This window comes from Flavobacterium fluviatile, assembly GCF_010645065.1.
In the GTDB taxonomy this organism is placed as follows: domain Bacteria; phylum Bacteroidota; class Bacteroidia; order Flavobacteriales; family Flavobacteriaceae; genus Flavobacterium; species Flavobacterium fluviatile.
The window spans coordinates 115344-173014 of sequence record NZ_JAADZW010000003.1 but is presented as its reverse complement, the minus strand read 5'-3'; the positions used below and the strand labels follow the sequence as shown (position 1 = coordinate 173014).

The window sequence follows — 57671 nt, the reverse complement described above, 5'->3', positions numbered from 1 at the left end:
TGAATTGTTATCATCATTCGTGCTAAATGATATTCCTCCTTCAATAAACATACTTCCTGGTTGAAAAGATACTCCTTTGGCAGATTTTATTTCTGCTTCTGCCTCTTGTTGCTGTGCTTGTAAAAATGTAATCACAAATAAAGCAACAACTGTAGCAATAATTCTTGTTTTCATAATTTTATGTAATTAGTTGATTAATAAATATTTTACAACAAAAATATAAAAAAAAGATTACATTTGAATCATAAAGTAATTTAGTTTAATTTTAAAATTAATTGTTATTATGAAAAATACGTTATTTTATTTTGTTCAGTGTTTTTCTTTTCTTGTTCAGATGAGAAAGAGCATTTACCACATAGTTTGGAAACAAAAGTTCCATTTAGATCTTGTACTACGATGGATCCTTTTGTTGATGATAATCTTACTGGAAGAGTTTCCTATAAAAGTTCTTACTGGATGTCAGGACAGACAATAAGAATCAAGTTTTTGAATGGAGATGCTTATCTTCAAAACAAAGTGAAGCAATTTGCTAATACATGGTTGCAACATGCAAATTTAAATATGAATGGGTGACGAGTGGACAGAGTGCTGCAATTAAAATTGCTTTTAAGTGGAATGGTGATGTTGCTTCTTGGTCCAATATTGGAAATCGTTGCTATAAAATTGCTCAAAACTCACCATCAATGAATTTTGGATGGTTTGATAATAATACATCAGACGAAGAATTTAGTAGAGTTGTAATTCATGAATTTGGTCATGCTTTAGGATTTGTTCATGAACATCAAAATCCTACTTCCCCAATACAATGGAATGTAGCGGAAGTATATAATTATTATGCGTTGGCAGGTTGGGACAAAGAAAAGTTGATAATAATATTTTAAATAAATTTTCACCATCTACTGTTGACTATACTACTTTTGATGCTCAATCAATAATGCTCTACTCCTTTCCTAGTTACCTAACTTTAAATGGATATTCATTCCCTTGGAATACAGTTTTGTCTAATGAAGATAAAATATCTGCTACAATATTGTACCCACAACCTTCCGCTTCAGATCGTTTCAAATTCAAACTAGTTTCTGGACAAAGTGTTAAATCTGGGGAATATTTTAGGACAGATAATTATAAATATGTTATGAGAATGAAAAGTGATGGAGATCTTGAAATTTCTGAAGTTACTGGAAAAGTAATATGGCATACTAAAACTTATGGTAACCCTGGAGCGTATGCAGTTATGCAAACAGATGGTAATTTTGTTGTTAAAAGTAAATCAGGAACCATTTTATGGAGTACTGGAACTTCGGGAAAAATAGGGGCTTATATTTACTTAGAATTTACAGGTGATTTAGACTTAATAATTATTTAGGACAAAACATATGGTCTTCTAAAGCAGGGATGTCAAATTCGCCATTTGTTTAGAAACTAGTTCCAAACTCATAAGATTGAGTTTAATAAAGAATTAATCTGATTTTATGTATTCATAAAATTATTTAGGCTGTCCGAAAAAAAATATTGGACAGCCAGTTTAATAACAATAATATTCTGATATAAATCAAAAAACATTTTATCTGTAAAATTGCCAGAGATTGAACTAGATTTTTGACAGTCTCTTTTTTAGTGTTTATTACTAAATCTAATCATTCAATTTCAGTACAGCCATAAACGCCTCTTGCGGTATCTCAACATTTCCTACCTGTCTCATACGTTTTTTACCTTTTTTCTGTTTTTCCAAAAGTTTACGCTTACGCGAAATATCTCCACCGTAACATTTGGCGGTAACGTCTTTACGAAGTGCTTTAATGGTTTCACGAGCGATAATTTTAGCCCCGATTGAAGCCTGAATCGGAATCTCAAATTGCTGACGCGGAATTAATTCACGCAATTTTTCACACATTTTCTTACCAATAGTGTAGGCGTTATCAGCGTGAATTAAGGCAGAAAGTGCGTCTAATTGATTCGCATTTAATAAAATATCCATTTTAACCAGTTTGGATTCTCTCATTCCAATTGGAGAATAATCAAACGAAGCGTATCCTTTTGAAACTGTTTTTAATCTATCATAGAAATCAAATACGATTTCCGCCAATGGCATATCAAAATTCAATTCAACACGCTCAGTTGTTAAATACGTCTGGTTGGTAATTTGTCCACGTTTTTCGATACATAAACTCATTACGTTCCCCACAAAATCAGCTTTGGTAATAATCGTTGCTTTGATGTATGGTTCTTCTACCCGGTCTAATTTTGTAGCCTCAGGCAAGTCACTCGGGTTGTTTACGATAATTGGAGTATCCGGTTCTTTTTTGGTGTAAGCCAGATACGAAACGTTAGGTACAGTCGTGATTACCGTCATATTGAACTCACGCTCCAAACGCTCCTGGATAATTTCCATGTGCAGCATTCCTAAGAATCCACAACGGAAACCAAATCCTAATGCAGCCGAACTTTCAGCAGCAAATACTAAAGAAGCATCATTCAGTTGTAATTTTTCCATCGAAGCGCGTAAGTCTTCAAAGTCTTCGGTGTCAACAGGGTAAATTCCGGCGAAAACCATTGGTTTCACATCCTCAAAACCGGTAATCATATTTTGGGTTGGCGTTTTGGCATCCGTAATGGTGTCACCCACTTTTACCTCTTTTGCTTCTTTAATTCCCGAAATCAAATACCCAACATCTCCGGTTGAAATCACATTTTTTGGGACCTGATTCAGTTTCAAAGTACCTACTTCATCTGCAAAATACTCATTGCCTGTAGCCATGAATTTAATTTTCTGGCCTTTCTTGATTTCACCATTTACAACTCTAAAAATAACCTCAATTCCTCTAAAAGGATTATAATGCGAGTCAAAAATCAAAGCTTGCAATGGCTCATCAACATTTCCTTTTGGAGCAGGGATTTTTTCGATAATCGCAGCTAAAATATTTTCAACACCAAAACCTGTTTTTCCGGAAGCATGAATAATATCTTCTAATTTACAACCTAATAAATCGATAATATCATCACTAACTTCTTCAGGATTTGCACTTGGTAAATCGACTTTATTTAAAACCGGAATAATTTCCAGGTCATTTTCTAATGCAAGATATAAATTTGAAATCGTTTGAGCCTGAATGCTTTGTGCAGCATCAACAATCAAAAGCGCACCTTCGCAGGCAGCGATAGATCTTGAAACTTCGTATGAAAAATCAACGTGACCGGGAGTGTCAATTAGATTTAAAATATATTCTTCTCCTTTGTAAGTGTACTCCATCTGGATGGCGTGACTTTTAATGGTGATTCCACGCTCACGCTCCAGATCCATGTTGTCAAGCAATTGTGCTTTTTCTTCACGGGCTGTAACGGTTTGGGTAGCGCCCAGTAATCGGTCTGCCAGTGTACTTTTACCGTGGTCAATGTGTGCAATAATGCAAAAGTTACGTATCTTCTTCATTTTAATATATCAATTCTCTAATTGAGTTTTAGTCTTTTTCGGGTATAAATTGCACTGCAGCAATTGCTTTAGCACATGTTATTAAAGCGCAAAGATAACGCAAAGTTTTGGATTCTGGAATGTAGTTTTCTGATACTTGATTTTGAAAATTAAATTAGGGTTTTAAAACTCAAAATTGAATCCTTTTTCAGTCAGTTTTTTATAGATTTCCGGGTCAAATTTATAGAGTTTTGCTGCCCGGTGTGAAACATCCTGTTGTTTTTCATCTAAGGCAACCAGCAGTTTCATGTGCAGGATTTTTCGGCGAAAATTAGATTTATCCAGTTCAATTCCCAATATTTCTTCATAAAGATGCATGAGTTCCAGTAAAGTGAATTTTTCGGGCAAAAGATTGAACCCGATTGGGGCCTGACGTACTCTGTTACGAAGTTGCATTAAGCTGAATTGCATGATTTCCTTATGGTCAAAAATCAGATCAGGTAGCTCGTTAATTTTGTACCAGGCCGCTTCCATCAGGGTAAGTCCGGCTTTTATATTATAATCTTCGCGATTCACTAATGTATAATAACCAATGGTTACCACTCTCTTCCCTGGCACACGGTTTGGATCTGTAAATGCTTTTAACTGTTCGAGGTAGATGTTGTCAAGACTTGTTAATTCGTATAAAATTCGTTGTGCTGCATTATCAGAGCTCTCCTCTTTTTTGAGCCAGCCTCCAAGAAGTCCCCACTTTCCAATACTTTCACCTTCAGCATGATGTGCCAAAAGTACTTCGAGGTTGCCTTTATTGAATCCAAATATAACACAGTCGATGGTGATTCCGTCGATTACCGGATTTTGAATTTCAGAGGGTCCTCCAACATAAGTCCTTGAAGTTTTTTTAGAGTGTAAAAATGCCATTTTTTGCTTTTATAAGGGCTGGTTTAAAATTCAAAATTAAATCCTTTTTCAGTAAGTTTTGTATAAATTTCTGAGTCAAATTTGTATAGCTTCGCCGCTCTGTGAGAAACATCCTGCTGTTTTTCATCTAGCGCACCAAGCAATTTCATGTGAAGAATTTTTCGTCTGAAATTAGATTTGTCCATTTCGATTCCTAATATTTCTTCGTACAAATGCATTAATTGCAACAATGTGAATTTTTCGGGCAGAAGCTCAAAACCAATGGGCGCCTGACGAACCCTGTTTCTTAAATGTTTCAGGCTGTATGTCAGAATCTCGTTGTGGTCATAAATCAAATCCGGAATTTCATTAATCTTATACCATTTTGCATCAGATGCTGTAAAGCCTGCCTTAATATTATAGTCTTCCCTTTTAATCAGGGCGTAATATCCAATTGTAATGACACGTCTTAGCGGAAAACGATCCGGATTTCCAAATGCTTTTAGCTGTTCCAGATAAATCTGGTCTAATGCTGTAAGTTCATTCAATAATCTGTGGGCGGCATCATCAGTACTTTCTTTTTTATTAATCCACCCTCCCGGAAGTCCCCATTTTCCTTTACTGATTCCTTCTCCATGCTGAATCAAAAGTACTTCAAGACTTCCCTGGTCGAAACCAAATATAACACAGTCAATCGTAATGGCATTCATCACCGAAGAATCATTTTTTTCGATAGTGTCATTATTCAGATTGTCGGCCATGTTATTAAAATTTTGACAAATTAAATAAATAAAAACTATACAATATACTTAAAGGGATACATATTTTTAAATGAGTGCAATAATATTCTAAATTTTTTAAAATAATACAAAATAATAGAATAAAGTGTTCCAATCTTTGATAATTTGATTGTATAAATGATGATATTATAATTATTTTTAATTGTTTTAAATAATCTATAATGATTTATATGTAAAAATTTAGATAATATTATTATAATTACAAAAAAATAAGTCTAATTTTTTGTTAATATAGAAAAATTGCATTACACTTGTAGTCAAATTAACCATAAGATAAATGTATTTTGACTATAAGTTAATTTGAGAAGAAGATAACAGGGATTTTTTACAGGTGGAAACAAAAAATGATGTACAAAATATTTTGAATGCCTATTAATTAGATTAAAACAACTAACAACAAACTTTAACCAAATTATTAATGATTATGAAAAGCAATTATTGTATTAAACCGACAATGCTCCAGTTTTTCGTGGTGCTGCTGCTTAACGTATTTACGATACAGTCGGGTTTTGCACAAGAGCAATCCCAATTTGTAAGCGGAAATGTAAAATCAGCAGACGACGGTATTGGAATTCCAGGTGCTACTGTAGCAATTGAAGGGACGAAAAGAGGAACTTCGACAGATTTTGACGGTAATTTCAGGATAGAGGCAAAAACTGGTGATGTAATAGCAATCAGTTTTATGGGGTTCAAAACCCAGCGTGTAACTTTAGGATCGCAAAAAACAATTGCTGTCACTTTACAAACTGAAGCGGCAGATCTTAAAGAAGTCGTAGTTATTGGGTATGGTACGCAAAAAAGAACAGCGGTTACTACTGCCGTTGCTCAGGTATCAGGTGAAAACCTTGCTAAAACTAACACTATCAACGCACTTCAGGGACTGCAAGGACAGGCAGCTGGTATTCAGATTACATCTACTTCCGGGCAGCCTGGAGAATCTATGAATGTTGTTATAAGGGGATTAGGGACTACGGGAGGAAGCAGTCCGCTGTATGTTGTAGATGGTGTAATTACAGGTGATATTGCTTATCTAAGCAATTCTGATATTGAATCAATTTCGGTTTTAAAAGATGCGGCTTCGTCTGCCATTTACGGATCTCAGGCTGCAAACGGAGTTGTTTTGGTTACAACCAAAAAAGGGAAAAGAGGTTCTCCGGGAAAAATTACATTTGACCAATATTATGGCGTACAGTCGGTAGCCAGAAAAGTTGATTTATTAGATGCCAGAGAATACGCCACTATTTTGAATGAAGCGGCAGTAAACTCAGGTAAAAATCCTTATTTTACTAATGATCAGATTGCTGCTTTAGGAAAAGGTACGAACTGGATGGATAAAATGTTGACAGATAATGCAGCTACCAAAAACTTCTCGTTTGGAGCATCAGGCGGTTCAGAGACTTCAGTGTATTCTACCTCATTGTCTTATTTAGGACAGGAAGGAGTAGTTGGCGGCAAAGATTTGTCGAACTATGAACGTTACAATTTCAGATTCAATTCAGAACATAAATTATATAAAGACATTTTAACTCTGGGACAGAATCTAAGTTTTGCTTATGTAGATAAAAATGGTATTGGAGTTGGAAATCAATACAACAATTCTTTAAGAAGCGCATTTCAGACTACTCCGTTATTGCCAATGTACGATGCCGATGGTAATTATTTTGACACTACAAATACAAATAGTACTGAACCATGGTTAAATGGAGTTGCAAATCCTTATGCAATGATGGACTACAACAATCAAAATGAAAGTAACAATCAGAAGTTATTAGGAAATGTTTATTTACAGATTGAACCCATAAAAGACCTTACGTTTAGAACAACTTTAGGACTTGATTATTATGTGTCTGAAGGACATTCATACAAACCTGTATATCATCTGTCAATTTATGCAAATAATAATTTTGATACTGTCAACCAAAACATGTTTAAAAGCAGACGTATCAACTGGGATAATTTATTGGGGTATAAATTCAATGTTGCTGAAGATCATCATTTCGAAGCAATGCTGGGAACATCTTATATTAATTATGCAGGAACTTCTGTAGAAGCAAATAATGCAGATTCTGTTTTTAATGATTTAGAACATGCGTGGATAGATAATACTACAAATAAAGACGGCACAAAAATAACTATAAAAGGGAAAAAAGAAGAAAATATATTGATGTCTTATTTTGGGAGATTAAATTATAACTTTAAAGACACCTATTTGATTAATGCTACTCTGAGAGCTGATGGTTCATCAAAATTTGCTCCCGATAATCAATGGAGCTATTTCCCATCAGTGTCTGCTGGATGGGTAATGTCTAATGAAACATTTTTGAAAGATTCTCAAGCTATTAATTTTTTAAAATTGAGAGCGAGCTGGGGTCAGGTTGGTAATCAGGCAGTTGGAAACTTTCAATATTTAGCTGTAATGAAATCGAATAATACAAATTATATTTTTGGTGATACAGAGGGAGTCCTTACACCGGGAACCTATCCTCTGAGATTTGCAAATCCTGATTTAAAATGGGAAAATTCAGATCAGATTAACGTGGGTCTGGATGCCAGATTTTTGAATAATGCCCTGAACGTTACTTTTGATGTTTATAAAAAAACAAACAAGGACTGGCTGATTTTAGCTCCAATGTTAGCAACTGCGGGTGCTGAAGTACCGCCTTATATTAATGGTGGGGATGTAGAGAATAAAGGGGTGGAGTTAAGCCTGAATTATCAAAACAATATTGGTGATTTTAATTATAGTGTGAGTGCAAATGGTGCCTATAATAAAAATACAGTAGGTAAGATACCTACAACAGATGGTATAATTCATGGGTTGAATAATGAACTTTATGATAATGCGGGCGAATTCTACAGAGCGGAAAACGGATTTCCTTTGGGATATTTCTGGGGTTACAAAACAGGAGGCGTTTTTCAGAATCAGGAACAAATTGATAATTATAAATCGGATAGCGGTGTAGTATTACAGCCTGGTGCAGCTCCGGGAGATATTATCTACGTAAATACAAACGGAGATGATAAAATTGACTCTCTTGATAAAACCAGCATCGGAAATCCTAATCCTGATTTTACCTATGGTTTTTCTTTATCAGCAAACTATAAAGCATTTGATTTTTCATTGATGGCAAATGGTGTGGCAGGAAACCAGATTGTACAATCTTACCGAAACCAATCGGGTGCTTTTGGTAATTATACTTCCAGAATATTGAGCCGTTGGCACGGTGAAGGGTCTTCGAATTCAATGCCAAGAGTAACAGAAGATAACAGAAACTTTACACAATTTTCAGACTTATATGTTCAGGATGGTGATTTTTTAAGGATTAACACCGTTACTCTAGGATTTGATTTAGCCAAAATGGATAAATCTAAATCGTTCTTTGCCAGCCAGTTCAGAATTTACTTTTCTGTATTAAATCTTTACACTTTTACAAAATATGATGGTATGGATCCTGAAATTGGATTTGGTTCTTCAAATGATGATCAAAAGTTTTCATCAGGTGTGGATGTAGGGTACTACCCAAGACCAAGAACCTATATGTTGGGATTAAATGTTAAACTTTAATAAATAAGATAATGAAAAATACCTATTTATATATTTTCTGTTTGAGTTTATTGTCTCTGGGTTCTTGCAGTTTAGAAACTGAACCTCTGACACAACAAACAGATACAAATTTTTATAAAACAACAGAGGATGCTTATACTGCATTAGTTGGTTGTTATGATGGTTTGCAAGTAGCGACTGGTGCCGGTGGTTTGGGAGTTCCTGTAATAACAGAAGTGATGTCAGATGATTGTTTTGGCGGTACCGGAGCTTCAGATGGTTACAATTATGCAATGGTAGATGAATTTGATAAGAGTCGTTCTCCATCTGATGTGGATCTTCTCAATAATAATTGGGTTGCCTATTACAGAGCTTTGTATCGTTGTAATGTTTTCCTGTCAAAAATGGATCAGATTGACTGGGGTGGAGATACTGCACTAAGAAGTACTTATGAATCTGAGACTAAATTCATCAGGGCTTATCTTTATTTTGAGATGGTACGTTTGTGGGGAAACATACCGCTTTTAACAACTCCGTCTAAAGAGAACATTCCACAGGCAGCTCCGGAGGAAGTTTATAAAGTAATAGCAGAGGATTTGGTATTTGCTTCAGAGAATTTGCCAGCAGCGGCATACAATTCTGTACCCGGCGGAAGAATTACGAAATGGGCAGCAAAATCCCTGTTAGGGCGTGTTTATTTATATTACACAGGATATTATGGAAAAGCAGATTTAGCCGGGATTGTTACTAAAGCTCAGGCTTTGAAGCATTTAGAAGATGTTATTGCATCGAGTGGTCACGGTTTAGTTGATGATTTTTCTACTTTATGGCCGGCAGCTTCGGTTGATAAATATGCAGGTGAAAGCAACAAAGAATTCATATTTTCTATAAAATATACTTATACAAGTGATTATAACGGAAACACAGATGGCAATCATTGGCTGGTAATGTTTGGTATGAGAGAGTTTTCATCATATCCTTATGGCCGTGGATGGGGAGTTACCGTGAACTCAAAATTATGGGATGATTTTGATGCTAATGATACAAGGCGTGCAGCAACCATCATTGGAATTGAAGAAGAAAACATAGAATTTGACAAAATAAACAGTCAGAGAGAATATACAGGATATTATAATAAAAAATACGCACCAATGGTAGATAAGGACGGAAAAGATCTTCCGCTTGTTTTGGGCAGCCAGTTTTGGGATATCAGCCAGTTTCAGGATTATGTTGTATTGCGATATGCTGATGTATTGTTAATGGCAGCTGAATTAGGCAGCGGGAGTGCTCAGTCGTATTTTGACCAGGTGAGACAAAGAGCGTATAAAACTAATTTTACAGCTAAGTCAGTAACACAGGAAAATATTATGGATGAAAGACGCTTAGAGTTTGCACTTGAGGGCATCAGATACTGGGATTTATTGCGTCAGGGAATCGGTAAAGCCTCGTCAGAAATTGCAGAATCAACAACTTTATTAAGCGGAGGAGTTGCCGGAACAAAAACAATATCGGCTGCTAAGATTCAGGAAACAAAAGGATTATCGCAAATTCCTAATACGCAGATTACATTATCAGGAAATATTTTAAAACAAAATGCCGGCTGGTAATTTTAAACTAAAAACTAAAGAAAATGAAAAATATTAAAATAATAATTACAACATTTTTGACACTGCTATTGCTATTGTCATCCTGTTCACCTGACACTTATTCGTTAGATGCCGTGACTGATAAATCAGATATTGATTATGAAATTACACAGGATTTTGAAGTTGATCCGGGAGGAAATACTGTCATACTGAAAAATAAAACTCCGGGAGTTGTGCTTACCTGGGATTATGGGACAGGTAAATCAAATAAAGCGACTGAAACGGTTAAATATGCTTTTAAAGGAAACTATACAATCAAAATTACAGCTGTTACCGGTGGTGGTATTGTAGAGTTAGATCCTTACACCGTGACGGTTACGCAGGACAACTTAACTTATGTAAACGATCCTCTTTGGAATTTACTTACAGGCGGTGTTGGAAAATCTAAAACCTGGCTTTTGGATTTAAATGCAGATGGGGTTTCGAAATATTTTATTGGTCCAATGTACTTTTACGGAGCTGATAATGCATGGTTAGAAGGGGGTGATAATGGTTGTTATGGTACTGATTGCTGGAATTGGCTTCCGGAGTGGAAGGGCAACCAATGGATTGCAGCTAAAGGTGATTACGGAAGTATGACATTTAGTTTAGAGGGTGGTCCATTTTTAAAAACAGATCATAAGATGTCTCCGGCGTATGGTCAGGAGTCCGGAACATTCTTTTTAGACGCTGCTGCAAAAACCTTAACGACTTCTAATGCTACGATCATACACCCTAATGAAAATGAGAATTGTGTTGTAGATTGGAAATCGATGAAAATCATGTCTTTAACTGAAAACACATTACAAGTAGGTGTGATGAGAAAAAATAGTTGTGAGTCTACAGCAACATTGGTTTTTAACTTTATATCAAAAGACTATAGCGATAACTGGGTGCCAAAAGATGTTCCGGATCCAAATCCTGCAATTGATTTAAATGGCGGAAGTGTGGATGATTTATTGTCAACTACATCAACAACCACTAAAACATGGCATTTAAGCAAGGACACTCCTTTTAACTGGACTGATTTGAATGGTGAAATGTTAAACAACTGGAATTCTGTTGCTGATTATGAAGCAGCTGGCTGGCCAGGATATGTTTCGGGTGATCAGGCTACAGTTGTTAAAAACAAAATTAGCTTCTCAGATGATGGTAAAGTAACAACCATAGACAGTAATGGTGCAACAAAATCAGGGACTTATTCTACCACTACTGATGGAACTAATATTATCACTTTTAGCGGTATAACTCCATCATTTCCAATAGGAAGTTCCTGGGCAACGGTGTCTACTACGGCTAAAAACCAATGGAAAATTGTTAAAACTGCAAAAACTGGTAATGTGGTTACTGACATCTGGTTTGGAAAACGTGATGAGGTGAAAAGTGAGTATATGATTTTCCACTTTGTCCTAAGTAATTAATAATCTAAAAACCATTTTTTAAATAATTAAGTCATCTCTAAATACAATCTTAGTACTATTTTTTTGAAAGAAAGTGTTTAGGGATGTCTTATTATTTTTTTGACAAAATCAAATCAGTTTAAGACTAAAAAATACAACAATACATACCTCAAAAATAATAATTTGCCGCCTTATGAATTGGTTGGTAATTATGGGTAAATTTATTTTCTTCTAATTATTATAAAAAAAAGATGAAACATTTGAATTTTTTAAAGGCCTTGACAATTTTGGGACTTTTTGCAGTTTTTAGCTGCAATAAGAAAAATACTGATTTTGAAAGCAGAAAAGTGTCTTTTAATTCAGACTGGAGTTTCCATCTTAATGATAGCCTCGTTGATAAAGATACAATTAGTGCTACAACAAAATGGAGAACTTTAGACGTTCCCCACGACTGGAGTATCGAAGAAAAATTTAATAAAAAAAGTCCTGCCGGTTATGGAGGCGGATCCCTGAACGGCGGTTTAGGATGGTACAAAAAAACATTCAAAGTGGCTGCTGAAGACACTGCAAAAATAACATCGATCACCTTTGACGGCGTTTACAGAAACAGCGAAGTCTGGGTAAACGGACATTACTTAGGAAAACGTCCAAACGGATATATTGGTTTTCAATATGAGATTACTCCATATTTAAATTACGGAGATAAAAACAACGAAATAATTGTTAAGGTTGACAATTCAAAACAACCTAATTCACGCTGGTATTCGGGTTCCGGAATTTTTAGAAATGTCTGGATCGAAACCACAGACAAACTTCACGTTGAACAATGGGGAACGTATATTACAACTCCAAAAGTTACTGCCGAAAAAGCTTCAGTAAGTATTGAAACAACAATTAAAAATCAATATACAGAAGGTAAAAAAACAACAGTAACGACAACTATTTTTAAAGAAGACACCAAAGTAACATCGGTTACTCAAGATATAACAATCAATGCAGACGGAAGTCAAATTATAAAGCAGTCAGCAGAAGTTGAAAATCCGGCGTTATGGTCAGTTGAAAAACCGGAATTGTACACAGCAGTTACGGAAATTTTAGTTGACGATAAAGTTGTAGATCAATACAAAACCAATTTCGGAATAAGAGAATTTAAGTTTGATCTGAATAAAGGTTTTATCCTGAATGGAAAACAAGTCAAAATAAAAGGAGTTTGCATGCACCACGATTTAGGTCCGTTAGGCGCTGCAATTAATACACGCGCTATTGAGCGTCAGTTGGAGATTTTGAAAGAAATGGGTGTAAACGGAATCAGAACTTCACACAATCCTCCCGCTCCGGAACTTCTAAATCTTTGCGACAAAATGGGTTTTATTGTAATGGATGAAGCTTTTGACATGTGGAAACAAAACAAAACCAAATACGATTATGCAAATGATTGGGACAAATGGCATAGACAAGATTTAGCAGATCAATTACGTCGTGACCGCAATCATCCAAGTATTTTTATGTGGAGTATCGGAAATGAAATTCCGGAACAATGGAATGAAACCGGAATTGAAATCGCTAAAGAGTTAGCTGCCATCACACGCCAGTACGATAAAACAAGACCGTTGACAGCAGGAATGAATCCGCCGGTAAATATGAATATTGATGCGGTAACTTTGCAATTTGAGAAAAAGAATGTTTCGATTAATCCGCTTGCCGGATCTGGAGTTTTAGATTTGATAGGATACAATTATGCGCATCAGACTTTCGAACATCATTTAAAAAATTTTCCAAAAACCCCTTTCATCGCAACCGAAACTACCTCAGGTTTGCAGACAAGAGGTTATTATGATGCTGTTTCGGACACAATTAAAAAATGGCCGGTTAGCTGGGATAAGAAATTTGAAGGAGGAAATCCGGGAAATACCGTTTCGGCTTATGATCAGGTGCAGACACCCTGGGGATCTACGCACGAAGCAACCTGGAAAATCATAAAAAAACATGATTTTCTGGCTGGAATGTATGTTTGGACAGGTTTCGATTACATTGGAGAACCAACACCATACGAGTGGCCATCGGTAAGTTCCTATTTTGGTATTGTCGATTTAGCGGGTTTCCCAAAAGACGTCTATTATATGTACCAAAGTGAATGGACAAATAAAGATGTTCTTCACGTTTTCCCGCATTGGAACTGGAAAACAGGACAAACGGTTGATGTTTGGGCATACTACAATAAAGCCGATGAGGTTGAACTTTTCGTAAACGGAAAATCAGTTGGAAAAAGAGCAAAAAAAGGAGACGATTTGCATGTCATGTGGCGAATTCCTTTTGAAGCGGGGACTCTAAAAGCAGTTTCCCGTAAAGGCGGAAAAGTGGTTTTAGAAAAAGAAATCAAAACTGCCGGAAATCCTTCGCAACTGAAATTAACGGCTGACAGAAGTACCATTAAAGCAGACAAAAACGATTTGTCTTTTGTAACTGCAGATGTTTTGGATGCTAACGGAACAATAGCACCAAATGCCAATAACGAAATCAACTTTTCATTAAAAGGAAACGGAAAAATAGTAGGCGTTTGCAGTGGAGATCCGGTAAGTCACGAACCGTACAAAGGAACTAAACATACCGCTCTAGCCGGAAAATGTCTCGTAATTGTACAATCGGGAGATAAATCCGGAAGATTAGAATTAACCGCTAAAGCGAATGGACTAAAACAATCGACCATTGTAATTACAACAGAATAAGTTTTCTAATTTTTAATTTTTAAATATAGATACAGTTTAAAAGAATTAAAAGATTTTATACTCTCGCAGATTTGGCAGATCATGCGGATTTTTTTTCCCAATCTGTGTAAAAAGATGGCCACAGATTAAAGAATTAAAAGATTTAAATCTGCATGATCTGCAAAATTTGCGAGAGAAAAGAAAAAGAAAAAATCCTTTCGAATCATTTTAATCTGTGGAAAAAAAATAAAACTAACCCATGAAAAACTCACAATTAACCGCACTAGTTTCTGCTTTTGTTTTGGGATTTTTAGCAGTTCCAAAAGCGAATGCTCAAATCCAAAATGCAGATGTGCTTAATGCACCAATAGATATTAGTAAAGATTTTCAGAACTATCTGAATACGTTTTATTTCGCAGATGAATTGGCTTCTTTTGACCCGGCAACAGCAAAAGGAACAATTAAATATTTGCGTTACAATTATAAAACACGTCAGGCTTTCAACAATATGATGATGAAACCTGATGTTGAAAAAGCAAACGAATTCCCAACAACAGAATACGCAGAATCTCCTGTTTTGCCATTCGAAATTCAGTTTGTTTCTGATAGAACCCTTCGTATCAAAACGACTTCTGGTCCACAGTTTCACCCAGAAAAAGAATCCCTGATGTTGGTTGACGGCGTTGCGCCAAATCATCCGGAATTATGGAAATATGCTAAAATCGAAGGCGGTCACAGTTATACAGGCAAACATGGCAGAGTCGAGATTTTGATTAAACCATGGCACGTAAAAATCTATGATGAAAAAGGAAAACTGCTAACCAGTACACTTCATGATACCGATTTTAAAAATACCTATACGCCAACGCTTCCGTTTTCTTATGTTCGCAGAAACAGCGATTACTCCAGAAGTATGGGAGCGGCTTTCAGCTTAGAACCGGACGAAAAAATATTTGGCTGTGGAGAATCATTCACACAATTCAACAAACGCGGTCAAAAAGTAGTTTTATGGACGGATGATGCCAACGGAATCCAGAATGAAACCATGTACAAACCGATTCCGTTTTATATGAGCAGCCGTGGTTACGGCGTTTTCATGCACCATTCAACTCCAATCACAGTTGACTTTGGGAAGTATTTTGCCAGTGCCAACGAAATGTACATTGGCGATGATGAAGCCGATTTGTTTTTCTTTATCGGAGAGCCCAAAGACATTTTAGATCAATATACTGATTTAACCGGAAAGGCTGCGATGCCCCCACTTTGGTCATTTGGTTTCTGGATGAGCCGTATTACCTATTTCTCAGAAAAAGAAGGACGTGACGTTGCGAGAGATTTACGTAAATACAAAATCCCGACAGATGTAATTCACTTCGATACAGGCTGGTTTGATGTAGATTGGAGAAACAATTATGAATTTGCAAAATCCCGTTTTCCGGATGCTGTAAAAATGATGTCTGATTTGAAAAAAGATGGTTTTCAGATTTGTTTGTGGCAATTGCCTTATTTCACCCCAAAGAACACTTTGTTCCCGGAAATTATGGAAAAAAACCTGGCTGTGAGAGATCGTAAAGGAAACCTGCCTTATGAAGATGCGGTTTTAGATTTCTCAAATCCCGAAACGGTTTCCTGGTATCAGGGAAAACTGAAGAAACTATTTGATGACGGGGTTGCGGTTTTCAAAGTAGATTTTGGAGAAGCTGCTCCGCCAGACGGCATTTACCATTCGGGCAGAACTGGTTTCTATGAACACAATTTATATCCATTACGTTACAACAAAGCAGTTGCCGAAATCACTCAGAAAGAAAAAGGTTATACTCTAATCTGGGCAAGAAGTACCTGGGCAGGATCCCAGCGTTATCCGTTGCATTGGGGTGGTGATGCCGAAACAACAAACGGAGCCATGTCTGCAGAATTGCGTGGAGGACTTTCATTAGGTCTTTCCGGTTTTAGTTTCTGGAGTCATGATGTTGGAGGTTTCGCAACTAAATCTCCTGAAAATATTTACAGAAGATGGACACCTTTCGGAATGTTTACTTCGCACGTAAGAAGCCACGGAGAACCGCCTCGCGAACCTTGGTTGTACAGCAAAGATTTCTTGGAAGGATTTAGAAAAGCAGACAATATGCGTTACGAATTAATGCCATATATCTACGCTCAGGCAAAAGAAAGTTCTCAAAAGGGATTGCCGATGATGCGTGCTTTGTTTGTAGAATATCCAAACGATCCCGGAGCGTGGCTGGTTGACAATGAATATTTATTCGGATCAAGTATGTTGGTTGCACCGCTTTTTGAAGAAGTTGAAGAAAGAGACGTTTACCTTCCGGCAGGAACATGGATTGATTACCAGACCAAAAAAGTATACGAAGGAGGATGGCATAAAATTAAAGCAGGTGAAGTGCCAATTGTAGTTTTGGTCAGAGATGGTTCTGCGATTCCGCATATTGCACTGGCACAATCTACCAAGGATATGGACTGGAGCAAGTTGACGCTAAAAGTTTTTGCAAGCGATAAAACCACTTCGGCGACAGCCAAAGTATTTTTGCCAGAAGGAGATGCTGTAAAAGAAATAAAAGTGAACAAAAATGGAAACAATTTCGACGTAGCAGCAAATCCATTAAACGGGAAAACCACTTTTAAAACCGAGTGGATTAAATAAAAAAGTTAGTCACTAATTACACGAATTTCCACGAATTGAATTGGTGTAATTAGGGGCATAAAAAATAGCCACAGATTATACAGATTAAAAGGATTATTACTCTCGCAGATTTAGCAGATCATGCAGATTTTTTTAATATTAAAATCAGCTCAATCTGCCAGATCTGCGAGAGAAAAAATAAAAAATCCTTTTCAATCCTTTTATCCCGATAGCTATTGGGAGTGGCAAAAAAAATATAATACCAAAAAACATGAAAAACTATCTAATTCTCCCAGCCGTATTGTTTTCAATCGTCGTTGGATACAGTCAGAAAAACAAGAACGCTTACGAACTGGCATCGCCAAACGGAAAAAACAAAATCAAATTTGAGCTGGTAAAAAATGCTCCGAAATATGCCGTTTCTCACGGAAAAACCGAAGTTATTACACCTTCAGATTTGGGATTTGTATTGAAAGGAAACGAAGACTTAAGTACAAACTTTGAAATAAAAGGAGCAAAAACTTCTACGTTTGACGAGACTTGGGAACAAGTTTGGGGAGAAAAGAAAAAGATCAGAAATCACTACAATCAATTAATAGTTGATTTAGAACAAAAAACAGGAAACAAAAGAAAATTACAAATTCAGTTCCGTGCTTTTGATGACGGAGTAGCTTTTAGATATGTGTATCCAAAGCAAAATGTGAAAGACAGTATTTTTATCATGGATGAAAAAACGACTTTCAACTTAAAAGAAGACGGAAAAGCATGGTGGATTCCGGCATTCAAACCAGAACGTTATGAGTATTTGTATACTGCTTCACCAGTTAGTAAATTAGATACGGTTCATACACCATTAACCATTGAAAGTAAAAGTGGTTTGAAACTAAGTTTTCACGAAGCCAATTTAATTGATTTTGCGAGTATGACTTTGGAACAAACTGAAGGGACGCAATTAAAATCGAATTTAGTGCCTTGGGCTGATGGAGTAAAAGTTAGAGTAAAAGATGCTTTTACTTCTTCCTGGAGAACGATTCAAATTGCTGAAAAATCAGGAGATTTAATCGATTCCTATTTGATTTTAAATCTAAATGAACCTAACAAATTAGGAAAACCATCGTATGTTCAGCCGTATAAATATTTCGGAATCTGGTGGGCGATGCACATCGGGAAATATACTTTTTGGGAAGGCGAAAAACAAGGAGCTACTACTGCTCATGCCAAAGAATATATCGATTTTACGGCCAAAGAAGGATTGCACCACTTATTGATTGAGGGCTGGAACAAAGGCTGGACTCCGGCTTGGTATGAAAACCGTATGCACATGTTTAGTTTCACACAATCTGCAGATAATTTCGATCTGGAAAAAGTAGTAGAATACGGAAAATCAAAAGGCGTAGAATTGATCGGATATCATGAGACAGGATCGAACCTGATTAATTACATGAAACAAATTGATGCCGGTTTTGCTTTATACAAAAAATTAGGAATCCACACCGTAAAAATTGGCCACGTTGGTTCAAAATTAAATATGAAAGAATGGCACCATGGTCAGTTTGGTGTAAATTATTTTAGATATGTTTTAGAAAAAGCGGCGCAGTATGATTTGGCTGTTTTCTATCATGAACCGATAAAAGATACAGGAGAGCGCAGAACATATCCAAACATGCTGGCAAGAGAAGCAGCGCGAGGTCAGGAATATAACGCATGGAGCGAAGGAAATCCCCCAAGTCATGTTGTGATTCTTCCATTCACAAGAATGCTGTCAGGACCAATGGAATATACTCCGGGAGTTTTAGATGTTGAAATCAAACAAGGTTACCCGGGAAAAAGAATTCACGGAACAACAGCTCAGCAGTTGGCAATGTATGTCACTTTTTATTCTCCCATTCAAATGCTGGCTGATCTTCCAGAGAATTATAATGTTCCGGCAATGCAATTCTTAAAAGATGTTCCGACAGACTGGAAAGATACAAAAGTTTTAAATGCAGAAATTGGTGAATACCTGACTACGGTTCGTAAAGACAAAAATAGTGAAGACTGGTATTTAGGAAGTATGACAAACGAAAAAAGCAGGGATTTAACGGTTTCATTATCATTTTTAGACACAAGTGCAACTTATGAAGCGCAGATTTATGCTGACGCAGAAGGAACAGACGAAACGCATAATCCAACTGCTGTTGCCATATCTAAGAAAAAGGTAAAATCTACAGATACATTACATTTAAAATTAGGTGGAGCAGGAGGAACAGCGATAAGGTTTAAAAAATTGTAATTCGTAAAGATTTTCGTAGAGACGCACTGCAGTGCGTCTAACATATAGTTAAGTAAGAAAATATTTTGCCACAGATTACAGGATTAAAAAGATTTTATGTTCTCGCAGATTTATTTTTCCAAATCTGTGTGAAAAATATAGTCGCCGATTAAAGGATTAAAAAGATTTAAATCTCCATGATCTGCTAAATCTGCGAGAGAAAAAAAGAAAAGAATCCTAATTATCCCGATAGCTATCGGGAGTAGCAAAGAATAGAAACCATTTTCAGATGAAAAAACTTTTAATACTAGCAGCAGCTTTATTTAGTTCAATCCATTCGTTTGGACAAAATGAAAACCGAACCATAAAAGTAGATTTCAATAAATCTTCCGGAAAATTAAACACCATGTTCAAAGAATGTATCGGTGCAGGTCGGGCGAATGAAGGACTCCGCGCCGACTGGCAGCAGCAATTGGCAATGGTAAAAAAAGAATGTGATTTCAAATACATTCGATTTCATGGTTTATTGTCTGATGATATGGCTGTTTATCGGGAAGATTCAAAAGGAAATCCGGAGTATAATTATCAATATGTTGATGTTTTGTTCGACTTTATTGTGAGTTTAAAAATGAAACCTTTTGTTGAATTAGGTTTCATGCCAAATGCACTTGCAAGCGGAAAAGAAACGATTTTTTGGTGGAAAGGAAATGTTACACCTCCAAAAGATTATAAAAAATGGGAAGATTTGATTCGGAATCTAACCGCGCATTTCAAAGAACGTTACGGAGATGAAGAAGTAAAAACATGGTATTTTGAAGTCTGGAACGAACCAAACTTAACACCGGGTTTCTGGACAGGTACTCAGGAAGAATATTTCAAATTGTATGATTACGCTGCGCGTGGCGTAAAAGCTGTAAATAAGGACTTCAAAGTGGGGGGACCAGCAACAGCCGGTGCAGGATGGGTTCCGGAAACCATTGAATTTACTGCTAAAAATAATGTTCCGTTAGATTTTATTTCGACACATACTTACGGAGTAAATCAGGGATATCTGGATGAATTTGGAACTTCGGGAACTGTTTTGAGCCCAGACGAAAGCAGTATCAGCGGAGATGTGATCAAGTCGCATAAGCAGATTTCAAATTCGGTTAAGCCAAATCTGGAATTACACTACACAGAATGGAGTTCATCTTATACACCGTCAGATCCTATTCACGATAGTTACCATTCGGCAGCCTACATTCTTCAAAAACTCAAAGAAGTTGGCAATGCGGCAAATTCTATGTCTTACTGGGTTTTTACCGATATTTTTGAAGAGGCAGGTCCAAGATTTACACCCTTTCACGGAGGTTTCGGATTGCTAAATACGCAGGGAATTAAGAAACCAGCTTATCTCTCGTATTATTTCCTGAACAAATTAGGACAAACAGAACTTCAAAACGCAGATAAGGCTTCATTGGTGACTAAAAATTCAAAAGGAGGTGTTCAGCTTTTATTCTGGGATTTTACCAATACACATCCGGGAGACAAAGTCTGGAACCAAACTTATTATGTACAGGATTTGCCTTCGAAGGAAAAAGGAAAAGTAAAAGTTGAAGTTTCCGGCCTCCAAAAAGGAAAATATACGCTGGAAATCTACAAAGTCGGCTATAAAACAAATGACGTTTTTGCAGATTATCTGGCACTGGGGAAACCTGCACAGCTCACCAGACAGCAGGTTAATTCACTTAAAGAGAAAAATAATGGAGCCGTAATCGCAACAGAAAAAGTAACGATTGATGCAACAGGTATTTACAGTAAGGATTATAAAATTAATGAAAATGATGTTGTTCTTTTTAATCTGATAAAACAGTAAAATAGAACCAAGATAAAATAACAATTTTTAAAGATTTTTTTTGAGGATCAAAAATCTTTAAATCTAAAAAAAAACGATATGAAAAACAAAATTTTAAGACTTTCGGCATTAATGGTTTTTATGGTTTTGACCTCTTGTAAAAACAATGCACAAAGTTTAGATGCTGATTCGGCTCAAAAAGAATATACAGGTAAGGAAATAAGCTCAGAGTTTGACGATGAAATTAACAAACTGATTGCCCAGATGACCCTTGAAGAAAAAATATCCATGTTGCATGGCAATAGTATGTTTACTTCCGGAGGTGTAAAGCGTTTAGGCATTCCGGAATTAAAAATGGCTGACGGACCTCTGGGAGTTCGTGAGGAAATTTCCAGAGACAGCTGGGCTCCGGCAGGTTTAACCAATGATTTTGCCACCTATTATCCGGCAGCCGGAGCCCTGGCGGCCACATGGAATACAGAAATGGCATATACTTTTGGAAATAGCGTAGGCCAGGAAATGCGTGCCAGGGATAAAGACATGCTGCTTTCGCCGGCAATTAACATTGTGAGAACACCGCTAGGCGGAAGAACCTATGAATATATGACCGAAGACCCATTTTTAAACAAAAAAATGGCGGTACCAATGGTTGTTGGTTTGCAGGACAATGATATTATGGCATGTGTCAAACACTTTGCGGCCAATAATCAGGAAACGAATCGTGATTTCGTAGACGTACAGATTGATGAACGTACACTTCGCGAAATCTATCTTCCGGCTTTTGAAGCAGCTGTAAAAGAAGGAAAAGCCTATAGCATTATGGGGGCTTACAATAAATTCAGAGGCGAATACTTATGTGAGAATGATTATATGCTTAATAAAATCCTTCGTGATGAATGGGGATTCAAAGGAGTGGTAGTTTCAGACTGGGCAGCAGTGCATTCTACAGTAAAATCGCTAGAGAGCGGACTCGATATTGAAATGGGAACACCAAAATCTTTCAATGAATTTTTCCTTGCAGATAAATTAATCGCTGCCGCAAAGAACAAAGAAATTTCGGAGACGGAAATCGATAAACATGTAAAAAGAATTTTACGCGTGTTGTTTCAGGTAAAAGCAATGGGTGGCAAAGACCGTGTCAAAGGAAGCATCTCTACCGAAGCACATTATCAGGATGCCTATAAAATTGCAGCAGAAGCTGTGGTTTTATTAAAAAATGAAAACAATGCACTGCCATTAAAAGTGGACGGAATAAAATCAATTGCAGTAATCGGAAACAATGCAACCAAAAAAAATGCTCTGGGCGGATTCGGCGCCGGAGTTAAAACCAAAAGAGAAGTTACTCCGCTCGAAGGTTTAAAAAACAGATTGCCATCATCAGTCGCCATCAATTATGCTGAAGGCTATTTAGAACGCTACGAAGAAAAAAACAAAGGAAATTTAGGCAATATAACCTCAAACGGTCCTGTAACAATCGATCAGTTAGAACCGGATAAATTGCAGGAAGCAATTGAAACTGCCAAAAAATCGGATGTTGCTATTGTTTTTGCCGGTTCAAACCGTGATTACGAAACAGAAGCTTCAGACCGAAGAAATTTAAAATTACCATTTGGACAGGAAGAATTAATAAAAAAAGTGCAGGCAGTAAACCCAAGAACAATTGTTGTTATTGTTGCCGGAGCGCCTTTTGAAATTGAGGAAATCAGCAAAAAAACAAATGCTTTGGTATGGACATGGTTTAATGGTTCAGAGGGAGGAAATGCTGTAGCGGATGTGCTGCTAGGAAAAGTAAATCCATCCGGAAAACTGCCATGGACAATGCCTAAAAAACTGATGGATTCTCCGGCTCATGCAACAAACAGTTTTCCTGGAGACAAAACCGTTAAGTATGCTGAAGAAATCCTGGTAGGTTACCGCTGGTTTGACACAAAAAATATTGAACCTCTATATCCTTTCGGGTACGGATTGTCATATACCAGTTTTGCTTTCGAAAATGCAAAAGCAGATAAAGAATCATATACACCAAACGAAACTATTTCGGTTTCTGTGGATGTGAAAAATACCGGAAAAAAAGAGGGTAAAGAAGTCGTCCAGCTTTATGTTTCCAAATCCGGTTCAAAAGTGACACGTGCTGAAAAAGAATTAAAGGGTTTCGTAAAAACATCAGTAAAATCAGGAAACATAAATACCGTGACAATTAAGGTTCCGGTTAAGGAACTGGCTTATTACGATGCAGCTGCTAAAAAATGGACAGTTGAACCAGGAAAATATACATTGAAAATAGGAAATTCTTCAAGAGATATCAAAAAAGAAATAATAGTAATCATTAAATAAAATTCACATTAGATTAATGTAAAAAACAAAACCACTTTATTAACTATAACGACCAAATAAAATGAAAAAAACAATAAAAAATTACCTGTTAAGCACAATATTGTGTTTGTCAACTATAAGCTTCTGGGCTTGCAGTTCAGATAAGGATATGCCGGAAGAGGACACAGATCCTGTTGTGAAAACCCTTACTGTTGATGTCAATAAAGTTGATCTTGACAGTAAAGCAGGTAGTGCAAATGTAATTGTAGCAACAAACACCACTGCCTGGTCTGTAAGTACATCCGATGCAAGCTGGATAAAATTTACTCCCGGAACAGGTGTGGCAGGTAGAACAACAGTTACGATTACAGCTTTAGAAAACACCAGTTCGGTAACAAGAACAGCAGATATTACCATTAGCTCTGCAGATGTAGCTCCGGTAAAAATAACCGTTTCGCAAGCCGGAACGACTGGTTTATATCCGAACTATAATACAAATCCCATTGCTGCCGATGCCACTGGTATGAGCAGTACTGCAGTACAATTAGCGGCTAAAATGAAACTGGGCTGGAATATCGGAAACACTTTGGAAGCAACCGGTAGTGAAACAGCCTGGGGAAATCCAAAAGTTACAAAAGCCCTGGTAGATCTGGTTAAGGCAAATGGATTTAATGCTATCCGAATTCCTTGCTCTTGGAATCAGTATGCTAATGGTGCAACAGCAAAAATAACTGACACCTGGTTAGCCAGAGTAAAAGAAGTGGTAAAATACTGTACCGATAATGATATGTATGTAATCGTAAATATCCATTGGGATGGAGGATGGTTAGAAGAAAACTGTATTGAATCCAAGAAAGAAGCAAACAATGCGAAACAAAAAGCATTTTGGGAACAAATAGCAACTAACCTGCGTGATTTCGATGAGCATTTGCTTTTTGCCAGTGCAAACGAACCTCATGTAGATGATGCGACTGAAATGGGAGTGTTAAATTCGTATCACCAAACTTTTATCGATGCTGTACGTTCTACAGGGGGTAAAAACGCTTATCGTACGTTGATCGTTCAGGGGCCAGCTACAGATATAGAAAAAACAGCTAAACTGATGACTACTTTGCCTACCGACAAAGTTGCAAACAGAATGATGGCAGAAGTTCACTTTTATCCATATCAGTTTACTCTAATGGCAAAAGACGAAGATTGGGGTAAAATGTTTTACTATTGGGGGGCAGGAAATCATTCTACTACAGATACTGCACATAATCCGACCTGGGGTGAAGAGGCGTTTGTAAATGAAGTTTTTTTATCAATGAAAACGAAGTTTGTAGATAAAGGTATCCCGGTAATCTTAGGAGAGTTCGGCGCCATCAGACGTGATTTAACAGGCGATGCATTAGCGTTGCATTTAAAATCAAGAGCTGCTTTTCTAAAATATGTTGTAAAACAGTCCAAAGCAAATGGCTTAATTCCGTTCTACTGGGATGCCGGAAATTTAGGAACAAATACGATGTCCTTATTTGACAGAAGCAATAATACTGTATATGATTTGCAGGCATTAACAGCACTGCAGGATGGATTAAAATAAAAATATTTATAAGTATGAACCGCAAAGATCGCTAAGGCAAATTTAGTTTGTAAAACACAGCGAACTTTGCGGTTCCTTTTTGTATTTTCTGTTAAACTAAATTTCTAAAAAATGAAAAAATATATAATCTTAATAAATACGTTGAACGGGTTTGAAACCCGTCTGTACTAAATAAATTGGGAAGTTCAAAATAGGTAGTAATTTGGATTATAGAATTACAAAATAATATGCAAAAATTTCAAGGGAAATACCGGATAGAATCTGCCAGGGCCAAGTGGTGGAATTATGATAATCCCGGAGATTATTTCATCACAATTTGTACAAAAAATAAAGATCATTTATTTGGATACATAAAGGATGGGGAAATGATATTGAATGAATATGGCAAGATTGTATTGGATTGTTGGCTGGATTTAACGAATCATTATGATAATATTATTTTAGGAGAATTTCAGATAATGCCGAATCATATTCATTGTATTATTGGCGCTGTAGAGACGGGTTTCAAACCCGTCTGTACTACGAATGTTGATTCCGATACGGATTTGAAACCCGTCTGTACTACGAATGTTGATTCCGATACGGGTTTGAAACCCGTCTGTACGGATATGGATGATAAATCTGCAAAAAAGGCGCACGGTATATTTGAATTTATAAGAGCATTAAAATCATTTTCGTCCCGGCGAATAAATGAAAAAAGAAATTCAATAGGAGTCACGAATTGGCAGGAAAGATTTCACGATCATATTATTAGGAATGAAGCAGAATATGACAGGATTAAAAATTATATCAAAAATAATCCCAAAAAATGGTATGAGGATTGTTTTTTTAATAGATGATTCGTGTCCGCACGTGTAGAGACGGGTTTCAAACCCGTCTGTACGTGTGAATTGAAATAATTTATGATTCGTGTAAATAGGGAAATCCTAATCACGTGTAATTACGATGCGTAGAGACGGGTTTCAAACCCGTCTGTACAGAATCCCGTCTGTACTGAACGTCTGTATAGATACAGAATTTAAAATAAAATAAAATCATATTTTTTTATGAAAGAGTTATATTTAGTTTTTATCATTTCCATTTTTTGTGGAAAAATTACAGCACAGTCCAGCCATGTTTTGTGGTACAATCAGCCAGCCGAATTTTTTGAAGAAAGCCTCGTTTTAGGAAACGGAAAAATGGGTGCAACTGTTTTTGGCGGAGTGAATTCAGACAAAATTTATCTGAATGATATCACGCTTTGGTCGGGAGAACCTGTAAATGCAAATATGAATCCCGAAGCATATAAAAATCTTCCGGCAATTCGGGAAGCGCTTCAAAACGAAAATTACAAGCTGGCTGAGGAACTTAATAAAAAAATACAGGGCAAAAACTCAGAGAAATATGCACCTTTAGGAACAATAGAAATTAGCACTCCCAACAAAGCAAAAGCAATCAATTATCGTAGAGAATTAGATATTTCGAATGCAGTTTCAAAAGTGACTTACGAAATTGATGGTGTAAAATTCACAAAAGAATATTTTGTTTCTGCACCGGATCAAATCATGATTATCAAATTGACCAGCAGCCAAAAGGGGGCTTTAAATTTTGATATTAATTTGAGCAGTTTACTAAAATCAAATGTTGAGGTCAAAGACAATGTTTTATCACTGAACGGAAGGGCTCCGATAAATGAACATGCAGGTTATACTGTTCTTTCAAAATATCTTGAAATAAAAGAAAGAGGAACACGATTTACAACTTTGATGAAAATCAAAAATAAGGATGGGGCGATTACTGCTTCTGACAAAACATTAGGTGTAAAAAATGCGACTGAAGCTGTAATTTACGTTTCAATTGCCACAAGTTTCAATGGTTTCGACAAAAATCCTGCTACAGAAGGTGTAAACGATAAAGCAATTGCATCAGAAAAACTGAAAAAAGCTTTCGCAATACCATTCGATAAATTAAAAACTTCACATGTTGCCGATTACCAGAAATTTTATAATCGGGTCACTTTAGACTTAGGGAAAACAACCGCTCCCGATTTAGCAACCGACGAACGTTTGTTGCGTTACGCTGACGGAAAGGAAGACAAAAACCTTGAAATTCTGTATTTCAATTTTGGACGTTATTTACTTATCAGTTCCTCAAGAACTTTAGGTGTTCCTGCGAATTTACAGGGACTTTGGAATCCGCATTTGAGTCCGCCCTGGAGCAGTAATTATACGATGAACATTAATCTGGAAGAAAACTACTGGCTGGCAGAAAATACCAATCTTTCAGAAATGCATCTGCCATTGCTTAGTTTCATTAAAAACCTTTCGGTAACCGGAAAAGTTACGGCGAAGACTTTTTATGGAGTTGATAAAGGCTGGGCTGCCGGACATAATTCAGATATCTGGGCGATGACAAATCCGGTTGGGCAATTTGGAAAAGAAGAACCAATGTGGGCTTGCTGGCCTATGGCGGGTGCGTGGTTAAGTACACATATTTGGGAGCATTATGTTTTTACTCAGGACAAAAATTATTTAAAAACCGAAGGTTATCCGTTGATGAAAGGCGCAGCTGAATTTTGTATGGGATGGCTGGTAGAAGATAAAAATGGAAATTTGATTACAGCCCCATCAACTTCACCTGAAAATCAGTATAAACTGGCAGATGGTTTTGTCGGAGCGACGATGTACGGAGGAACAGCCGATTTGGCGATGATCCGTGAATGTTTCGATAAAACAATTAAAGCCGCTAAGATTTTAAATGTTGATGCTGAATTTGTAAAAAAGATGGAGGCTGATTTAGCTAATTTGCATCCATATCAAATAGGTAAAAAAGGCAATCTGCAGGAATGGTATTTCGATTGGGAAGATAATGATCCAAAACATAGGCATCAGTCGCAATTATTCGGATTATTTCCTGGGGATCATATTACGCCTGAGAAAACTCCGCATTTAGCTGAAGCCTCCAAAAAAACACTCGAAATAAAAGGTGATGAAACCACAGGCTGGTCAAAAGGCTGGCGAATCAATCTCTGGGCAAGACTCTGGGACGGAAATCGTGCTTATAAAATGTACCGTGAATTACTTCGTTACGTAGATCCGGACGGAAAGAAAACCGAAAAGCCAAGAAGAGGAGGAGGAACGTACCCAAATTTATTCGACGCACATCCGCCATTTCAAATTGATGGAAATTTTGGTGGAGCAGCTGCAGTTGCCGAAATGCTGGTGCAATCAGACGAAAATGAAATCAGATTATTGCCGGCTTTGCCTGATGCCTGGGAAAGCGGTTCGTTAAAAGGAATCTGTGCACGTGGGGGTTTTGAAATAGATATGATCTGGAGTAATAAAAAAGTGAAAAGCCTGATTGTTTCATCCAAGAAGGGAGGAAAAGCAACTGTTATTCTCAATGGTAAAGAGCAAACTGTTTCTTTGAAAAAAGGAGAGAAGAAAGAAATCAATTGGTAATTTTAGGTAGATAAAATTTGATGTATTATTATTCTGAATTTAGTTTTGAAAAGGTAAAATATTGAATAAAACGTCTCATTAGCAAAACAATAGAATTGATAATTGCAGAACCATCTAATTTTGCTAACTTTGATAAATATATTTTATAGTTATGTCTTACAATCCAACAACGATTGCGAATTATTTTATAGATAAATATTCCAAAACAGGAAATCTTACTCCTATGAAAATAATTAAGCTGACGTATATTGCTTATGGCTGGTATCTGGCGCTGACAGATAAACAACAAAGACTGATTGATGAAAACCCGATTGCCTGGGATTTTGGTCCTGTTTTTCCTTCTTTGTATTACAGTATCAAACAGTACAAAAAAGAAAAAATTACTGAAAAGATTCCAAACCCAACCAGAAATGAAAGAATTTCAAGTGAAGATGAACAGTTTTTAGACAAGATTTGGGACGTATATGGAAGATTTGACGGTGTTTATTTAAGTGCCTTAACTCATATTGATGGAACTCCATGGCAAAAAGTATATCGAAAGGATTTGAATGCTGTTATTTCTGATGATGATATTTTTGAGCATTATAAAAAGTTAAAACCAATTTCTAACTGATATGTCGTTACTCAATTTAAGCCAGATTTCTATTGAAAACAGTGCAGCAGTCAGTCCTATAGATATCGATAATGCCCGCATACAAAATAAAATCCTGGAAGATAGGCTCGGAAATGCAAAAGTAGGGCGGTTTATAGAAGACACTATCTTACGAAGATATCTTACCTATATTTTCTCTTTTATTATTTTCCTGTGGCTGGCAGCGGTTGTCTCAATTTTGTATTTCAATCATAATCTTCTGAATCTAAACCTTTCTGAAAATGTACTGATTACCTTGTTGACAACTTCATCTGTAAATGTAATCGGAATGATGCTGATTATTTTGAAAAATTTATTTCCACAAGTGCCTAATCAGGAATAATCAATGTATAAGAATCAGTGAGGTGTCAGGTTGAGCGGAGTCGAAGCCTCTTAAGTGTAAACTGCCTTAGATTCTAATCATTTGAAAATAATTATTTTTTTTGAGCATTAGCTTTTTTTAGCTTTTCATACCCTTTTTCAATCGAAGGATATACAAAAGCAGCTACTTTTTTAATCGGATTATAAAAGATATAATTGTCTAAAGTTTCTTTTTTAGCAAAAGTGTGATTGAAATTCATTTTTTCAAACAGCGCTATAAAAACACTTACGACCAAAACGGTTTTCAAAACCCTGAAAAAGCCTCCGCCCAACTTATTCGGCAATCCTAAATAAGCAAAATCAGCTATTCCGGTTAAAATTTTTGCTAAGAAATAAACACCGATTACCACTAAAATAAAAGTCAGAATAAAAGCGGTAACCTGCACCGTGTTTGGATTCCAGGAAACATATTTTATAATGATGTTTTTTAAAAAAGAGGAGAATTTAATGGCTATGTAAATTCCTAACAGTAAAGAAATAAAAGAAGCAACTTCTACAAAAAGGCCGTTTTTGATGCCTTTGTACAGGCTGAAGGCCAAAAGTGTCCCTAAAATTATGTCGAAAAAACTCATATTTACGGTTGTTTTAATGAGGCGCAAATATAAAAGAATTTATCAGGGATATGTTCTCAAATTTCAACTCCGTATCTTTGTAAGCTAAATTTTATGGTTTGAATTTATAATTCACAATTCATAATTTATAATTATAAGAAATGTCCAGAGATACACAACTAAAAGAGCGCTGGGAAAAGCTCGTCGATATATTGTCCAATCAGTTTTCGCAGGGCGAAGATTTAGATTTAGATGCCATAATTTACCTCATTGGGGTTCAGGAACTCGGTAAAGTACATCGTGAATTCAAAAAAGATGAAAAACTGAACCTGATGCATATTGCAATCTGCCGATTGTTAGAACCCTACGGATTTTATGAATTTGACTATTTCGACACAGAGGGCTGGCCACATTACAAAGTAAAAGAACAATTGCCGCCCTTAAAAGCAGGTGAACAATCGGTTTTAATGAAAGAAGCGATTGTAAATTATTTTTTAGAAAGAGAACTTATTGATTAAAAAACAGATATTGGAGAGAAGATTTTAGATTTTAGGCTGAAAATATAACAGAACTTTAGAAATACTTCTGACTTCTCACACCTGGTATCTGACTTTTTTCCTTAAATTTGTACCCTCAATTGTAGAATGGAAATGATAGACAAGATAAAAGAACATATCGAGGAAGCTAAAGCCTTTAACGAGAAAAATAAAGAATCTTTAGAGAAGTTCCGTGTTAAATATTTAGGGAGTAAAGGTTTGCTGAAAGAACTTTTTACGGAATTTAAAAACATACCTAACGACCAGAAAAAAGATTTTGGACAGGTAATCAATACTTTAAAAGCAGTTGCTGAAGAAAAAGTAAGAACGATTCAGGAAGAACTTGAAAGCAAAGAAGAAGTAAAAGGCTTTTTTGGAGACTTAACGCGTTCGCCTGAACCTGTAATTATTGGTTCACGTCATCCTATTTCGATTGTTAAAAATCAAATTATAGATATTTTTGCCAATATCGGTTTCAATGTTTCTGAAGGTCCGGAAATCGAAGACGACTGGCATAATTTTACTGCACTGAACTTACCGGAATACCATCCGGCGCGTGATATGCAGGATACCTTTTTTATCCAGACAAATCCTGATGTGTTGTTGCGTACGCATACATCCTCTGTTCAGGTGCGTTATATGGAAAATCATAAACCGCCAATTCGTACTATTTCTCCGGGACGTGTGTTTCGTAACGAAGCCATTTCGTCACGTTCGCACTGTATTTTTCATCAGGTGGAAGGATTGTACATTGACAAAGATGTTTCTTTCGCCGATTTAAAACAGACTTTGCTTTATTTTACAAAAGAAATGTTCGGTAAATCTAAGATTCGTTTGCGTCCGTCTTATTTTCCGTTTACAGAACCAAGTGCCGAAATTGATATTTACTGGGGCTTGAAAACCGAAACCGATTACCGTATCACAAAAGGAACCGGCTGGCTGGAAATTGGAGGCTGCGGAATGGTAGATCCAAACGTTCTTAAAAACTGCGACATAAATCCTGATGAATACAAAGGTTTTGCTTTCGGAATGGGAGTAGAGCGTATTGCGATGCTTTTATATCAAATTGGAGATATCCGTATGTTTTACGAAAATGATGTTCGTTTCTTAGAACAATTCAAAGCAAGTATTTAATTTTTTATAAGTTCGAAGTCCTTAGTCCTTAGTTTTTTGCTAGGGACTAAGGACTATGTATTTTGGACTATTTACTAAAACAATGAAAAAAGATATCATAATCCCCGAAGTTGAAAACGTATTTTTAGCCGCTGTTCAGGAATGGAGCGATGATTTTATGGAAAAAGTGTGGTACGCTTATCTGGTAAACGACAGCGACTTCAATTTAGACAGCGTCATGGTCGTTTCAAAAGCGTTCGGAACGATTGATGGCGAAATGAAAAAAACGTCTATCCTTCGACATGCTTTTGTTGAGGTTCCTGCAGTTTCTGTAGTAAAAATCGAAATGATCGAAAAAAGCCTTTTGGTTTTAAACAACGAGTTTATGGTAACTTTCTTCATCGGAAATACGTTATACGACAAGAAATTCATCTTTAAATCAAACCTAATCAACGAAAATAACACTGAAGAAGTGCCGATTCTTTTTGTTGAAGGGGTTATGGTGAAATAAGTTTTTAAAAAATTACTGATTCTAATTATCAAATTCGTCAGTTCGAGTATTTTTTAAGTGGGGAAACGGAACAAAAAATGTATAGAGAACCCTTATGGAACTAAAATTTCTGAATACTCTTTTTGTGCCGATTTTGTTCGTTGAGGATTATGGTGAAATAGGTTTAAACTTATTGATTTGTAATTTTGAAAATTCGTCAGTTCGAGTATTTTTTGAGTAGGGAAACGGAACAAAAAATGTATCGAGAACCCTTATGAAACCAAGACTTCTCGATACATTTTTGGCTAATAAAATTTATTTTCAAAACAAAACCTGGAGCCAAAAACACTCGAAGTGACGTGGTGTTAATTAGTTTCGACTTCTTATAAAGCTAACCATAGAAACAAGTTCTTAAAACCTATAAACCTTCTCAGGTGTCACACAATAATCCAGTTTTATATCCGATTCAAAAACATCATCAATCTGCGCTACAGCTTCAAAAAATGAAAGCCCGATTTTGATGGTTTCAGGTTTGCATTCGGCTAAAAATTTATCGTAAAATCCCTTTCCGTAGCCAATACGGTTTCCAAAAATATCAAAAGCCAAAAGCGGTACAAAAACCACTTCAATAGTTTGAGAAGGAACAGACAAACCATTTACAGGTTCCGGAATATTGTATTCATTCTTTTTGATTTTGGTATTGTCCGTCAATAAAAAATGAGTCATAGTTCGGGTGTCAAAATCACTTTTTGAAATGACGATCTCTTTATCTTTTCCGGAAAGCAAATGCAGGATATACTCAGTGTTGATTTCTTTTTGTTCTTCAATAGGAAGAAAAACATGGTAATACGTTTTGTCCCAAATTGGCAGGGAGATTAACTGATTACTTATTTCAAGACTTTTTTCTTCAATATCTTCCTGATCGAGTTCTTTTCGGAGGTTTTTATGGAGTATGCGAAGTTCTTTTTTAGTCGTCGGCATTTTCATCTACATTTTTAGAGATATGGTAAATAGCATCACCCTGATAAACGATAGGCGAGTGATTGGCGTTAATGACATAACCGTCATGTGGTGCTTTTACTTTTTGTTCAAATTTACCAAAGGGATCTGTAATGGTGGCTAGAATAGTTCCTTTAGTGACAAATTTGGTAATCATGTTATAATCATGTAATAATCCGGATTGTTTTGCCCTTAGCCAAACAGAATTCTTAATGCAAATGGAAGGAAACATCGCTTCTTCAACAACATGTTTTGGATTGAGCATGTTCAGATAATTCAATAAACGTTTAACCCCCTTTATGCCTTCGTTCGCAACGGCATCATTTATATCCAGTGATTTTCCACCTTCAAAAAGCAGCATTTTTACATTGGCTTTTTCAGAGGTGCTTCTAAAGGATCCACTAATATTTTTAGAAAATAAAGTAAACGGAGCATCAAAAACATCAGCGAGAATTTTTAATTCGGGGTTGTTATCTGTAATCCGAATTTGAGGAGCATTAAATCGTCCTGCTCCACCAGCGTGAAAATCTACTGCATAGTCAATAATAGGCAATACCTGATTGGTAATGTGAAAAGCAAAACGGCTTGCCAGTGACCCTTTTTTGCTTCCCGGAAAAACACGGTTCAGATCTCGTCCGTCAGGAAATTCCCTTGATTTGTTGACAAAACCGTAAATATTGATAATCGGAATACAAATAATAGTTCCGCGCGTGGGACGATTGATTTTTTTGCTGATGATTTGGCGGACTATTTCAATACCGTTTATTTCATCGCCGTGAATTCCGGCTGAGAACAAAACTACCGGTCCGTCAAATTTAGATCTCCGCACGACAATCGGAATATTAAGTTTGGTTGTAGTGTGTAATCTGGCAATTTCTACATTGATCGTTTTATTTTCTCCGGGCAAAATCGATTCGCCAAAAAGAACTATCGGGGCATTGTTTTTCATGTCGGATTTTAAACAGGCTCTAAATATAGAAATTATTCTTTTGATTTCGTAAATTTGAAAAGATTTCAGTGTTAAGCTTTCCATTGCCAAATCGGAATGATTTTTGACAAGCCCTTATTACATTTTCAGATAAAATATAATGCAAATACCATCTTTAGAACTTCAGATTCAAACCCTGCCGGACAATCCCGGTGTGTATCAGTATTACGATAAAGACGGTAAGATTTTGTATGTTGGAAAAGCCAAAAACCTCAAAAAAAGGGTTTCCTCTTATTTCAATAAAATTCACGATACAAGGAAAACCAATGTGCTGGTAAAAAAAATTATTACTATAAAACACATTGTTGTCCCTACTGAAACTGATGCGCTTTTATTGGAAAATAATTTAATCAAAAGTCTGCAACCACGTTATAATGTGCTGCTTCGTGATGACAAAAGCTACCCTTGGATCTGTATCAAAAAAGAGCCTTTTTCAAGAATATTTTTGACCAGAAGAATGATAAAAGACGGGTCTGAATATTTTGGCCCGTACACTAATTTTAAAATGGTGTACACGATTTTAGATTTAATCAAAGAATTGTATCCGTTACGAACCTGCAATTATGATTTAAGTGAATCGAATATCAACTCCGGAAAATTCAAGGTTTGTCTGGAATATCACATTGGCAATTGCAAAGGGCCTTGTGAAGGGCTGGAACCTTTGGAAGAATACCAAAGACAAGTCAATGCGATTCGCGAAATCCTGAAAGGGAATTTTAAAGAAAGTTTAAAGGATTTCAGGAAACTGATGAACACCTACGCTCAGAATCTGCAATTTGAAGAAGCGCAGAAAATCAAGGAAAAAATTGAAATTCTCGAAAATTACCAATCCAGATCAACCATCATCAATCCGAAGATTACCAATATCGATGTTTTCTCGATTGTATCTGATGAAAGTGCGGCTTATGTCAACTTTTTGCAGATTTCGCATGGATCAATTATTCGTTCGCATACTTTAGAAATGAAGAAAAAGCTGGATGAAAGTGATGAGGAATTATTAGAATTGGCCATTGTAGAACTTCGTGAACGTTTTCAGTTGTTATCAAAAGAAATAATTGTTCCTTTTGAACTGGATTTAGGCGAAAACATCAAAATAACCGTTCCGCAGCTTGGAGACAAAAAGCAGATTTTAGATTTATCGATTCGAAATGCCAAATTCTACCGAATCGAACAACTCAAACAGTTGCAGATTGTAGATCCGGACAGACATGTAAACCGAATCATGGCGCAAATGCAGAAAGACCTGCGTTTGCCAACAGAGCCGCGGCATATTGAATGTTTTGATAACTCGAACATTCAGGGAACAAATCCTGTGGCAGCCTGTGTGGTTTTTAAAGATGGAAAGCCAAGCAAGAAAGATTACCGTCATTTTAACGTAAAAACGGTTGAAGGCCCGGACGATTTTGCTTCAATGACCGAGATTGTATATCGTCGTTACAAAAGACTGCTGGACGAAAATGAACCGCTTCCGCAGCTGATTATTATCGATGGTGGAAAAGGACAGTTATCAGCAGCCCTGAAAAGTATTGATGAATTAGGACTGCGCGGTAAAATAGCTATCATCGGAATTGCAAAACGCCTTGAAGAACTGTTTTATCCAGGCGATTCGATTCCGTTGTATCTCGATAAAAAGTCAGAAACACTTAAGGTTATCCAGCAATTGCGAAACGAAGCTCACCGTTTCGGAATCACTTTTCACCGTGACAAGCGCAGCAAAGCGGCACTTAATTCGTCTGTAGAAAGTATTCCGGGGATTGGAGAAAAAACCATGCTTACGTTAATTAAGCATTTCAAAAGTGTTAAGAGATTGAAATTGGCTACAGAAAAAGAAATTTCTGAAGTGATCGGAGCATCAAAAGCCAAAAAAATTGTCGAATTTTACAAAATCAATCCATAAGTTTTTATGCGCCTAATCCAGCTGTCCATTTCAAACACTCGGTCAAAAAGCTTTTTTTCCAATGCAAAAAAAGGAGCTTCTTTGGTCGCTCTTTTTTTACAGGAAAAAACAGCTTTTTGCCTCTCGCGGTTTTCCATTTCCATCTGGGGCGTGGCATTGGTGTTTTTAATACTACTGTCATTTACTCCGCAAAATTCATTTTCACAGGAAAAAAAACAAGACAGTATTAAAAGACCCAAAATAGGTTTGGTTTTAAGTGGCGGGGGAGCCAAAGGATTTGCCCATATTGGCGTTTTAAAAGTTTTAGAGGAAGCAGGAATCAAAGTAGATTACATTGGCGGAACCAGTATGGGGGCCGTTATTGGAGGACTTTATGCGACAGGATATAATGCAGCACAAATTGACTCGATTTTCAGACAAACCAATTTTGATGAATTAATTAATGACTATATCCCAAGGGCTTCCAAAAATTTCTATGGTAAACGAAATGACGAACTTTATGCGATTGTGTTGCCTTTTAGTAATTTAAGAGTTGGAATTCCCGAAGCACTTTCAAAAGGAATGTATAATTACAACTTATTAAGCAGTCTGACCCGTAATGTGCGGCACGTACGCGACTTTAATAAACTGCCAACTCCTTTTTTATGTATCGGAACTGATATTGAAACTGGTGAGGAGGTGGTGCTGAACAAAGGAAATCTGGCGCAGGCGATGGTAGCAAGTGCCGCTTTTCCGTCATTGTTTTCACCTGTTGAAGTTGATGGAAAATTATTGGTTGACGGAGGTGTCGTGAATAATTATCCTATTAAGGAAGTTCGCAATTTAGGAGCAGATATCATAATTGGGGTTGATGTTCAGGATGATTTGCTGACCAGAAAAAACCTGAAAAATGCAACAAGGATTCTCGTGCAGATTACGAATCTGCAGTCTATCGAAAAAATGAATGCCAAGAGGGCTGATACCGATATTTATATTAAACCGGATATTCGCGATTTCGGTGTTATTTCATTTGATAAAGGCGGAGAGATCATAAGAAGAGGAGAAGATGCCACGTTTGAGGTCTATGAAAGAATTAAAGCTTTGGCAAACGAACAAACTTTTTATAAAAAGCCTAAATTAAAAATAGCTTCGGATACGCTCGAGATCAAAAAAATAAACAATACAAAGCTTAAGGATTATACGAAAGAATACATAACAAGCAAGCTTCGTTTTAAGTCCGGCAGTACCATAACGTATGAAGATCTTCGGGTAGGAATAAATAATATAGATGCTACACACAACTTCAGCGCTATTTCTTATTCACTTGAGCAAAATGGAGATAAAGATGATTTGAATCTGGTGCTGAAAGAGAATCCTACGCACACTTACTTAAAACTGGGGCTGCATTATGACGGTCTTTACAAAAGTGCAGTTTTGTTAAACCTGACACATAGAAAAACATTTCTAAAAAACGACAATACTTCACTGGACATTGTTCTTGGGGATAATTTCAGGTACGATTTTAATTACTATGTCGAAAACGGTTTTAATATCAGCTTTGGTTTCAACTCAAGGCTTAACCAGTTCAACCGAAATGTAACCGAAACCATCAGCAAACATTCAACAGGCAGCCAGGACAATCTGATTAATGTAGATTTTTTGGATATTTCAAATCAGGCCTATTTTCAGACTATTTTTGTGCAAAAATTCCTTATGGGCGGCGGGCTTGAATATAAGTTTCTGAAAATAAAATCTCCAACACTGGACACTGATTCAACCATTGATGAGAGTAATTATTTTAGTGTTTTCGGATATCTAAAATACGATTCCTTTGATAACAAAAGTTTTCCGCGAACAGGGTGGTATTTCTCAGGGGATGTCCAGACTTATCTTGCTTCGTCTGATTATACCGGGCAGTTCAATCCTTTTTCTACTGCAAAAGCAGAGATTGGAATAGCCAGAACGGTTTTTAATAAGGCAACTATAAAATTTGAGTCGAATGCCGGATTTGCTTTTGGGAATGACAGCGTACCTTTTTTTGATTATATCCTGGGAGGGTATGGTTATAACAAAGTAAATAATTTCAATTATTTTTATGGTTATGACTTCCTGAGTATCGCCGGAGACAGTTATATAAAAGCAGGCATAACTTTCGATTATGAAATATTCAGAAAAAATCACCTTAATTTTTCTGCCAATTATGCTAATATTGGAGACGATCTTTTTAGTACTGTTGACTGGATTGATATGCCTAAATATTCGGGTTATGCATTAGGCTATGGTTTAGAAACCATTATTGGTCCGATTGAAGTAAAGTATTCATGGTCTCCGGAAAATCCAAAAGGTTATACGTGGTTTAATATTGGATTTTTGTTTTAATTTGTAATTTAACTCAATTAAAATTACGATATTTGTTGTAATGAAAACAAAATGGACAGGTTTATTAGAGTATCTTCAATTCCTCATCAAGAGAAATCCTGAGTAAGCTATCGAATTGAGATAATTGAGGTCATTCTGAGAATGATTAGATTATCTGTTCACACAATTCTGATTTTCGATTTATCTAATTTACAAATTATCTAATTGAAAAAGCCATGCCATTATATCATAAACTCGGAAACTTTCCGCAAAAGCGACACACCCAATTTGAAAAACCAAACGACGGTTTTTATTATGAACAATTGTTTGGAACAGAAGGTTTTCATGGACATTCTTCATTGTCGTATCATACACACAGACCAACACAGGTCAAAGAAATTCTAAATTCCTATTCGGTTGAACCAAAAATTGCAATTGGAAAAAATATAAAATCATTGTTATTCAAAGGTTTCGAATTAAAACCTGAGAATGATTTCCTTGACAGCCGAAAAGCCATGTTAGTCAATAAAGACTGTATTATCGGATTGGCAGCACCCAAACAATCGCTTCGTAATTATTTCTACAAAAACGCTGATGCCGACGAAATGCTTTTCATTCATAAAGGAAAAGGAAAGTTAAGAACCATGTTAGGAAACATTCCTTTTGAATATGGCGATTATCTGATTATTCCGCGTGGCATCATTTACCAGATAGAATTTGACTCGAGCAATAGCGAACAGGCGAAGCAAACCGAAGAAAACAGGCTTTTTTACGTAGAATCCTATTCTCCTTTTTATACGCCAAAACGTTATAAAAATCAATCGGGTCAGCATTTAGAGCATTCGCCTTTTTGCGAACGTGATTTTATTCTGCCAAATGAACTGGAAACGCATGATGAAAAAGGTGATTTTTTAATTAAAATCAAAAAGGAAGGCATGATTCACGAAATGGTTTATGCCACACATCCTTTTGACGTTGTGGGCTGGGACGGTTATAATTTTCCTTATGGGTTCTCTATTCATAATTTCGAACCTATAACCGGACGTGTTCACCAGCCGCCTCCCGTACACCAGACTTTTGAAACGGCCAATTTTGTCGTTTGTTCATTCTGCCCCAGACTTTACGATTATCATCCAAAAGCGATTCCGGCACCCTATAACCACAGCAATATAGATTCTGACGAAGTATTATATTATGTTGATGGAGATTTTATGAGCCGTAATAATATCGAACAGGGACATATCACATTACACCCAAAAGGAATTCCGCACGGTCCGGCTCCAGGTGCAATGGAACGAAGTATTGGTCACAAAGAAACTCGGGAATTAGCTGTAATGGTCGATACTTTCAGGCCGCTTATGGTTACCGAGGAAGCTATGAGACTGGATGATGGTGAGTATTACAAATCGTGGACTGAGTAGTCATTGCGAGGAACGAAGCAATCTTATCTACAGCATAATTTTAAGGAGCTATTCCTGCTATCCGTTGCAATCTTTTATTTTTTAAACAAAAAAACAAAAGGATTTCCACTCCTATCAGGGCTAAAATCAAACATCTAAAACAACATTTTCGGTTCATCAAATAAGCGATCCACCGATTAAATAAATAAACAAAATGAGTAAACAAGTAAAATCAGTAGAATACGGATTAGAGAAAATATTCGAAGGAGCACAGGATTTCCTTCCGTTATTAGGAACAGATTATGTAGAATTCTACGTTGGAAACGCCAAACAATCCGCACATTATTATAAAACAGCATTTGGTTATCAGTCATTGGCGTATGCAGGATTAGAAACCGGAGTAAAAGACAGAGCATCTTATGTTTTGAAGCAGGACAAAATCAGAATTGTTCTGACCACGCCTTTAACAGCAGACTCTCCCATCAACGAACATTTGAAAAAGCATGGTGACGGAGTAAAAGTAGCAGCGCTTTGGGTTGAAGATGCTACGAAATCTTATGAAGAAACCATGAAACGTGGTGCACGTTCTTTTATGGAACCAACTGTTGAGGAAGATGAATTTGGTCAGGTAGTTCGTTCCGGAATTTATACGTACGGAGAAACGGTTCACATTTTTGTAGAAAGAAAAAATTACAATGGCGTTTTCCTGCCAGGTTATAAAGAATGGAAATCAGATTACAATCCGGAACCAACGGGATTAAAGTATATTGATCACATGGTTGGAAATGTAGGCTGGAATGAAATGAATACCTGGGTAAAATTTTACGAAGACGTTATGGGGTTTGTAAATTTCCTGTCTTTTGATGACAAGCAGATCAATACAGAATATTCGGCTCTGATGAGTAAAGTAATGTCAAATGGAAACGGAAGAATCAAATTTCCAATCAACGAACCGGCAGAAGGAAAGAAAAAATCACAAATTGAAGAATATTTGGATTTTTATGGCGGACCAGGAATTCAGCATATTGCTATTGCAACAGATGACATCATCAAAACGGTTTCTGAATTAAAATCGAGAGGAGTAGAATTTTTATCCAAACCGCCTCATACGTATTATGAAGCAATTCCTGAAAGATTAGGCGTTCATATGGATATGATGAAAGAAGATTTAAACGAAATTGAAAAATTAGCCATCATGGTCGATGCTGATGAAGACGGGTACTTATTGCAGATATTTACCAAGCCGGTTCAGGACAGACCTACGCTTTTCTTTGAAATTATACAAAGAATGGGAGCGAAAGGCTTTGGTGCAGGAAACTTTAAAGCTCTTTTTGAATCTATTGAAAGAGAACAGGAGTTAAGGGGAACTTTGTAAAATTAAGTTTTTTTTACATAATGTAAAAAAATCCCCTATAAATTGATGATTTTAATGCAAATGTTTTGTTAAACTCGCTATTTGCTGTTTATTATTTAAACTTTGTATCTATCTTTGCACTCGCAAATCAGGAAGGGGTGGTTTCCTTCCGGAATTGATATAAATTTTCATAATTTATAGTTTTTTGGTTAGTTAATAGCAATAAAAACTCAGTCATTCGTTGACTGAGTTTTTTTGTTTTGGTATATTTGGAATAAAATTTGCGTTTATCCATGAATAAACAGTAAATGTCTTATTATGAAAAAACTAACTTTATATATATTACTTCTCAGTACACTAAGTTTTGATACCTACAAAGAAGATGCTTTTGATGTGGGGGAATATTTCAGATTCAGAATTCATTACGGAATTGTAAATGCAGGTTATGCCACTCTTGAGGTTAAGGAGGCTACTGTAAATAATAAAAAAGTCTTTCACGCCATAGGTAAAGGTTATACAACCGGTATGTCTAAATTTTTCTTTAAAGTTGAAGATTTATACGAAAGTTATTTCGACAAAGAAAACGGTGATCCTTACCGATATATCCGAAAAATAAACGAAGGAGGTTATACTAAAAATCAGGAAGGGTTTTTTATGCAGTCGCAAAATCGTGTTTTAGTGAAAGATTATAAGCGTAAAACCGAAAAAACCATTCTTGTTACAGATAAGGCTCAGGACATTATTTCTGCTTTTTATTATTTGCGTAATCATCCAAATATCGACAAATTAAAATCGGGCGAATCCATTACAATTGATATGTTTTTTGATGAGGAGATCACAAAATTTAAGTTAAAATATATAGGTCGTCAGGATATTACAACTAAATTTGGCACCGTTTCAACGATGGTTTTTAAGCCACTGGTGCAAACAGGGCGTGTTTTTAAGGAAAAAGAAAGTGTAACGCTTTGGATAACAGACGACAATAATAAAGTTCCGGTAAGAATAAAAGCCGATTTGGCGGTCGGATCACTTAAGGCCGATCTTGACCAATACAAAGGATTAAAATATCCATTTAAAGTAAAAAAATAATGAATACCACAGATAATTCTGAATCAATCCTGAAAGAAATTGATCTTAAATTTAAAGCCATAAATCAAAGAACGGATGTTCAGCTTGAAGGGTTGCTTTGGTCAAAACCAATTACCTATTGGGATTATATTCAGACTGATGCGCTTTTGAACCTTCAAATACAGCGTACTACGCTTCCGGATGAAATGGTTTTTATAATGTACCATCAGGTCAACGAGTTGATTTTTAAAATGGTGCTGTGGGAAATTGACCAGATTGCAGATACTGAAAATATTCAGGTTGATTTTTTTAGCGAAAGACTTTCCAGGATTACCCGCTATTTTGATATGCTGACCAATTCATTCAGTATTATGGAAAACGGAATGGAGGTTGATCAATACATGAAATTCAGGAATACCCTGACTCCCGCGAGTGGTTTTCAGAGTGCACAATACAGAATGATCGAATTTGGTTCCACAGATGTCATTAATCTGACGGATCGTAGATATAAGGCTAATTTTGATCAAAACACTGATGTAGAAACTTCTTTTGAGCATTTGTACTGGCAGGCTGCAGGGAAAGATTATCACACAGGCGAGAAATCATACTTGCTTCAGGAATTCGAAAAGAAATATAAAGGACAGTTTTTGCGTCAGATGTCAGATTTTAAAACTAAAAATATCTGGAAAAAATTTACGCAGTTACCAGTTGAAGACCAGCAAAATCCGGAATTAATTATGGCTATGCGTCATTACGATTATACAGTTAATATTACCTGGGTAATGCAGCATTTAAATACAGCTATAAAATATATTTTAGAAAGCGGAAAGGGTAATGGTGAAGCAACCGGAGGAAGCGACTGGCAAAAATATATGCATCCAAAATACCAAAGACGCATCTTTTTTCCTAAATTGTGGAGCGAAGAAGAATTGTCTAATTGGGGAAATGAGCCAACTGCTTAGTTTTCCGGAAAAAAAATAAAAGGTTGAAAAAAGCATTCGTAATTATAACACTCTTACTTTCAATAATTTCATGTAATAAAACAGAAGAAAAAGTTGAAGCTAAAATTAGTAAGCCAAAAACTAAAAAAGTAGAATTTGGATTTAATTACAATGATTTTAATGTTGTTCACGATACTGTAAAAAAGGGAGATTCTTTCGGATCTATAATTCAAGGCCAGAATATTGGCGAAAAAAAGGTTTATACTATTGTTGAACAGGTAAAAGATTCTTTTAATGTAAGGACTATTCGCTACAATAAACCTTATACCATTCTTCGGTCAAAAAATAAAACCAATAAACTGCAGGTTTTTATTTATCAGCCAGATGCACTTACATATTATGTTGTAGATTTAAGGGACAGTGTGGCAACTGCTTATAAAAAAGTAAAGCCGGTTACGTTTAAACGTAAAATAATTGGCGGGGTTTTAAAAAGCTCTTTGTCTGAAACTTTAGGGAATAATAGTGTCGAAGCTGCACTTGCCAGCCGTATAACCAAGGTTTTTTCATGGTCTATAGATTTCTTTAAACTTAAAAAAGGAGATCGCTACGGCTTAATTTTTACTGAACGTTTCATCAATGGTAAAACCTACGACGGAGTAGAAGATTTACAGGCAGCCTTTTTTGAATATAAAGGAAAAATTATTTATGCTTTTCCATTTGAAAAAGATTCTCTTTCCGGAAAGATTGAATATTATGATGATGAAGGCAAGACACTTAAGAATTTCTTCTTAAAAACACCAATTAAATTCAGCCGTATCACTTCCAGATTTACAATGAGAAGGTTTCATCCTGTCCAACACCGATGGAAAGCCCATAAAGGAACTGATTATGCAGCTCCAAGAGGAACTCCGATTTCTACAACAGCCTCAGGGGTTGTAGAACAAACAGGTTACACAGCCGGAAACGGAAATTTCGTTAAAGTCAAACACAATAAAACATATTCTACACAATATTTGCACATGTCTAAAATTCTGGTCCGTCGTGGGCAGCGTGTTACGCAGGGGCAGACTATTGGGCTTGTCGGAAGTACAGGATTAGCTTCAGGTCCTCATGTTTGCTATCGTTTCTGGAAAAACGGCGTTCAGGTAGATGCACTCAGACTTAATTTGCCAACCGGAGAATCTTTAACCGGAAATGATAAAACCCGTTTCTTAAAACAAATGGAACCTTTAAAGAGAGAGCTGGATAGTATCGGTAATCTGTAGTACTTTTTAGAAAACATGAAAAACAAACGCATTAAAGAAACTCTTGATGAGACTTTTTCAGATTTAAAACTATTTTACAGGGATACTGATTTGACTGACAGCTTAATTGAAAAGTACAAAGCTGGTCAAATAATAAAAGAAAAAGGCTTTACCGATATGACTTCTATGGGTGGAGGACTTTCAGGGAATTTCAGATATTTAATTGCAAGTGCGAATGCAAAAGATTTGTCGAAATTTAATCCTGATTCTGCTAAAATCGGACATTTTCTTTTGGATGAAATTTCATTTTTTAAGGTATTGGATATTCAGAAAATCGGGAATAAAACTCAGGTTTTTCTGCTTCATATTCCGGATAATTCACTTTCACTTTTTAAAAACTCAACTTCTAATATTGAAGAAGAGATAACAGAAAAAGCCAGACAAAAATTCAGTTCCAAAATCAATTCTCCTTTAATCCCGGAATTGCAAACCGGAGACTGGAAAGAAAGAACAAAATCACCAATTGGGATGAGTGAAAATGGTGAACTATTTTTTGATGATTCAACTATAAAAACTGAAAAACCAAAAAGAATTGAAATTAATGCCGAGAAAAAAACAATCGAAATCAATAAAAAGCCGTGGTGGAAGATTTGGTGATTCATTGCGTTATTTTTCTATAGAAAACAATCTCAAATTTGCTAAATTCAATAAACAGATAAAATCAACTGAAAAACTTTTGATTTATTTTAAATATTCATTACAATACAAACAAATGAGAATAAAAACAATTTTGAGTTTAATCACTCTGCTCTTCTTACAAACTTTATTTGGACAAATTCTAAAAGATTGTTCCTTATGTAAAAATCAATTGATTAAAAATGAACAAATTAAAGATTTAAATATTGATAAAATAAGACTTTTAACCAATGAAATATTTGCAAGAAATGGCTATGAATTTGAAAACTCAAGATTTCAACAATATTTTGAAAGCAAATCGTGGTATAAGTCAATCAGAGATAATAAAAAAGTTATACTTAACGATACTGAAAAGAAAAATGTTGCTTTTTTTAAAGAGATAACCAAAAATTTAGAGAGCAAAAGAAATGAAATGATTGATGAAATTAAAAACTTTAAAGTTCTTATTGATCAAGATAACATTAGTGAACTAAAAAGTAAATATAATTTCAACTATGAAGAGAACCATAATAGCGGAGAAAAAAAATTCTTAAAAGAAGTTTTTAGCAAAATTAATCTTAATGATATTAATTTTTACAAAGATAAAGGGATTTACAAAACTATAGATGACAATGGATTTGTACAAATTGTTTATACGGTTTATATCGAAAATGACGGAATAGACATTTCATATAATTACATGAGCCATTCTGAGATTATTGAAGGTTTTGATGAGTATTCCGATTATTATTCTGAAAACGAGTTCAGTTACAATTGGCAATTTAAGTTCATTAAAAATAAATTGAATTTTATCAGGCTTATGGTAGCTGGCTAGTATGCAAAGTTGAATTTAGAAAATAAATCGTTTTCGTAACTAATTGCCCCGCAAAGAAGTATTAAAAGCTAATTTCAGTATTTTTGTGTTTCTAAAAAAACTACAATCTTATTAAAATGGCTTTAAATACAACAAATCCAACAGGAACTGATGCGTGGAAAAATCTTCAAAACCACTTTAACGCAATTCAGCAGACTACAATACAGGAATTATTTCAACAAGATAGTGCACGTGCAGAAAAATTCAGCTTGCAATGGAATGACTTTCTAGTCGATTATTCTAAAAACAATATTAGTGAAGAAACTATTTCGCTTTTGCTTGAATTGGCAAATTCAATTGAATTAAAAAGTGCGATTACTCAATATTTCGGAGGAGAAATCATCAATCAGACAGAAAACAGAGCCGTTTTGCATACAGCTTTGCGTGCTCCTGAATCTGCAGTTATAAAAGTTGACGGAGAAAATGTAATTCCGGAAGTTTACGAAGTCAAAGACAAAATTAAAAATTTCACAAACGAAGTAATTTCGGGAGAGAGAAAAGGATATACAGGAAAAGCGTTCACTGATATTGTCAATATCGGTATTGGAGGTTCTGATCTTGGTCCTGTAATGGCTGTGGAAGCGTTGCAATTTTATAAAAATCACTTAAATGTGCATTTCGTTTCGAATGTTGACGGCGATCATGTAAATGAAGTAATCAAAAAATTAAATCCTGAAACCACATTGTTTTTAATTGTTTCTAAAACTTTCACGACTCAGGAAACCTTATCGAATTCAGAAACGATAAAAGATTGGTTTTTAAAATCAGCTTCTCAGGAAGATATCGCTAAACATTTTGTGGCAGTTTCAACCAACATTCAAAAAGTAACCCAATTCGGAATTAATCCTGACAACGTTTTCCCGATGTGGGACTGGGTTGGAGGAAGATTTTCTTTATGGAGTGCTGTTGGTTTGAGCATTGCTTTAGCGATTGGTTTTGATAATTACAATGATTTACTGAAAGGAGCCAACGAAATGGACGAACATTTCAAGTCGGCTGAATTTGATCAAAACATTCCGGTAATCTTGGCTTTATTGAGCGTTTGGTACAATAATTTTTATGGTGCCGAAAGTGAAGCTTTGATTCCATATACGCAGTATTTACAAAAACTGGCACCCTACCTGCAGCAGGCAACGATGGAAAGCAACGGAAAAAGCGTTGGCCGCGACGGAAAACCGGTTAACTATCAAACCGGAACCATTATCTGGGGTGAGCCGGGAACCAATTCGCAGCATGCATTTTTTCAATTAATTCATCAGGGAACAAAATTGATTCCGACAGACTTTATCGGATTCATAAAACCATTATACGGAAATGAGGATCATCACGATAAATTAATGTCTAACTTTTTTGCGCAGACAGAAGCTTTATTAAATGGAAAAACGGCTGCACAAGTCCAGGCAGAATTTGACAAACAAGGTCTTTCTGCAGAAAAAGCAGCTTACTTATTGCCTTTTAAAGTTTTTACAGGCAACAAACCAACCAATACAATCCTAATTGAAAAACTAACGCCCAAAAGTTTGGGTTCCCTGATTGCTTTATACGAACATAAGATTTTTGTTCAGGGAGTAATTTGGAACATATTTAGTTTTGACCAATGGGGAGTAGAATTAGGGAAACAATTGGCCAATTCCATTTTAGATGAAATAAATACAAAATCAGTAAAACCTCACGATAGCTCGACTTTATTTTTACTTAATTATTTCTTAAGCAAAAAATAAATCACCTTTCATTTTAGAAAATATAAACGCCATAATTTTTTAAGTTTATGGCGTTTTTTGTTATAATTTTTTAAAATTTCTTACAAAAAAATGTCATTATTGCCAGGATGTAAAGATAGACAGTAAATATTGTTATGATTTTAATAAAAAAAATGAATATTAAAATAAATAATTAAATTTTATTTATCATTTATAGAAAAAATTGTTTTAATGCTTAACAGGATTTGTAAAACTTGCTTTTCTTAACTTTTCGATAACATTATCTGATTAATTTGTTATAATTTTGCCAAAAACAAATAACAAACAACAGATGAAAAAATTGTCAAAGTTTCTCTTAATGCTTTTAGCATTTATTTATGCAGGAGATATTTATGCGCAAGGTAACACTACTTCTTCCATAAATGGAGTTGTAAATGATTCACAAAACAAATCACTTCCAGGAGCAACAATACTTGCTGTTCACGAAGCTTCTGGTAGCCGTTATTCAACGACTACCGATTTTGATGGTCATTTTAGAATTTCAAACATGCGTGTAGGTGGTCCTTATAAAATTGAAGTTACTTATATGGGCTTTAAGACCTATACGGAAACAGGGGTTTATTTACAGCTGGGAGACTCAAAAGCTTTAAAAGTCAATTTAAAAGACGAAGCTAATGAACTTAGTGAAGTTGTAGTAGTTGGAAGAAAAGATCCAATGTTTAATTCTAAAAAAACGGGAGCACAGACAGTTATTGATAATGAAAAAATAAAAGAATTACCATCTTTATCACGAAATATTGCTGACTTTGCAAGGCTTACTCCGCAAGCACAGCTTCGTGGAGATGATCAAATCTCAATTAGTGGTCAAAATAACAGGTTTAATGCTATTTATATTGATGGTGCTGTAAATAATGATGTTTTTGGATTAGCTGCAAATGGTACTAACGGAGGACAAACAGGTGTTAGTCCAATTTCATTAGATGCAATTGAGCAGTTTCAGGTGAGTGTTTCGCCTTATGATGTTAAATTATCAGGTTTTGCCGGAGGTGCGATTAGTGCAATTACCCGTTCTGGAACAAATAATTTTGATGGTTCTGCTTACTTTTTGTACAGAGATCAATCTTTGGCAGGAAAAACTCCTACACGTTCGGGAAGTGGTATAGAAAGAACCCGATTATCGGATTTCTCTGCAAAAACTTATGGTGTAAGGGCAGGTGGAGCTATTGTAAAAGATAAATTGTTTTATTTCATTAACTATGAGAAACAAGAAAATGAAACACCACAACCTTTTGATATTGCAAATTACACAGGAAATTCGAATGCTGCAGGATTAGAAACTTTAAGTAATTATTTAATCAATACTTATAAATATAATCCTGGATCTTACGGAAATAATACTTCGTCCTTAATTAGTGATAAATTAATTGCAAAAATTGACTGGAACATAAACGATAATCACAAAATCTCTGCTAAAAACAGTTATGTAAAAGCAACGAATTTTTCACCGTATCGTTCTTCTGCTGTAGCAATTAACTTTTTAAACGGTGCTCAAAATTTTGAATCCATCACAAACTCAGCATCATTAGAGTGGAATGCACGTTTCAGTAATAAATTTTCAAACAACTTAGTAATAGGATATACAACTGTAAATGATGACAGAGATCCTTCAGGTGATCCTTTTCCATCTGTTGAGATTAGAGACGGTTCAGGAACCATTTACTTTGGAGCGGAAACGGCATCAACTGCAAACTTATTAGAGCAACGCGTTTTAACTGTTACAGATAACTTTGAAATAAACGCTGGTAAACATAATATCTTAATTGGTACACATAATGAATTTTCGTATGCAAATAACATATTTATAAACAGAAACTATGGCTATTATCAATACAATAATTTAGCTGATTTTATGAATACTACTACTCCTGTTAGACCAATTAGATATCGTCTAGGTTATTCATTATTTGGTGGGACTGGGGATAATTCAATAGGTTCTGGAGATTTTAACATGAACCAATTCGGACTATATGTTCAGGACAATATCAGATTAAATGATAATTTCAGAATCTCTGTTGGTGTTCGTGCTGATTTACCAGTATGGGAAAAAGGTTTAGCGAATGAAGATTTTAATAACAGAACCATTCCTTTATTACAAGCAGCAGGTAAAGATTTAAAAGGAGCAGAAGTAGGGCAAGCTATTAAAAACACTGTTCATTTTTCTCCTAGAATTGGATTTAATTACGATGTAAACGGAGAAAAAATAACTCAGATCAGAGGAGGTATCGGAGTATTTACGTCTAGACTACCTCTAGTTTGGCCAGGAGGTACTTACAATAATAATGGTTTATCTCAAAATGCTATTGATCTAAGAACACAAGCTACGAATCCTCTTTTCAATAGCAACACAGACTTAAACAGTCAATTGTACAGTAACGGACAGCCTATTACAACTGCATTACCTGGAAGTGGAAAAGTAGGTGGAAATGTTGATTTATTTTCTAAAGATTTCAAATTACCACAAGTTTTAAAAACAAGTTTAGCTTTTGATCGTAAATTAGGAAGCGGATGGTCAATCTCTGCTGAAGGAATTTGGAATGAAAACCTAACTTCTATCCAATATCAAAACTTAAACATTGCCGGTCCACAATCTTATTTAACAGGGGCTGACAATAGACCTAACTATAAAGGAGTATTAGTTGACAATACGTATCAAGGTATTTATTTAGCATCTAACAAAAAAGCAGGAAGTTCTTGGAATACCAACTTTACAGTAACTAAAAATTTCTATTCTGATTTTATTGACGCAAACATTTCTGCTAGCTATGCTTATGGAGAATCAAATGTTTGGTTTGATGCTACAAGTTCTCAAAACAGTTCTCAATGGAATTACATAGAAACTGTTAACGGATCTAATGCTGTTACTGGAGTTTCAAGATCTGATTTTGACCAAGGTTCAAGAGTTTTAGCTAATTCTTCTATCAAATTCAAATGGAATGAATCTATCAAAACTACTTTAGGTATCTTCTACGAGGGAGTATCAGGAACACCTATAAGCTATATCTACAATGATAATGGTCAATTAATGCAAGATACTTTTAGTAACTCTGCTTTAGTTTACGTTCCTGCCAACAGAAGCGAAATTAATTTAGTAGCAACTTCAACTTTAACGGCTGATCAACAATGGGAAGCTCTAGATCAATTCATTTCGAGCAATAAATATTTAAATAGTAGAAGAGGAAAATATGCTGAACGTAACGGAGACCGTTTAGACTGGAGTCATGTTGTAGATGTGAAAATTGCACAGGAATTCTCTATAAACGTTAATAAAAAAAGTCATAAATTAGAATTTACAGCTGACATCTTTAACTTCACTAATTTGTTAAATAAAAACTGGGGAAGAAGATATTTCGCTACTAACGACCAGGTTTTATTGTTAAACCGTGTTGGAAATTTACCTGACGGAACAACTCCAACATTTAACTTCAATCCTAATACAACCGTAAATCAAATTGATGATGCAGGATTACAATCTTCAAGATGGCAAATGCAAATTGGAGCTAGATATTCTTTCAATTAATTAAGAACCAAACTAAATATCAAAGCGGCACTGACTTTATAAGTCATTGCCGTTTTTTTTTCACCTTTTTTGTTATATTTGTTTTAAACAAAATATTAATCTATGTACCATTTTCTTCAAAAACTCCACTCCGGCTGGGCTTATTTGGCATTATTGCTTTTACTGATTGCAGTTGTAAATGCTATTATCGGATTCACCTCAAAAAAAGATTTCACAGCTAAGGACCGAAAAATTGCCTTGTTCGCTTTGATAGGAACACATACACAAATGTTAATCGGATTGATTGTTTATTTTGTGTCTCCGTTAGGAAAAGATGCTTTGGGTCAAATGTCAAACGCTGCACTTCGATTAACTTCATTAGAACATCCATTAATCAATCTAATTGCTATTACTCTAATCACGATAGGATGGTCTAAACATAAAAAACTGATTAATAGCGAAGCAAAATTTAAAACTTTCACTATATTTTACGGAATTGGTTTAGTGCTTATTTTAAGCAGGATTCCGTGGAACTTATGGTTTTAAGAAAACCAAAATAAGCCCTTTTTACAGGGCTTTTTTTATCTCGGCATATTATTTGTACAAACTCCCCCCAGGTCTGAAAAAAAATAAATTATGAGGAATAAAAAAAATATTTTGCTCTCACTCCTTTCTGTGACTTTATTGAGTTGCTTTACCTACGTTATGAGTCAGAGTAAACCTGCAGAGACTAAGGTTTCTCAGGATACTTTAAAAACAGATAAACTAAAAATGGTACCCTTAAACGATTCTGTTTTTAGCGTTGAAGGCCTAAAATTGAAAGTTTATAAAAAATCGGCTCATGCTTCCTACTATCATGACCGATTTAACGGAAAAAGAACAGCAAGCGGTGCGCGTTTCAATAATAATAAATATACAGCTGCCCACAAAAAATTACCTTTCGGTACCAAAGTAAAAGTTACAAATGAAGCCAATGGAAAATTTGTAATTGTTGAAATTACAGACAGAGGCCCATTTGTAAAAACAAGAGAGATTGATTTGTCTAAAAGAGCTTTCATGGAGATAGCCAAAAACAAAAGGGCAGGTGCCATGAATGTTACAATAGAAACTATTGAAAATTAAGAAATCCGAAAGTTCTAAACCAACTTTCGGATACTCAATATTATTCCTAAATGGGTACCTTCATGGTAATTATTGAATGAGAGGGCATCTTCAACGTTTCGAAGTGTAAATCCCATACTCGTGGTATATTCTTTGTAATTCACAAAAATTTTATCTGCAAAATCTTGTTGTGCCTGATGTACTGTTGCGGAAAGCAATCTTCTGATTTCATCCACTTCTGCCAGGGAAACATCACCTTCAGGTTTGGTGCCTTTACTGTATTTGGTAATAAAATCTTCAGGAACAACAGAGGGCAGTCCGGATAATTTATAGATTAAACTTTGCTGTGCGGCGATGCAATGTGCAATATTCCAGATCAGATTATTATTGAAGCCCTCCGGAATTTTATTCAATTGCTCTAAGGAGTGATCGTCTAAAACTTTCAGAAGAATTTCCCTGCTTGTTTTTTGTACTTCGAAAACTGAATTCATAAATTTATTTTTTTGAATAAAATTAGACAATTTTTAAGTTTCAATGATTTTCTTTGTAATCCAATAAACTAAAAAATTATGAACAAAATATACTATCTGGCATCGTGTGATACCTGCAGAAAAATCATCAAAGTTCTGCCAAAAGATAATAATCTTGTATTTCATGACATTAAGCAAAATCCGATTACGGAAGCAGAACTGGAAGAAATGTATAAACTTTCAGGAAGCTACGAAGCTTTATTCAGCAAGAAAGCACAATTGTATAAATCAATGGATCTGAAAAATAAATCGCTTTCAGAAACTGATTTCAAAAAATACATTCTGGAACATTATACCTTTTTAAGCCGTCCTGTTTTTATTATCGATGGTAAAATTTATATCGGGAACAGCCAGCAGAATATTCTGCAGGTGATGAAAGCTTTAGAAGGAAAGTAAACAAATTATCGTCAGTTCGAGTGTTTTGTTTAAAAAAGACGATGGTTTTTTTAAAAAAATGTATCGGGAACCTTAGTGCTAAAAAGCTTCTCGATACAATTTTTAATCATAAAGCTATCGCATTAGTATTAAAAATCACTCGAAGTGACGAATGCAATTCGTTAGCTTGATAATATTGGTATGGATAGCCCAGCCGCCAGGCAACGCCCACATATTTAAAAACTCAGACGTCATAAAACTAGAAAACTTCTCTGTAAAGTTTTTTAGTATCTTTGCGCCTTTATACTCAATTATATGATACAATCGATGACGGGTTTTGGTAAAGCTTCTTTGCAATTGCCAACAAAAAAAATTACTGTAGAAGTAAAATCTCTGAATAGTAAAGGTTTAGACCTGAATGTGAGAATGCCTTCGGTTTACCGTGAAATGGAATTGGGTTTGCGAACCATGATTTCGACGAGACTGGAAAGAGGAAAAATCGATTTTGCGATTTATGTTGAAAGTACATCAGAACAGACTTCTACCAAAGTAAATGTGCCGGTTGTAAAAAATTATATTGCCCAGTTAAGAGAAGTATATCCGGATGCTGATGAAACTGAATTGATGAAAATGGCGGTCCGTATGCCGGATGTGCTAAAAACGGAACGGGAAGAAATTGACGAAAACGACTGGGAGCAGATTCAGGTAATCATTCATGAGGCTTTACAAAATATAGTAAGTTTCAGAAAAGACGAAGGAGAATCACTTGAGAAAGAATTCAATCTTCGAATTGGCAATATCCGTCAGTATATGGAAGATGCACTGGCATTAGATCCTGAAAGAGTTCAGGCTATAAAAGACCGTCTCCATACAGCAATTTCTGAACTGCAGGTTAATGTTGATGAAAATCGCTTCGAGCAGGAACTGATCTATTATTTAGAAAAACTGGATATCACGGAAGAAAAAGTACGACTGACCAATCACCTGGATTATTTTCTTGAAACATTAAACGGAAACGAAGCAAACGGCCGTAAGCTTGGTTTTATCACCCAGGAAATGGGAAGAGAAATCAATACGATGGGATCAAAATCAAATCATGCACAGATGCAGAAACTGGTGGTGATGATGAAAGATGAACTGGAGAAAATAAAAGAACAGGTTTTGAATGTATTATAAAGTAATTTAAAGGTGAATTGTAATTAGCTATTCACTTTTTACTAATTACTAATTACTTATTAAAATGAACAAAGGAAAATTAATTGTTTTTTCGGCACCTTCAGGATCGGGAAAAACAACGATAGTAAAACATTTACTGAAACAGGAAGATTTAAATTTAGAATTTTCAATATCAGCAGCTTCCCGTGCCCCTCGCGGAGAAGAAGTCAACGGAAAAGATTATTATTTTATTTCGCTGGAAGAATTCAAAAAACACATCAAAGCAGAGGATTTCCTGGAATGGGAAGAAGTTTACCGAGACAACTTTTACGGCACTTTAAAGTCGGAAATTGAAAGAATCTGGGCTTTGGGTAAAAATGTCATCTTCGACATTGATGTTGCCGGCGGACTGCGTATCAAACACAAATTTCCGGAACAGACTCTGGCCGTTTTCGTAAAACCGCCAAGTGTTGACGAACTTAAACGAAGATTAAAAGAACGCTCTACAGAAAGTGAAGATAAAATCAATATGCGTATTGCAAAAGCTTCGGTTGAGCTGGCTACTGCACCTCAGTTTGATGTGATTATTAAAAACTATGATTTGGCTGTGGCTTTGGAAGAAGCACATGATTTGGTGAAGGATTTTGTTTCTAAATGAGTAATTAGTGATTAGTGAAAGTAATTAGCTTAAAATGGGTGAAATAAAGTCGTACAAAGATTTATTGATTTGGCAAAAAGGAATTAAAATTGTCTGTTTGGTTTATCAGTTAGTAAAATCATTTCCTGCAGAAGAATTATATGCTCTTACAAGCCAGCTAAAAAGAGCTTCAGTTTCGATTCCTTCAAATATTGCAGAAGGTTATGGCAGAAATACAGACAAGTCATTTAGCCACTTTTTAGACATTTCGAGAGGTTCATTATTTGAAATTGAAACACAGTTATTAATTGCTAATGAGTTAGGCTTTATAACGAATCCAGTATTGTATAAAGAAATTTTAAGTCAAATTGAAGAAGAATCTAAAATGATTAATGCTTTTTCAAAGACGCTTAAAAACTAATTACTTTTTACTAATTACTAGTTACTAAGAAGATGAAAATAGGCCTCTACTTCGGAACATACAATCCCATTCATATTGGTCATTTGATTATTGCCAATCACATGGCGGAATTTGCCGGTTTAGATCAGGTTTGGATGGTGGTTACGCCTCATAATCCGCTGAAAAAGAAAGCAACTTTGCTGGATGATCATCATCGTCTGCAAATGGTGTATCTGGCAACTGAGCATTTTCCGAAAATAAAACCTTCGGATATTGAGTTTAAACTGACCCAGCCGAATTACACCGTGAACACTTTGTCGCATTTGCAGGACAAATACCCAAACCATGAGTTTTCACTGATTATGGGGGAGGATAATCTGAAAACGCTTCACAAATGGAAAAATTATGAAGTACTTTTAGAAAATCATGATATTTATGTTTACCCTCGCATTTCAGATGAACCGGAAAACAGCGAACTAAAATCACATCCAAAAGTGCATATTATTGACGCGCCGGTTGTAGAAATTTCTTCGACTTTTATTCGGAACAATATCAAAAACGGAAAAAATATCCAGCCGCTTTTGCCTTCAAGAGTCTGGGAGTATGTGGATCATAATAATTTTTATAAAAAATAAAATGCAATTTTTGTCATTCCGAGGAACGAGAAATCACATAAAGTGAATAAACAGTACGTCGCTTTCTGGATGTGATTTCTCCTCTGTCGAAATGCCAATACTGCATCATAAAAAAGCCTGAAATTTTTAACTTCAGGCTTTCGTTTTATAATTAAGCTTCGATACTTATTTCGCTCTTTACTCTCGTTCTGATTTCACTCAGAGACTGATCAGCCAAAAGTTTCCCGTCCCTGAAAACTTCCTTCAGTTCACCTTGTTTTTCTTCTTCCCATGAAACATTATCTTTTAAATGATACACACCATCAACAAGGTCAATTTTCATTAATCCTTTGGCTGATTTTTTGGTTCCGTCATCTGTAATCGGATCTTTAAAAATCGCTCTGCCTTCGCCATCAACTTCGCCGTAAGTCGCTTTCATAGCAAAGCCAAAAGTATCCCTGGTGTTGTACTGATACGTAAAAGAACCAATTCCTAAAACTACATTGGTTGAAGCGAAACCTTTTGCTTTTAAACGTTCGCAAATCTGAATTGCTCTTGCAACCGTAATACTGTCACCGTAAATAGCTCCAATTTGTGGAATAAGCTCTTTGTATCCTTTTGCGTTTTCTGTGCCTCCAAAAACGTCCCAAAGCAATTCAATAACCCCTTTCTTTTCCTGTTCGGTTTTTCCGTTCGGATTACCGCAGATAATATCAACCGGATCACCGCTGTCAGGACGGATTACGACTTTACCTTCTCTGGCAATAATATCTTCTTTTAATCTTGGCAAATAATCGGTCAAAACTTTCCATAAATCCCAGGTATCAGAAACGATAGAAACGATTCCTTTTGGATAAACCTCTGTAATCAACCTTTTGAAAGTCTCACATTCGCCTTCCGTAGTTCCCATACACATCACAGAATGCTCGGTAGCGGCAACAGAACCTGCTATTAATTCTGTATCAGAATTGGCGTTGTAATATTCTTCAAAAAAATCAATCGCCGGAATCGTATCAGATCCTGTAAAACTCAGTAAATGCCCGGCTGCAGAAGTTACAGCAGCTTCAATACCGCCCATTCCTCTCATAGAAAAGTCATGTCCCTGCCAGTTTACGAAATCAGGTACAGAAGAAGTTTCATCAGCATATTTGTCCAGTACTTTTCTGTATTCACGTGCAATTGTAGCTGAGTTACAAGGCAGCCAGATTACGGCAGAAAGTAACGTTTCGAAGTAATTTGTAAGCCAGAAAAACTCCGGAATCGTATTGTACATCGTAAACATTGGCACTCGCAACGGAACACTTGCACCTTCCGGCAATGCTTTAAAAACCATCGGGATATAGCCTAAATCATGTAAATCTTCTATATGTTTCGTTCCAACCTGGTTTTCACCTAAATAATTATTGATTCTGCGGGCATATTTTGTAACGACTTCTTCTTTTGGCTGTTTAAAGAAATGGGTGTCAAAATCATGAATAATATATTTTTTGATAAAATACTGCAATCCGAAAAAAACGACTTCCTCAAGACCTTCAATTCTTGATTTTCTGGGTGTCCAGTTAGAATATACTAAAGTGGTTTTGTCCGGGTATTGTCTTCTGTGGTCAACTTTGTAACCGTCGGTTAATAATAGTGGGTTCATAATTTTAGTTTGTATTTTTTAATAATCGTTGTGCTAAATCT

Annotated in this window: 46 protein-coding genes (2 of these 46 cut by a window edge); 36 read left to right on the top strand and 10 right to left on the bottom strand. The window is 35.7% G+C overall.

The window, feature by feature from the left end:
• Positions 1-174, bottom strand: the beginning of a protein-coding gene (locus GXM17_RS06510) for an outer membrane beta-barrel protein (protein ID WP_163398489.1). The gene continues 459 nt to the left of window position 1, outside the view; 174 of the gene's 633 nt are visible here — the first part of the coding sequence; its start codon is at positions 172-174; the stop codon falls past the left edge of the window.
• 395 nt (positions 175-569) lie between these two features.
• On the opposite strand from GXM17_RS06510, the gene GXM17_RS06505 reads away from it, so the two are divergent.
• Together GXM17_RS06505 and GXM17_RS06500 are read left to right on the top strand one after the other, a co-directional pair.
• Entirely contained in the window at positions 570-881 is a 312-nt protein-coding gene (locus GXM17_RS06505) for a zinc metalloprotease (protein ID WP_163398488.1), read from the top strand.
• Positions 848-1366 (top strand): hypothetical protein, encoded by a 519-nt coding sequence (locus tag GXM17_RS06500; RefSeq protein ID WP_163398487.1) that lies wholly within the window; start codon positions 848-850, stop codon positions 1364-1366. The genes GXM17_RS06505 and GXM17_RS06500 overlap by 34 nt, the downstream gene beginning before the upstream one ends.
• A 267-nt stretch (positions 1367-1633) precedes the next feature.
• Here the strand turns inward: GXM17_RS06500 and lepA are convergent, their stop codons facing one another.
• The 3 genes from lepA to GXM17_RS06485 form a co-directional block, all read right to left on the bottom strand.
• Positions 1634-3430: a translation elongation factor 4 gene (gene lepA, locus GXM17_RS06495; protein ID WP_163398486.1), complete on the bottom strand. Its 1797-nt coding sequence runs from the start codon at positions 3428-3430 to the stop codon at positions 1634-1636.
• A 162-nt stretch (positions 3431-3592) separates the two neighbouring features.
• On the bottom strand, positions 3593-4330 hold the full coding sequence (locus GXM17_RS06490) for an NUDIX hydrolase (RefSeq protein ID WP_163398485.1): 738 nt from the start codon (positions 4328-4330) through the stop codon (positions 3593-3595).
• Positions 4331-4353: 23 nt separating this feature from the next.
• Positions 4354-5070: an NUDIX hydrolase gene (locus GXM17_RS06485; protein ID WP_163398484.1), complete on the bottom strand. Its 717-nt coding sequence runs from the start codon at positions 5068-5070 to the stop codon at positions 4354-4356.
• Between the two features lie 463 nt (positions 5071-5533).
• Here GXM17_RS06485 and GXM17_RS06480 point away from each other — a divergent pair, with 463 nt between their 5' ends.
• The 13 genes from GXM17_RS06480 (at position 5534) to GXM17_RS06420 (ending at position 29415) form a co-directional block, all read left to right on the top strand.
• Positions 5534-8674, top strand: coding sequence for a SusC/RagA family TonB-linked outer membrane protein (locus GXM17_RS06480; protein WP_163398483.1), 3141 nt, complete (start codon positions 5534-5536; stop codon positions 8672-8674).
• Between the two features lie 11 nt (positions 8675-8685).
• The gene (locus tag GXM17_RS06475) at positions 8686-10260 is read left to right on the top strand and encodes a RagB/SusD family nutrient uptake outer membrane protein (RefSeq protein ID WP_163398482.1); all 1575 of its coding nucleotides are present in this window, start codon (positions 8686-8688) and stop codon (positions 10258-10260) included.
• Between the two features lie 23 nt (positions 10261-10283).
• Complete coding sequence (locus tag GXM17_RS06470; protein ID WP_163398481.1) at positions 10284-11699, top strand: hypothetical protein; 1416 nt, start codon at positions 10284-10286, stop codon at positions 11697-11699.
• A gap of 230 nt (positions 11700-11929) precedes the next feature.
• Positions 11930-14404 carry a glycoside hydrolase family 2 TIM barrel-domain containing protein gene (locus tag GXM17_RS06465; protein ID WP_163398480.1) on the top strand — a complete coding sequence of 825 codons (2475 nt, stop codon included), beginning with the start codon at positions 11930-11932 and terminating at the stop codon, positions 14402-14404.
• Between the two features lie 238 nt (positions 14405-14642).
• Positions 14643-17042 (top strand): glycoside hydrolase family 31 protein, encoded by a 2400-nt coding sequence (locus tag GXM17_RS06460; protein WP_163398479.1) that lies wholly within the window; start codon positions 14643-14645, stop codon positions 17040-17042.
• A gap of 250 nt (positions 17043-17292) precedes the next feature.
• Positions 17293-19293, top strand: coding sequence for a glycoside hydrolase family 97 protein (locus GXM17_RS06455; RefSeq protein ID WP_163398478.1), 2001 nt, complete (start codon positions 17293-17295; stop codon positions 19291-19293).
• A 268-nt stretch (positions 19294-19561) separates the two neighbouring features.
• The gene (locus GXM17_RS06450; RefSeq protein ID WP_163398477.1) at positions 19562-21127 is read left to right on the top strand and encodes a GH39 family glycosyl hydrolase; all 1566 of its coding nucleotides are present in this window, start codon (positions 19562-19564) and stop codon (positions 21125-21127) included.
• Positions 21128-21205: 78 nt separating this feature from the next.
• Positions 21206-23440: a glycoside hydrolase family 3 C-terminal domain-containing protein gene (locus GXM17_RS06445; RefSeq protein ID WP_163398476.1), complete on the top strand. Its 2235-nt coding sequence runs from the start codon at positions 21206-21208 to the stop codon at positions 23438-23440.
• 61 nt (positions 23441-23501) lie between these two features.
• Positions 23502-25001, top strand: coding sequence for a cellulase family glycosylhydrolase (locus tag GXM17_RS06440; RefSeq protein WP_163398475.1), 1500 nt, complete (start codon positions 23502-23504; stop codon positions 24999-25001).
• Between the two features lie 227 nt (positions 25002-25228).
• Complete coding sequence (locus GXM17_RS21655) at positions 25229-25840, top strand: transposase (protein ID WP_208796422.1); 612 nt, start codon at positions 25229-25231, stop codon at positions 25838-25840.
• Positions 25841-26047: 207 nt separating this feature from the next.
• Entirely contained in the window at positions 26048-28441 is a 2394-nt protein-coding gene (locus GXM17_RS06430) for a glycoside hydrolase family 95 protein (RefSeq protein ID WP_163398474.1), read from the top strand.
• Positions 28442-28592: 151 nt separating this feature from the next.
• Positions 28593-29054: a Panacea domain-containing protein gene (locus GXM17_RS06425; RefSeq protein ID WP_163398473.1), complete on the top strand. Its 462-nt coding sequence runs from the start codon at positions 28593-28595 to the stop codon at positions 29052-29054.
• A 1-nt stretch (position 29055) separates the two neighbouring features.
• A complete protein-coding gene (locus tag GXM17_RS06420; RefSeq protein WP_163398472.1) occupies positions 29056-29415 on the top strand; it encodes a hypothetical protein in 360 nt (119 codons plus the stop codon).
• Between the two features lie 91 nt (positions 29416-29506).
• On the opposite strand, the gene GXM17_RS06415 is transcribed toward GXM17_RS06420, so the two are convergent.
• The gene (locus GXM17_RS06415; protein WP_163398471.1) at positions 29507-30025 is read right to left on the bottom strand and encodes a CvpA family protein; all 519 of its coding nucleotides are present in this window, start codon (positions 30023-30025) and stop codon (positions 29507-29509) included.
• Positions 30026-30165: 140 nt separating this feature from the next.
• Here GXM17_RS06415 and GXM17_RS06410 point away from each other — a divergent pair, with 140 nt between their 5' ends.
• From GXM17_RS06410 to GXM17_RS06400, 3 genes are all read left to right on the top strand, one after another.
• On the top strand, positions 30166-30522 hold the full coding sequence (locus GXM17_RS06410) for a hypothetical protein (RefSeq protein WP_163398470.1): 357 nt from the start codon (positions 30166-30168) through the stop codon (positions 30520-30522).
• Positions 30523-30654: 132 nt separating this feature from the next.
• Positions 30655-31674 carry a phenylalanine--tRNA ligase subunit alpha gene (gene pheS, locus GXM17_RS06405; protein ID WP_163398469.1) on the top strand — a complete coding sequence of 340 codons (1020 nt, stop codon included), beginning with the start codon at positions 30655-30657 and terminating at the stop codon, positions 31672-31674.
• Positions 31675-31756: 82 nt separating this feature from the next.
• Positions 31757-32164, top strand: a complete 408-nt coding sequence (locus tag GXM17_RS06400) for a hypothetical protein (RefSeq protein ID WP_057115256.1) — start codon at positions 31757-31759, stop codon at positions 32162-32164.
• A gap of 390 nt (positions 32165-32554) precedes the next feature.
• Here GXM17_RS06400 and GXM17_RS06395 read toward each other — a convergent pair whose 3' ends face one another.
• Together GXM17_RS06395 and GXM17_RS06390 are read right to left on the bottom strand one after the other, a co-directional pair.
• Positions 32555-33124, bottom strand: coding sequence for a 5-formyltetrahydrofolate cyclo-ligase (locus GXM17_RS06395; RefSeq protein ID WP_163398468.1), 570 nt, complete (start codon positions 33122-33124; stop codon positions 32555-32557).
• The gene (locus tag GXM17_RS06390; protein ID WP_163398467.1) at positions 33111-34091 is read right to left on the bottom strand and encodes a succinylglutamate desuccinylase/aspartoacylase family protein; all 981 of its coding nucleotides are present in this window, start codon (positions 34089-34091) and stop codon (positions 33111-33113) included. Before GXM17_RS06390 ends, GXM17_RS06395 begins: the two co-directional genes overlap by 14 nt.
• 139 nt (positions 34092-34230) lie before the next feature.
• Here GXM17_RS06390 and uvrC point away from each other — a divergent pair, with 139 nt between their 5' ends.
• The 13 genes from uvrC to GXM17_RS06325 all read left to right on the top strand — a co-directional run bounded on the left by uvrC (position 34231) and on the right by GXM17_RS06325 (position 52298).
• Positions 34231-36027 carry an excinuclease ABC subunit UvrC gene (gene uvrC / locus GXM17_RS06385; RefSeq protein ID WP_163398466.1) on the top strand — a complete coding sequence of 599 codons (1797 nt, stop codon included), beginning with the start codon at positions 34231-34233 and terminating at the stop codon, positions 36025-36027.
• Positions 36028-36033: 6 nt separating this feature from the next.
• Positions 36034-38385 (top strand): patatin-like phospholipase family protein, encoded by a 2352-nt coding sequence (locus GXM17_RS06380; RefSeq protein ID WP_208796421.1) that lies wholly within the window; start codon positions 36034-36036, stop codon positions 38383-38385.
• A gap of 215 nt (positions 38386-38600) precedes the next feature.
• On the top strand, positions 38601-39785 hold the full coding sequence (locus tag GXM17_RS06375; RefSeq protein ID WP_163398464.1) for a homogentisate 1,2-dioxygenase: 1185 nt from the start codon (positions 38601-38603) through the stop codon (positions 39783-39785).
• A gap of 193 nt (positions 39786-39978) precedes the next feature.
• Positions 39979-41139: a 4-hydroxyphenylpyruvate dioxygenase gene (hppD, locus tag GXM17_RS06370; RefSeq protein WP_163398463.1), complete on the top strand. Its 1161-nt coding sequence runs from the start codon at positions 39979-39981 to the stop codon at positions 41137-41139.
• A gap of 297 nt (positions 41140-41436) precedes the next feature.
• Complete coding sequence (locus GXM17_RS06365; RefSeq protein ID WP_163398462.1) at positions 41437-42207, top strand: DUF3108 domain-containing protein; 771 nt, start codon at positions 41437-41439, stop codon at positions 42205-42207.
• The gene (locus GXM17_RS06360; protein WP_163398461.1) at positions 42207-43148 is read left to right on the top strand and encodes a tryptophan 2,3-dioxygenase family protein; all 942 of its coding nucleotides are present in this window, start codon (positions 42207-42209) and stop codon (positions 43146-43148) included. The genes GXM17_RS06365 and GXM17_RS06360 overlap by 1 nt, the downstream gene beginning before the upstream one ends.
• Before the next feature lie 23 nt (positions 43149-43171).
• A complete protein-coding gene (locus tag GXM17_RS06355) occupies positions 43172-44392 on the top strand; it encodes a peptidoglycan DD-metalloendopeptidase family protein (protein WP_163398460.1) in 1221 nt (406 codons plus the stop codon).
• A gap of 15 nt (positions 44393-44407) precedes the next feature.
• Positions 44408-45028 carry a hypothetical protein gene (locus GXM17_RS06350; RefSeq protein ID WP_163398459.1) on the top strand — a complete coding sequence of 207 codons (621 nt, stop codon included), beginning with the start codon at positions 44408-44410 and terminating at the stop codon, positions 45026-45028.
• Positions 45029-45143: 115 nt separating this feature from the next.
• On the top strand, positions 45144-45881 hold the full coding sequence (locus GXM17_RS06345; RefSeq protein WP_163398458.1) for a YARHG domain-containing protein: 738 nt from the start codon (positions 45144-45146) through the stop codon (positions 45879-45881).
• A 116-nt stretch (positions 45882-45997) separates the two neighbouring features.
• Positions 45998-47641, top strand: a complete 1644-nt coding sequence (gene pgi / locus GXM17_RS06340) for a glucose-6-phosphate isomerase (RefSeq protein WP_163398457.1) — start codon at positions 45998-46000, stop codon at positions 47639-47641.
• Between the two features lie 310 nt (positions 47642-47951).
• Positions 47952-51197 (top strand): outer membrane beta-barrel protein, encoded by a 3246-nt coding sequence (locus tag GXM17_RS06335; protein WP_163398456.1) that lies wholly within the window; start codon positions 47952-47954, stop codon positions 51195-51197.
• A 102-nt stretch (positions 51198-51299) separates the two neighbouring features.
• Entirely contained in the window at positions 51300-51722 is a 423-nt protein-coding gene (locus GXM17_RS06330; RefSeq protein WP_163398455.1) for a hypothetical protein, read from the top strand.
• A 90-nt stretch (positions 51723-51812) separates the two neighbouring features.
• Positions 51813-52298, top strand: coding sequence for a septal ring lytic transglycosylase RlpA family protein (locus tag GXM17_RS06325; RefSeq protein ID WP_163398454.1), 486 nt, complete (start codon positions 51813-51815; stop codon positions 52296-52298).
• A 14-nt stretch (positions 52299-52312) separates the two neighbouring features.
• Here the strand turns inward: GXM17_RS06325 and GXM17_RS06320 are convergent, their stop codons facing one another.
• Positions 52313-52768, bottom strand: a complete 456-nt coding sequence (locus GXM17_RS06320) for a DinB family protein (RefSeq protein ID WP_163398453.1) — start codon at positions 52766-52768, stop codon at positions 52313-52315.
• A 78-nt stretch (positions 52769-52846) separates the two neighbouring features.
• On the opposite strand from GXM17_RS06320, the gene GXM17_RS06315 reads away from it, so the two are divergent.
• The 5 genes from GXM17_RS06315 to nadD all read left to right on the top strand — a co-directional run bounded on the left by GXM17_RS06315 (position 52847) and on the right by nadD (position 56009).
• Positions 52847-53203, top strand: coding sequence for an arsenate reductase family protein (locus GXM17_RS06315; RefSeq protein ID WP_163398452.1), 357 nt, complete (start codon positions 52847-52849; stop codon positions 53201-53203).
• A 294-nt stretch (positions 53204-53497) separates the two neighbouring features.
• Entirely contained in the window at positions 53498-54358 is an 861-nt protein-coding gene (locus GXM17_RS06310; protein ID WP_163398451.1) for a YicC/YloC family endoribonuclease, read from the top strand.
• 64 nt (positions 54359-54422) lie between these two features.
• On the top strand, positions 54423-54995 hold the full coding sequence (gene gmk / locus GXM17_RS06305; protein WP_163398450.1) for a guanylate kinase: 573 nt from the start codon (positions 54423-54425) through the stop codon (positions 54993-54995).
• Between the two features lie 34 nt (positions 54996-55029).
• Entirely contained in the window at positions 55030-55395 is a 366-nt protein-coding gene (locus tag GXM17_RS06300; RefSeq protein ID WP_163398449.1) for a four helix bundle protein, read from the top strand.
• A gap of 32 nt (positions 55396-55427) precedes the next feature.
• The gene (gene nadD, locus GXM17_RS06295; protein ID WP_163398448.1) at positions 55428-56009 is read left to right on the top strand and encodes a nicotinate (nicotinamide) nucleotide adenylyltransferase; all 582 of its coding nucleotides are present in this window, start codon (positions 55428-55430) and stop codon (positions 56007-56009) included.
• A gap of 151 nt (positions 56010-56160) precedes the next feature.
• On the opposite strand, the gene GXM17_RS06290 is transcribed toward nadD, so the two are convergent.
• Positions 56161-57630 (bottom strand): nicotinate phosphoribosyltransferase, encoded by a 1470-nt coding sequence (locus tag GXM17_RS06290; protein WP_163398447.1) that lies wholly within the window; start codon positions 57628-57630, stop codon positions 56161-56163.
• A gap of 4 nt (positions 57631-57634) precedes the next feature.
• Positions 57635-57671, bottom strand: partial view of an ADP-ribosylglycohydrolase family protein gene (locus GXM17_RS06285; RefSeq protein WP_163398446.1) — the 3' portion only. 902 nt of this gene lie beyond the right edge of the window; the window shows 37 of its 939 coding nt (coding positions 903-939); its start codon lies beyond the right edge, outside the window; it ends in the stop codon at positions 57635-57637.

Excerpts from the sequence above, each read along its gene's own strand:
- lepA (WP_163398486.1), bottom strand. The coding sequence starts at position 3,430 with ATGAAGAAGATACGTAACTTTTGCATTATTGCACACATTGACCACGGT.
- GXM17_RS06490 (WP_163398485.1), bottom strand. The coding sequence starts at position 4,330 with ATGGCATTTTTACACTCTAAAAAAACTTCAAGGACTTATGTTGGAGGA.
- GXM17_RS06485 (WP_163398484.1), bottom strand. The coding sequence starts at position 5,070 with ATGGCCGACAATCTGAATAATGACACTATCGAAAAAAATGATTCTTCG.
- GXM17_RS06480 (WP_163398483.1), top strand. The coding sequence starts at position 5,534 with ATGAAAAGCAATTATTGTATTAAACCGACAATGCTCCAGTTTTTCGTG.
- GXM17_RS06475 (WP_163398482.1), top strand. The coding sequence starts at position 8,686 with ATGAAAAATACCTATTTATATATTTTCTGTTTGAGTTTATTGTCTCTG.
- GXM17_RS06470 (WP_163398481.1), top strand. The coding sequence starts at position 10,284 with ATGAAAAATATTAAAATAATAATTACAACATTTTTGACACTGCTATTG.
- GXM17_RS06465 (WP_163398480.1), top strand. The coding sequence starts at position 11,930 with ATGAAACATTTGAATTTTTTAAAGGCCTTGACAATTTTGGGACTTTTT.
- GXM17_RS06460 (WP_163398479.1), top strand. The coding sequence starts at position 14,643 with ATGAAAAACTCACAATTAACCGCACTAGTTTCTGCTTTTGTTTTGGGA.
- GXM17_RS06455 (WP_163398478.1), top strand. The coding sequence starts at position 17,293 with ATGAAAAACTATCTAATTCTCCCAGCCGTATTGTTTTCAATCGTCGTT.
- GXM17_RS06450 (WP_163398477.1), top strand. The coding sequence starts at position 19,562 with ATGAAAAAACTTTTAATACTAGCAGCAGCTTTATTTAGTTCAATCCAT.
- GXM17_RS06445 (WP_163398476.1), top strand. The coding sequence starts at position 21,206 with ATGAAAAACAAAATTTTAAGACTTTCGGCATTAATGGTTTTTATGGTT.
- GXM17_RS06440 (WP_163398475.1), top strand. The coding sequence starts at position 23,502 with ATGAAAAAAACAATAAAAAATTACCTGTTAAGCACAATATTGTGTTTG.
- GXM17_RS21655 (WP_208796422.1), top strand. The coding sequence starts at position 25,229 with ATGCAAAAATTTCAAGGGAAATACCGGATAGAATCTGCCAGGGCCAAG.
- GXM17_RS06430 (WP_163398474.1), top strand. The coding sequence starts at position 26,048 with ATGAAAGAGTTATATTTAGTTTTTATCATTTCCATTTTTTGTGGAAAA.
- GXM17_RS06425 (WP_163398473.1), top strand. The coding sequence starts at position 28,593 with ATGTCTTACAATCCAACAACGATTGCGAATTATTTTATAGATAAATAT.
- GXM17_RS06420 (WP_163398472.1), top strand. The coding sequence starts at position 29,056 with ATGTCGTTACTCAATTTAAGCCAGATTTCTATTGAAAACAGTGCAGCA.
- GXM17_RS06415 (WP_163398471.1), bottom strand. The coding sequence starts at position 30,025 with ATGAGTTTTTTCGACATAATTTTAGGGACACTTTTGGCCTTCAGCCTG.
- GXM17_RS06410 (WP_163398470.1), top strand. The coding sequence starts at position 30,166 with ATGTCCAGAGATACACAACTAAAAGAGCGCTGGGAAAAGCTCGTCGAT.
- pheS (WP_163398469.1), top strand. The coding sequence starts at position 30,655 with ATGATAGACAAGATAAAAGAACATATCGAGGAAGCTAAAGCCTTTAAC.
- GXM17_RS06400 (WP_057115256.1), top strand. The coding sequence starts at position 31,757 with ATGAAAAAAGATATCATAATCCCCGAAGTTGAAAACGTATTTTTAGCC.
- GXM17_RS06395 (WP_163398468.1), bottom strand. The coding sequence starts at position 33,124 with ATGCCGACGACTAAAAAAGAACTTCGCATACTCCATAAAAACCTCCGA.
- GXM17_RS06390 (WP_163398467.1), bottom strand. The coding sequence starts at position 34,091 with ATGAAAAACAATGCCCCGATAGTTCTTTTTGGCGAATCGATTTTGCCC.
- uvrC (WP_163398466.1), top strand. The coding sequence starts at position 34,231 with ATGCAAATACCATCTTTAGAACTTCAGATTCAAACCCTGCCGGACAAT.
- GXM17_RS06380 (WP_208796421.1), top strand. The coding sequence starts at position 36,034 with ATGCGCCTAATCCAGCTGTCCATTTCAAACACTCGGTCAAAAAGCTTT.
- GXM17_RS06375 (WP_163398464.1), top strand. The coding sequence starts at position 38,601 with ATGCCATTATATCATAAACTCGGAAACTTTCCGCAAAAGCGACACACC.
- hppD (WP_163398463.1), top strand. The coding sequence starts at position 39,979 with ATGAGTAAACAAGTAAAATCAGTAGAATACGGATTAGAGAAAATATTC.
- GXM17_RS06365 (WP_163398462.1), top strand. The coding sequence starts at position 41,437 with ATGAAAAAACTAACTTTATATATATTACTTCTCAGTACACTAAGTTTT.
- GXM17_RS06360 (WP_163398461.1), top strand. The coding sequence starts at position 42,207 with ATGAATACCACAGATAATTCTGAATCAATCCTGAAAGAAATTGATCTT.
- GXM17_RS06350 (WP_163398459.1), top strand. The coding sequence starts at position 44,408 with ATGAAAAACAAACGCATTAAAGAAACTCTTGATGAGACTTTTTCAGAT.
- GXM17_RS06345 (WP_163398458.1), top strand. The coding sequence starts at position 45,144 with ATGAGAATAAAAACAATTTTGAGTTTAATCACTCTGCTCTTCTTACAA.
- pgi (WP_163398457.1), top strand. The coding sequence starts at position 45,998 with ATGGCTTTAAATACAACAAATCCAACAGGAACTGATGCGTGGAAAAAT.
- GXM17_RS06335 (WP_163398456.1), top strand. The coding sequence starts at position 47,952 with ATGAAAAAATTGTCAAAGTTTCTCTTAATGCTTTTAGCATTTATTTAT.
- GXM17_RS06330 (WP_163398455.1), top strand. The coding sequence starts at position 51,300 with ATGTACCATTTTCTTCAAAAACTCCACTCCGGCTGGGCTTATTTGGCA.
- GXM17_RS06325 (WP_163398454.1), top strand. The coding sequence starts at position 51,813 with ATGAGGAATAAAAAAAATATTTTGCTCTCACTCCTTTCTGTGACTTTA.
- GXM17_RS06320 (WP_163398453.1), bottom strand. The coding sequence starts at position 52,768 with ATGAATTCAGTTTTCGAAGTACAAAAAACAAGCAGGGAAATTCTTCTG.
- GXM17_RS06315 (WP_163398452.1), top strand. The coding sequence starts at position 52,847 with ATGAACAAAATATACTATCTGGCATCGTGTGATACCTGCAGAAAAATC.
- GXM17_RS06310 (WP_163398451.1), top strand. The coding sequence starts at position 53,498 with ATGATACAATCGATGACGGGTTTTGGTAAAGCTTCTTTGCAATTGCCA.
- gmk (WP_163398450.1), top strand. The coding sequence starts at position 54,423 with ATGAACAAAGGAAAATTAATTGTTTTTTCGGCACCTTCAGGATCGGGA.
- GXM17_RS06300 (WP_163398449.1), top strand. The coding sequence starts at position 55,030 with ATGGGTGAAATAAAGTCGTACAAAGATTTATTGATTTGGCAAAAAGGA.
- nadD (WP_163398448.1), top strand. The coding sequence starts at position 55,428 with ATGAAAATAGGCCTCTACTTCGGAACATACAATCCCATTCATATTGGT.
- GXM17_RS06290 (WP_163398447.1), bottom strand. The coding sequence starts at position 57,630 with ATGAACCCACTATTATTAACCGACGGTTACAAAGTTGACCACAGAAGA.